The sequence below is a fragment of the Clostridium drakei genome (assembly GCF_000633595.2).
Classification (GTDB): Bacteria; Bacillota; Clostridia; order Clostridiales; family Clostridiaceae; genus Clostridium_AM; species Clostridium_AM drakei.
Genome location: NZ_JIBU02000060.1, coordinates 1 through 54,524, shown reverse-complemented (window position 1 = coordinate 54,524; position 54,524 = coordinate 1). Strand labels below are relative to the sequence as shown.

45 protein-coding genes, 2 pseudogenes and 1 other annotated feature are annotated in these 54,524 nt (G+C 29.4%); of the genes and pseudogenes, 14 read left to right on the top strand and 33 right to left on the bottom strand.

Annotated features, from left to right (window positions below):
• Nucleotides 1-76: 76 nt before the first annotated feature.
• Nucleotides 77-1,159: a methyl-accepting chemotaxis protein gene (locus EG57_RS25290; RefSeq protein ID WP_242859918.1), complete on the top strand. Its 1,083-nt coding sequence runs from the start codon at nucleotides 77-79 to the stop codon at nucleotides 1,157-1,159.
• Nucleotides 1,160-1,242: 83 nt separating this feature from the next.
• Here the strand turns inward: EG57_RS25290 and EG57_RS0222940 are convergent, their stop codons facing one another.
• A complete protein-coding gene (locus tag EG57_RS0222940) occupies nucleotides 1,243-2,103 on the bottom strand; it encodes an MBL fold metallo-hydrolase (protein WP_032079416.1) in 861 nt (286 codons plus the stop codon).
• 12 nt (nucleotides 2,104-2,115) lie between these two features.
• Nucleotides 2,116-2,949: a methyl-accepting chemotaxis protein gene (locus EG57_RS0222935; RefSeq protein WP_032079415.1), complete on the bottom strand. Its 834-nt coding sequence runs from the start codon at nucleotides 2,947-2,949 to the stop codon at nucleotides 2,116-2,118.
• Nucleotides 2,950-3,212: 263 nt separating this feature from the next.
• Between EG57_RS0222935 and EG57_RS0222930 the strand changes: the two genes are divergently transcribed.
• Entirely contained in the window at nucleotides 3,213-3,707 is a 495-nt protein-coding gene (locus tag EG57_RS0222930; RefSeq protein WP_032079414.1) for a prolyl-tRNA synthetase associated domain-containing protein, read from the top strand.
• A gap of 84 nt (nucleotides 3,708-3,791) precedes the next feature.
• Here EG57_RS0222930 and EG57_RS0222925 read toward each other — a convergent pair whose 3' ends face one another.
• Together EG57_RS0222925 and EG57_RS0222920 are read right to left on the bottom strand one after the other, a co-directional pair.
• Nucleotides 3,792-4,853, bottom strand: coding sequence for an NAD(P)-dependent alcohol dehydrogenase (locus tag EG57_RS0222925; RefSeq protein ID WP_032079413.1), 1,062 nt, complete (start codon nucleotides 4,851-4,853; stop codon nucleotides 3,792-3,794).
• A 371-nt stretch (nucleotides 4,854-5,224) separates the two neighbouring features.
• Nucleotides 5,225-7,114: a sigma-54-dependent Fis family transcriptional regulator gene (locus EG57_RS0222920; RefSeq protein ID WP_032079412.1), complete on the bottom strand. Its 1,890-nt coding sequence runs from the start codon at nucleotides 7,112-7,114 to the stop codon at nucleotides 5,225-5,227.
• 506 nt (nucleotides 7,115-7,620) lie between these two features.
• Between EG57_RS0222920 and EG57_RS0222915 the strand changes: the two genes are divergently transcribed.
• Nucleotides 7,621-8,484 carry a TerC/Alx family metal homeostasis membrane protein gene (locus EG57_RS0222915; RefSeq protein WP_052038057.1) on the top strand — a complete coding sequence of 288 codons (864 nt, stop codon included), beginning with the start codon at nucleotides 7,621-7,623 and terminating at the stop codon, nucleotides 8,482-8,484.
• Between the two features lie 223 nt (nucleotides 8,485-8,707).
• Here the strand turns inward: EG57_RS0222915 and EG57_RS0222910 are convergent, their stop codons facing one another.
• From EG57_RS0222910 to EG57_RS26660, 3 genes are all read right to left on the bottom strand, one after another.
• Nucleotides 8,708-11,269: a PEP/pyruvate-binding domain-containing protein gene (locus tag EG57_RS0222910; protein ID WP_032079411.1), complete on the bottom strand. Its 2,562-nt coding sequence runs from the start codon at nucleotides 11,267-11,269 to the stop codon at nucleotides 8,708-8,710.
• A gap of 5 nt (nucleotides 11,270-11,274) precedes the next feature.
• Nucleotides 11,275-11,877: a TetR/AcrR family transcriptional regulator gene (locus EG57_RS0222905; protein ID WP_032079410.1), complete on the bottom strand. Its 603-nt coding sequence runs from the start codon at nucleotides 11,875-11,877 to the stop codon at nucleotides 11,275-11,277.
• 284 nt (nucleotides 11,878-12,161) lie between these two features.
• Nucleotides 12,162-12,410, bottom strand: a complete 249-nt coding sequence (locus tag EG57_RS26660; protein ID WP_152563682.1) for a hypothetical protein — start codon at nucleotides 12,408-12,410, stop codon at nucleotides 12,162-12,164.
• Between the two features lie 94 nt (nucleotides 12,411-12,504).
• On the opposite strand from EG57_RS26660, the gene EG57_RS0222895 reads away from it, so the two are divergent.
• Both EG57_RS0222895 and feoB read left to right on the top strand, forming a co-directional pair.
• Nucleotides 12,505-12,735, top strand: coding sequence for a FeoA family protein (locus tag EG57_RS0222895; RefSeq protein WP_029159690.1), 231 nt, complete (start codon nucleotides 12,505-12,507; stop codon nucleotides 12,733-12,735).
• Between the two features lie 18 nt (nucleotides 12,736-12,753).
• A complete protein-coding gene (gene feoB / locus EG57_RS0222890) occupies nucleotides 12,754-14,667 on the top strand; it encodes a ferrous iron transport protein B (RefSeq protein WP_084572306.1) in 1,914 nt (637 codons plus the stop codon).
• A 35-nt stretch (nucleotides 14,668-14,702) separates the two neighbouring features.
• Here the strand turns inward: feoB and EG57_RS0222885 are convergent, their stop codons facing one another.
• From EG57_RS0222885 to EG57_RS0222855, 7 genes are all read right to left on the bottom strand, one after another.
• Entirely contained in the window at nucleotides 14,703-15,089 is a 387-nt protein-coding gene (locus EG57_RS0222885) for a CBS domain-containing protein (RefSeq protein ID WP_029159688.1), read from the bottom strand.
• Between the two features lie 96 nt (nucleotides 15,090-15,185).
• Nucleotides 15,186-15,983, bottom strand: a complete 798-nt coding sequence (locus tag EG57_RS0222880) for a ribonuclease H-like domain-containing protein (protein WP_032079408.1) — start codon at nucleotides 15,981-15,983, stop codon at nucleotides 15,186-15,188.
• Between the two features lie 129 nt (nucleotides 15,984-16,112).
• Nucleotides 16,113-17,804 carry an arginine--tRNA ligase gene (argS, locus tag EG57_RS0222875; protein WP_032079407.1) on the bottom strand — a complete coding sequence of 564 codons (1,692 nt, stop codon included), beginning with the start codon at nucleotides 17,802-17,804 and terminating at the stop codon, nucleotides 16,113-16,115.
• A gap of 112 nt (nucleotides 17,805-17,916) precedes the next feature.
• Nucleotides 17,917-18,133, bottom strand: a binding site (T-box leader).
• Between the two features lie 54 nt (nucleotides 18,134-18,187).
• The gene (locus EG57_RS0222870) at nucleotides 18,188-20,200 is read right to left on the bottom strand and encodes a methyl-accepting chemotaxis protein (protein ID WP_032079406.1); all 2,013 of its coding nucleotides are present in this window, start codon (nucleotides 20,198-20,200) and stop codon (nucleotides 18,188-18,190) included.
• A 560-nt stretch (nucleotides 20,201-20,760) separates the two neighbouring features.
• Nucleotides 20,761-21,144: a hypothetical protein gene (locus EG57_RS0222865; RefSeq protein WP_032079405.1), complete on the bottom strand. Its 384-nt coding sequence runs from the start codon at nucleotides 21,142-21,144 to the stop codon at nucleotides 20,761-20,763.
• 130 nt (nucleotides 21,145-21,274) lie between these two features.
• On the bottom strand, nucleotides 21,275-24,322 hold the full coding sequence (locus tag EG57_RS0222860; RefSeq protein ID WP_032079404.1) for an efflux RND transporter permease subunit: 3,048 nt from the start codon (nucleotides 24,320-24,322) through the stop codon (nucleotides 21,275-21,277).
• Nucleotides 24,323-24,338: 16 nt separating this feature from the next.
• Nucleotides 24,339-25,574: an efflux RND transporter periplasmic adaptor subunit gene (locus EG57_RS0222855; RefSeq protein WP_032079403.1), complete on the bottom strand. Its 1,236-nt coding sequence runs from the start codon at nucleotides 25,572-25,574 to the stop codon at nucleotides 24,339-24,341.
• Nucleotides 25,575-25,850: 276 nt separating this feature from the next.
• On the opposite strand from EG57_RS0222855, the gene EG57_RS0222850 reads away from it, so the two are divergent.
• Entirely contained in the window at nucleotides 25,851-26,528 is a 678-nt protein-coding gene (locus EG57_RS0222850) for a response regulator transcription factor (protein WP_032079402.1), read from the top strand.
• Nucleotides 26,518-27,561: a sensor histidine kinase gene (locus EG57_RS0222845; protein WP_032079401.1), complete on the top strand. Its 1,044-nt coding sequence runs from the start codon at nucleotides 26,518-26,520 to the stop codon at nucleotides 27,559-27,561. Before EG57_RS0222850 ends, EG57_RS0222845 begins: the two co-directional genes overlap by 11 nt.
• A 13-nt stretch (nucleotides 27,562-27,574) precedes the next feature.
• Here EG57_RS0222845 and EG57_RS27400 read toward each other — a convergent pair.
• A pseudogene (locus EG57_RS27400) lies at nucleotides 27,575-28,690 on the bottom strand (MFS transporter).
• 483 nt (nucleotides 28,691-29,173) lie between these two features.
• On the opposite strand from EG57_RS27400, the gene EG57_RS0222835 reads away from it, so the two are divergent.
• Together EG57_RS0222835 and EG57_RS0222830 are read left to right on the top strand one after the other, a co-directional pair.
• Nucleotides 29,174-29,857: a response regulator transcription factor gene (locus tag EG57_RS0222835; RefSeq protein WP_032079400.1), complete on the top strand. Its 684-nt coding sequence runs from the start codon at nucleotides 29,174-29,176 to the stop codon at nucleotides 29,855-29,857.
• On the top strand, nucleotides 29,857-31,224 hold the full coding sequence (locus EG57_RS0222830; protein ID WP_032079399.1) for a sensor histidine kinase: 1,368 nt from the start codon (nucleotides 29,857-29,859) through the stop codon (nucleotides 31,222-31,224). Before EG57_RS0222835 ends, EG57_RS0222830 begins: the two co-directional genes overlap by 1 nt.
• Before the next feature lie 91 nt (nucleotides 31,225-31,315).
• Here EG57_RS0222830 and EG57_RS0222825 read toward each other — a convergent pair.
• Both EG57_RS0222825 and EG57_RS26655 read right to left on the bottom strand, forming a co-directional pair.
• Nucleotides 31,316-32,704: pseudogene (locus EG57_RS0222825) on the bottom strand (urease accessory protein UreH domain-containing protein); the annotation flags it as partial.
• 263 nt (nucleotides 32,705-32,967) lie between these two features.
• Nucleotides 32,968-33,141: a hypothetical protein gene (locus tag EG57_RS26655; RefSeq protein WP_162531438.1), complete on the bottom strand. Its 174-nt coding sequence runs from the start codon at nucleotides 33,139-33,141 to the stop codon at nucleotides 32,968-32,970.
• 225 nt (nucleotides 33,142-33,366) lie between these two features.
• Between EG57_RS26655 and EG57_RS0222820 the strand changes: the two genes are divergently transcribed.
• A complete protein-coding gene (locus EG57_RS0222820) occupies nucleotides 33,367-33,936 on the top strand; it encodes a TetR/AcrR family transcriptional regulator (RefSeq protein WP_032079398.1) in 570 nt (189 codons plus the stop codon).
• A 42-nt stretch (nucleotides 33,937-33,978) separates the two neighbouring features.
• The gene (locus tag EG57_RS0222815; RefSeq protein WP_032079397.1) at nucleotides 33,979-35,340 is read left to right on the top strand and encodes a Na+/H+ antiporter NhaC family protein; all 1,362 of its coding nucleotides are present in this window, start codon (nucleotides 33,979-33,981) and stop codon (nucleotides 35,338-35,340) included.
• A 20-nt stretch (nucleotides 35,341-35,360) separates the two neighbouring features.
• Here the strand turns inward: EG57_RS0222815 and EG57_RS0222810 are convergent, their stop codons facing one another.
• The 6 genes from EG57_RS0222810 to EG57_RS0222785 form a co-directional block, all read right to left on the bottom strand.
• The gene (locus EG57_RS0222810; RefSeq protein WP_032079396.1) at nucleotides 35,361-36,461 is read right to left on the bottom strand and encodes a GerAB/ArcD/ProY family transporter; all 1,101 of its coding nucleotides are present in this window, start codon (nucleotides 36,459-36,461) and stop codon (nucleotides 35,361-35,363) included.
• A 38-nt stretch (nucleotides 36,462-36,499) separates the two neighbouring features.
• A complete protein-coding gene (locus EG57_RS0222805; protein WP_032079395.1) occupies nucleotides 36,500-37,606 on the bottom strand; it encodes a GerAB/ArcD/ProY family transporter in 1,107 nt (368 codons plus the stop codon).
• Between the two features lies 1 nt (nucleotide 37,607).
• On the bottom strand, nucleotides 37,608-37,847 hold the full coding sequence (locus tag EG57_RS0222800; RefSeq protein ID WP_032079394.1) for a hypothetical protein: 240 nt from the start codon (nucleotides 37,845-37,847) through the stop codon (nucleotides 37,608-37,610).
• A gap of 4 nt (nucleotides 37,848-37,851) precedes the next feature.
• Nucleotides 37,852-39,045 carry a Ger(x)C family spore germination protein gene (locus EG57_RS0222795; RefSeq protein ID WP_032079393.1) on the bottom strand — a complete coding sequence of 398 codons (1,194 nt, stop codon included), beginning with the start codon at nucleotides 39,043-39,045 and terminating at the stop codon, nucleotides 37,852-37,854.
• Nucleotides 39,046-39,050: 5 nt separating this feature from the next.
• Nucleotides 39,051-40,619, bottom strand: coding sequence for a spore germination protein (locus tag EG57_RS0222790; RefSeq protein WP_032079392.1), 1,569 nt, complete (start codon nucleotides 40,617-40,619; stop codon nucleotides 39,051-39,053).
• Between the two features lie 267 nt (nucleotides 40,620-40,886).
• The gene (locus tag EG57_RS0222785; protein ID WP_032079391.1) at nucleotides 40,887-42,284 is read right to left on the bottom strand and encodes a membrane protein; all 1,398 of its coding nucleotides are present in this window, start codon (nucleotides 42,282-42,284) and stop codon (nucleotides 40,887-40,889) included.
• 232 nt (nucleotides 42,285-42,516) lie between these two features.
• On the opposite strand from EG57_RS0222785, the gene EG57_RS0222780 reads away from it, so the two are divergent.
• Nucleotides 42,517-43,473 carry an L-lactate dehydrogenase gene (locus tag EG57_RS0222780; RefSeq protein ID WP_032079390.1) on the top strand — a complete coding sequence of 319 codons (957 nt, stop codon included), beginning with the start codon at nucleotides 42,517-42,519 and terminating at the stop codon, nucleotides 43,471-43,473.
• A 309-nt stretch (nucleotides 43,474-43,782) separates the two neighbouring features.
• A complete protein-coding gene (locus tag EG57_RS0222775) occupies nucleotides 43,783-44,484 on the top strand; it encodes a hypothetical protein (RefSeq protein WP_032079389.1) in 702 nt (233 codons plus the stop codon).
• Nucleotides 44,485-44,572: 88 nt separating this feature from the next.
• Here the strand turns inward: EG57_RS0222775 and EG57_RS0222770 are convergent, their stop codons facing one another.
• From EG57_RS0222770 to EG57_RS0222725, 10 genes are all read right to left on the bottom strand, one after another.
• Nucleotides 44,573-44,923 (bottom strand): SdpI family protein, encoded by a 351-nt coding sequence (locus tag EG57_RS0222770; protein WP_032079388.1) that lies wholly within the window; start codon nucleotides 44,921-44,923, stop codon nucleotides 44,573-44,575.
• 77 nt (nucleotides 44,924-45,000) lie between these two features.
• Nucleotides 45,001-45,387, bottom strand: coding sequence for a hypothetical protein (locus tag EG57_RS0222765; protein WP_032079387.1), 387 nt, complete (start codon nucleotides 45,385-45,387; stop codon nucleotides 45,001-45,003).
• 156 nt (nucleotides 45,388-45,543) lie between these two features.
• Nucleotides 45,544-46,743 carry an ABC transporter permease gene (locus EG57_RS0222760; protein ID WP_032079386.1) on the bottom strand — a complete coding sequence of 400 codons (1,200 nt, stop codon included), beginning with the start codon at nucleotides 46,741-46,743 and terminating at the stop codon, nucleotides 45,544-45,546.
• A gap of 2 nt (nucleotides 46,744-46,745) precedes the next feature.
• Nucleotides 46,746-47,426 carry an ABC transporter ATP-binding protein gene (locus tag EG57_RS0222755; RefSeq protein ID WP_032079385.1) on the bottom strand — a complete coding sequence of 227 codons (681 nt, stop codon included), beginning with the start codon at nucleotides 47,424-47,426 and terminating at the stop codon, nucleotides 46,746-46,748.
• A complete protein-coding gene (locus EG57_RS25595) occupies nucleotides 47,419-48,447 on the bottom strand; it encodes an efflux RND transporter periplasmic adaptor subunit (protein WP_052038055.1) in 1,029 nt (342 codons plus the stop codon). Before EG57_RS25595 ends, EG57_RS0222755 begins: the two co-directional genes overlap by 8 nt.
• A gap of 57 nt (nucleotides 48,448-48,504) precedes the next feature.
• Entirely contained in the window at nucleotides 48,505-48,900 is a 396-nt protein-coding gene (locus EG57_RS0222745; RefSeq protein ID WP_032079384.1) for a hypothetical protein, read from the bottom strand.
• 408 nt (nucleotides 48,901-49,308) lie between these two features.
• Nucleotides 49,309-50,217, bottom strand: coding sequence for a DMT family transporter (locus EG57_RS0222740; protein WP_032079383.1), 909 nt, complete (start codon nucleotides 50,215-50,217; stop codon nucleotides 49,309-49,311).
• Nucleotides 50,218-50,503: 286 nt separating this feature from the next.
• Complete coding sequence (locus EG57_RS0222735) at nucleotides 50,504-50,719, bottom strand: heavy-metal-associated domain-containing protein (protein WP_032079382.1); 216 nt, start codon at nucleotides 50,717-50,719, stop codon at nucleotides 50,504-50,506.
• A 46-nt stretch (nucleotides 50,720-50,765) separates the two neighbouring features.
• Nucleotides 50,766-53,426, bottom strand: coding sequence for a heavy metal translocating P-type ATPase (locus tag EG57_RS0222730; protein WP_032079381.1), 2,661 nt, complete (start codon nucleotides 53,424-53,426; stop codon nucleotides 50,766-50,768).
• Nucleotides 53,427-53,601: 175 nt separating this feature from the next.
• Entirely contained in the window at nucleotides 53,602-53,868 is a 267-nt protein-coding gene (locus EG57_RS0222725) for a metal-sensing transcriptional repressor (RefSeq protein ID WP_032079380.1), read from the bottom strand.
• Between the two features lie 281 nt (nucleotides 53,869-54,149).
• Here EG57_RS0222725 and EG57_RS0222720 point away from each other — a divergent pair, with 281 nt between their 5' ends.
• Nucleotides 54,150-54,335: a hypothetical protein gene (locus EG57_RS0222720; RefSeq protein ID WP_032079379.1), complete on the top strand. Its 186-nt coding sequence runs from the start codon at nucleotides 54,150-54,152 to the stop codon at nucleotides 54,333-54,335.
• Nucleotides 54,336-54,524 lie beyond the last annotated feature (189 nt).

Genomic DNA, 54,524 nt, shown 5'->3' with positions numbered 1-54,524 from the left:
AAAAAATACAATTCCAGTAAAAATAAAATTTTAACTGGAATTTATGTGCTAAATCTCTGTTATAATACTAACTTTCTTGACAAAATACCTTTTTAACAGATTATTAAATGTATCACAAGCTGCTGAAAAAGTAGCCGATGGGTACCTAGTTGACTATTTGCCAGAAACATCAGATGAATTAGGAACATTTAATGCTATTTTTAATAAAATGGTGAAAAATTTAAAGGATATTGTATTAAAATTAAAAAACGTTTCAGATATTGTTTCTTTTTCTTCGAAAAATTACAAAGAGATCGGTTTCAAAGTTGCCGAAAGTGCCAAATGTATTCAAGAAAACATTACAGATTTAGCTTCAGGTTCTAAAGTAACTGCTTCTGAAATTTCAAATGTTACTAAGTATATAGGCGACATGGAAAAACAATCTAAAAATTTAGTAGAAATAAGTACAAACATTGATACTATGATATTAGAAGCAAAAAACAATATATCTGATGGTTCCTACAATTTAAATTCTACAATGGATTTATTAAGCAATATGAAAAATAGTATATTAAATTCCAGCAAAGTCATAACAAAACTTTCTGATGGATCTAAAAATATTGAAAATATAACAACTTCAATAAGCTCTATATCAGATCAAACAAACTTATTAGCGCTAAATGCTAGTATTGAAGCTGCAAGGGCTGGTGAACATGGTAAAGGTTTTTCTGTAGTAGCTGAAGAAATCAGAAAATTAGCTGAAGAATCTTCTAAATCAACCGAAAAGATATCTAAAGAAATATCCGAAATACAAAAACAAGTATTAGAAGCTTCATCAACTATGAAAGACAGTATAAATTATATGGAATCAGGTACCAGCTCCATGGAAACTATTTCAGATACATTTTGCAAAATATCAAATAAAATTGAAAAAATAAAAAATGTTAGTTCTAATGTATCTGAAATTGCTAAAAAATTGTTAAATGAAAATATAAATATTCATAAAGCTATTTCAAATGTTTCTTCAATAAGTGAAGAAGCTGCTGCTAATACGTCATCTACCGAAGAAATAGTAAATGATCAAGAAAAAATGTTTTTAGAGCTAAAAACTGCCTCAAAGGAATTAGAAGATCTTTCAATACTGTTATCAAACGAAATTTCTAAATTTAAAGTTGATTAATAAAAACTCAATGTGATCAATTTTAATTAAATAAAAGCTATGAAATATATTAAATATCCTATTTCATAGCTTCTTTAGACATTCTATAAATTTAGTATCGTTCCCGTTCTATTTATAAAACTCCCTTTACATTCTTCATTAAGCATTTTTACAGCTTTTTCGCCAGTGCAATGTGACAATCCTAAAATACTTATATTCAAGGAATTCAAATATTTAATTGATTTTTCTATTCTCTCATTATCTGCTTCAATAAGATGAGTTCCTCCTATTATACCTATTACCTTTTCTCCAGTTCTTTCACTAATTGTATTTATCATATTTAAAAAACCAGGATGAGCACATCCAAGTATAACAATAAGACCTTTTTCTGTTTTAAGGCATAAAGCTATTTCATCTTCAAAATTATCAATTTCATATTTATCATCAATTCTAATTTTCATGTTTTCATTAATTTTTTCAAAAGAATAATATCTATTAAAATTTGAAAATACAAAAGCCTTATCATTTATCTTTAACAAATCATCTTTAACTAAATTTACAGGTAAACTTTTATTCTTGATATATTGTTCATCAAAGTTTATTCCTATATATTTGTAACCTACTCCATTTGAAAAATCACTTTTAAGCTTTCCATCAGAATAGTGATATTTGTTGCTTTTTTCAAAAAAATGCTCACTTATAATAAGTTTAGGTTTTATATCATAAGTTTCCAACAATCTTTTAACTCCACCACAGTGATCATAATGAGCATGACTTAAAATTAGAACATCTGTATTTTTAATGTCTACATTTAGTTTTTCAGCATTTTCTATAAAATCTCCACTTTTCCCGGTGTCAAATAAAATATTGCAATCATTCATTTCAATAAACATTGAAAGTCCATGCTCATACTTCAAATTTTTATTTTCATCTTGAGTATTTTCTATTAAAGTAGTTATTCTCATTTTATCACCCCATTATATTTTTTCAGCAAATTCCTTCAAAGTTGCTGCTGTAGAATTAAGTTCCTCTACTGATGCTGAAACTTGTTGTATTCCTGCTGTTTCTTTTTGTAATATCTCATTTGAATTATTAAATCTTTCATAGATCTCTGATATTGAATTCTGCATATTGTTCAATATGGTATTAATTTGTTTTATAGATTCTCCACTAGAATCAGATAATCTTCTAATTTCATTTGATACTACACTAAAACCTTTGCCATACTCTCCTGCCCTAGCAGACTCTATGGCAGCATTTAATCCAAGCAAATTAGTTTGTTTTGAAATACCTTGAATAAAACTTAAAATCTCATCTGTTTCCTTAGAACTTTCATTAGTTTCTTTAACAAATTTTTGAATATCCATATTAGTTTCAGAAATTTGTTGAAGGCCAGAAGACATATTCATTAAATTATCATTTATCTGCTCTATGGAAGCTGATATGGAACCCACCATATTTGAAACCCTTTTCTTTTTTTCTAAACTCACACCTATTACCATAGTTCCTGCTATTTTATCATCTTCAAATACCGGAACTGCATTTGTCTTTAATGATACTCCAAATACCTCTTCAGGTATGATTGCACAGATAGGTTTCTTTTCTCTCAAACATATATCTGCTGCACATCCCTTAGGTATTTTATCTCCCGTTTTAGCTGCCATTTTTAAGCTTTCACCATCCTGAACAAAAAGGAATTTTTCAGTGTTGGATATAGTAAAAATTAATTCATCATTAAAGTAATATTGAAAATATGGAATTAGATTGTAAAAGGATTGAATCAAGCTATTATCACTTATTTCATTTATCAATGTTTTCACTTCCTTAGTAATTATTAATGTTTCTGCGAAATGTACAAAAGAACATTTATGTAAAATTTATCTTAATAATGAATATTATATAAAATAGTCAATACAACTATTTTCGTAACCATTTTCAATAACTTTAACAGAATTTGAAACACTAAAAACAAATTTTTAATATATTACTTATGTTAAATTAAAATTTTGTATGTACAAAAATTGAGTGTATAATTATTATAAAATATTAAATTGATATGGAGGTTGAATTTATTATGGTTACAGAAAATGAAAAAAAGTTATATGCTGCTTTAGATAAACTTAATATAATCTACACAAGATATGAACATGATGCAGTTTTTACTGTTGATGAAATTAAACAAAAGAATCTTGTTTTTGATGGAACTGGTTGTAAAAATTTATTTCTCCGCAATAGAAAAGGTGATATTCATTATCTTGTAGTACTAGAGGAATCTAAAACCGTTGATTTAAAAAAACTTTCCAAAGATTTAGGCAGTACTCCTTTAAGTTTTGGTTCAGAAGAAAGGCTATATAATAATCTAGGTTTGACTAGAGGCTCTGTCACTCCCATGGGATTAATAAATAATAACGATAAAAAAGTAAAGCTTATTATAGATAGTGATTTGACAAAATCATCAAAAATAGCTGTTCATCCTAATGTTAATACTGCAACTATTGTTTTATCCCTTAAGGATTTAGAAAAATTTGTTCATTGGTGTGGAAACGAATTTACATACATAAAAATTTAAATATGTAAAACATTTACTTTAAAAAATATTTTTACAACTTTAGCTTCTGAACTTAAGATGCAGAAGCTAAAGTTCATTTTGTAATTATTTATCTATAATTACTACTGGCTTTATTAAATCTCTTGGTTTTTCTTTCATTTGTATTAGAGCATCTTCAATTTTATCAAGTCCTTTATATACATGTGTAACTAATTTACTTAAATCTACACGTTTATATCTTACTAAATCCACTAACATTTCCATTCTAAGACGTCCTCCTGGACAAAGACCTCCAACTATTTTCTTATGTGCCATTCCACATCCCCATTCAACACGAGGTATTGGAAGGAAATCTCCTTTACCATGATAATTAACATTGGAAACTACTCCTCCTGGTTTAACTACAGATACAGCTTGTATCAAAGTTTCAGTAGTTCCACCTGCTAAAATTACTCTATCAACGCCTTTTCCAGAAGTTAAGTTCAAAATTTGCTTTGCAATATCTCCATTTCTGTAATTGATTATATCTGTTGCACCATAAAATTTAGCTGCTTCAACACAAACTGGTCTACTTCCTACTGCTAATATTCTACCAGCACCACGCAATCTGGATCCAGCTATTGCCATTAGTCCAACTGCTCCAATTCCTATTACGGCCACACTCGAACCTAATTGTATATCTGCTAATTCTGCACCATGAAAACCTGTAGTCATCATATCTGTTATCATAACAGCACTTTCTAAAGAAATTTCATCTGGTAAAAGTGCTAAATTCATATCAGCATCATTTACATGAAAATATTCTGCAAAAACTCCATCTTTAAAATTTGAAAATTTCCATCCTGCAAGCATTCCATTAGAGTGTTGCTGAAATCCTGCTTGAACCTCTAATGATCTCCAGTCAGGAGTTATCGCAGGAACAATTACTCTATCTCCTGCTTTAAAATCCTTTACCTCATTACCAACATCTTCAATTATACCAACAGCCTCATGTCCTAATATCATGTTATGCCTATCCCCAATTGCTCCTTCAAATACAGTATGTATATCTGATGTACATGGAGACAAAGCTAGTGGACGTACAATCGCATCATAAGGACCTGCAACTGGTTTCTCTTTTTCTATCCACCCTAAATTATTGATACTTAACATTGCGAAACCTTTCATACAAAAAACCTCCTAATTTCTTTAGTCTTTTATAGCTTTATTTTAAATCTGATATAATAAAAAGTTTATTTAGTATACTTTTATCAATTTATGTTTGATTCAAAACAAAACTATTTTTTAACAATATATGTTATTTATTTATACAATATATTTTAGCAATAATAATGCCAAAAGAATTTTCTCTCTTAATATACTGAAATCACTGACTTTTTTATAAACACTAGCTTAAATAAAATCAAAATGTTGTTATTATCAACACTTTTTACAAAATATTGTTGTTTTTTTCAACATTGTTGTTTTTTTATACATTAATTTATTTTTCATTGTAGTTATAAATTTAACATATATTATTATTTTTAATATGATTAGTTTCAAAAATTCTTTTTCATCTTCGAATATATGGTACTTCTATTTATTTTTAATATTTTTGCAGCTTTTGTAATATTTCCATTACATTTTTCTATGCATCTCTTAATCGCTATTTTATCCCATTGTTCTAAAGAACACATATTATATTCAAGAATTTTCTGTGAAACATTATTTTGCTTTTTCATTGAGAAATCATCTTCAAAATCAAAAGAAGTATTTCCATTCATATTTACTATATTTTCAATACAATTTTCTAATTCTCTAACATTACCTGGCCAAGTATAATCAATAAGTTTTCTATAAATATTATTCTTCATTTTAGGTATGGACTTTCCTAGCTTAACAGCCTTTGTCTTTAAAAAGTATTGTATTAAAATTTCTACATCACCATTTCTTTCCCTAAGAGGAGGTACATTAATGGGAATTACACTTAATCTGTAATATAAATCTTCTCTAAAAGTTCCCTTTTCTACTTTTCCTTTTAAATTTTCATTTGTAGCTGCAATAATTCTTACATCTACACTTATATTTTTACTTCCCCCTAATCTGTAGAAACATGAAGTTTGCAATATTCTCAAAAAGTGAACTTGAACATCAAGTGGCATCTCTCCAATTTCATCTAAAAATAAAGTACCTCCATTAGCAAGTTCAAATTTCCCTGGATGTCCTCCTTGCTTTGCTCCTGTAAATGCTCCACGCTCATATCCAAAAAGTTCACTTTCTATTAAACTTTTTGGTATTGCTCCACAATTAATTGCAACAAAACTCTTATCTCTTCTACTGCTGCTATTATGAATTGCTTGAGCAATCAATTCTTTTCCTGTTCCACTCTCTCCTTGAATAAGTACTGTAGATGGACTATTAGAAATGCTCTCTGCCTCCTTTTTTAATTCTAAAATTTTTTCACTTTTGCCTATTATATCTTGAAAAGTATAAGTAGCATTTTTACCAGTATATTTGTTAACTAAATTATAAACATCTTGGATATCATTAAATATGCCTACTATACCAATTATATCTCCAATTTTATTCTTTATAGGATATGCATTTAAGCTAAATATTTTCTTTTTATCTCCACAAGTATATGTAACTTCCTTACCTTCATAAATTTTTCCTTCAGTAATTTCTCTTAGCATTTCTCTCCAATTATTCAAAATTTCATATACCTTTTTATTTATAACTTCTTCCCTTACGCATAACATTGTACAAGCACTTTTATTTATAGCTTTTATTACTCCATTAGTATTCAAAGCAAAAATACCTGAATTAATAGAATCCATTACTTTATTTAAGTATTGATAAGCATTAAATAGCTCATTTTGAGTTTTTTCCACTTTTAATTGATTTTCAATAGATTTTACTGCAGCCACCACAAGTCCTAATGTATGTGGATGAGCCAACTTACATTTACCAGTTAAATTCAAACAACCTATAGTCTTTCTTTTCTCATTATGAATAACTGCAGCTGAACACGTAAGAGGATGGTATGCTTCTATATAATGATCTTTTCCAGATGTTTGAACTGAACAATCCTCATAAAGTGCTGTTCCAATAGCATTAGTACCTGTGCTTTTCTCGCTCATATCTGCACCTTCAACAATTCCTATTTGTGCCATATCTTTTATTATTTCTTCATCTCCAACTATAGTAAGAATAAAACCTTCACTATTTGTAAGGTATAATGCAAAGCCTGATCCTCTTAAAAAATCATACAATATTTCCATAAAAGGTATAGAAATCTTTATCAATTCACTATCTTCGTCTAATGCTTTATGGAGCTCTACTGCACTCAATGTTCTTATAGGAAATACTCTTTTTTTATCAATATCATAATTCATACATCTTTTATGAGAGTTGTCTATCACTTTTTTTAAATCATTTACTTCAATCATAATCAAAAATCACCTCTTCAAACTTTTTGTCAGCATGAAAATATCATAAAATTTATTAATAAAATTAAATTTCTAACTACCGACATTTTAAAACATCTTTATAATATTCTTTTATTATAAATATAATTATATATCTTAATTTTCATATCAAACAAGTTCGAAATATAAACTTAAGAAATTTTATCAAAAATGTAACGAAGCTCATTTATGTTTAACAGTATTAATTACTTTTTATTATATTTATTTTTATTATTTAAAATATTATTTTTTAGCTTGACATAAGGTTAGATTTTATGTTAATATTGCATCAAGAAGTTATTATTAACTAGTTAAAAGGGAGTAATTTAAATTATAAAGTCAACAATTCGATTTATATCTGGCTTTATAAACCTGTTTTAAGGTAATGAGACTTTTAACATAATACTACTTTAACGTAGATTATGTTAAAAGTCTTTCTGTTTTATTATGATAACTATCTACATTAAATTTAAGGAGGTATTTATATTATGTCTACAAAAAAATCATTGCAAAATATTCTGTTTTGGGTTGGAATCGCTTTGCTGTTTAATGCCGGAATTTATTTCTTTATGGGACAAGAAAAAGCCTTAACCTTTTTAGGAGGTTATGTAATTGAGCAAAGTTTAAGTTTAGACAATTTATTTTTATTTCTGCTTATATTTGAAAACTTTGGAATAAAACCTCAATATCAAAAAAGAATCCTAACATATGGTATAGCTGGAGCAATAGTTTTAAGATTTATATTTGTAATTTTAGGAGTAAGAATTGTTAATGAATTTCACTGGGTATTGTATGTATTTGGCTTATTACTCATGATAAGTGGCTTTAAAATGATATTTGACAAAAAAGAAACGCAAAACTTTAAAGATAACAAAATTTTAAAGCTTTTACACAAAATAATACCTGTCTCTGATAAATTAGATGGAGAAAAATTCTTTACAAGAAAAAATAAAATTCTTTATGCTACCCCACTTTTTGCAGTACTTATACTTATAGAAGGATCGGATATATTATTTGCAATAGATTCAATACCTGCTGTATTCTCAATAACTACAGATCCTTTTATAGTATATACTTCTAATATATTTGCAATCTTAGGACTTAGAAGTATGTATTTTTTACTTGAAAAACTTCACAACAAATTTGCTTATGTAAAATATGGAGTTGCTTGCATACTCATATTCACAGGTGTAAAACTTTCAGCTGGATTCTTTCATATAAATATTTCAGTTGTATTATCTCTGATAATTATATTTCTCCTATTAGCTATAAGTATTATATTTTCTATATATATGTCTAAAAAAGAAAAAACATCATTGTCCTATGAAGATTCAGAAAATACGACTCAATAAAATAGCTACAATTTTTTTAAGGTCAGTTAAGCTTAGCATATAATATGAATTATAGAGCTAAAGATGAAGCCAAACCAAAAGTGATATATACAGCAGTGAGCTAGCCAAGCCCACTGCTACACTCCCACCGAGGCTTTCCATGTAAGACATCATAACCAGAAATATTAAGTTATATCCTAACACAATCACAAAGGTCGCAAACTTCAAAGAGAAAATAGACTTTTTATTCATTGAACGTCACTGTCCCCATGGACCCGTCTACCATTATCATTTGTCCGCTTTGGATTTTTCGCGTGGCAGTGCGTGTAGCCATAACAGCGGGGATGCCATATTCGCGGGCAACAATGCTTGAATGGCTGAGAGGACCCCCAATGTCCGTTACAATCGCACTTGCAGAGGCAAACAAAGGTGTCCATGCTGGAGTTGTGGTAACAGCAACCAACACACTTCCTGGCTGAAATTTTTCAAAATCTTCCGGACTATTCAGTACACAAGCGGGAGCCGTCACAATGCCAGCACTAGTGCCAATACCCATCAACACAATTTTCCCATCTTTCCGTGATAGATGTGATATGGTTTTTTTGTTTTTCTCCGGCAACTTGGATGGTGAAACATAACCTAGGTATTTTTTGAATTCCGCTTTCCGAGCAGGTATTATCCCACTCATATGAGATAAAGACATATTTTTATCGACTTGTTCTATAAGTGCTTCCAATTCCGATTTTGTGAGCCAGTAAATATCATCCAAATGTGAAATAGCTCCGCCGCGTATGAAGCGTTCTGAAATTTCCTGAAACATACGTCGAATCAGTGGATGCCCCATTCCCATCAAATAAATAGCGTTTTCACGCATAGGAACAGTTTCCTGCGCCCAATGGAGCAACTTCAAAAACAGTTTTTTACGCGCGCTACCCATATGTTCTAAAATCTTTTCTTCTGCCTGTTTCCTGCGCTTTTCAAATGTGAATTGGCGTAAAAAAGGACTTTCCCCTTTTCCTTCCAGAAATGTTTTTATAGATTCAAGTGTAGGCGTAAGTGCTTCTTGTGGTGTTGAATACGCAAAATCAAATTCATAAGCAGTACAGCCAAAATCTTTGAAATACTGATTGATTCGGTTTTTCCATTCTATCCATACATCCTGTAAAACTTCGGTAGGCATAACTGAGGACATGAAATCTTCCGCTATTTTTCTTGACGGATTATTTTTCAGATAAAGGTTTAATGTACTATTTTGCTTTACCCATTCCGATAGGCTCCAAAGATTCTTTTCCGCTTGCAGAGCAATCGTGTCAAATCCAAACAGAAAGACGGAAGTATCTGTCATACCGATGCGGCGAGCTGTTCTCCGAAATAATTTTGTAAATAATGTTTCGCTGATAGAAGCAGCAGGCAATGTAAGCTGAATTCTTGTGAAATAAATACACGAGGCATAAAATACAGTCTGAATGCCCTCCATTATTTGGTGGCTGTTCAGCTTATATAGAAGCTTTTTTTCCCATTGTTTAATCACAAATTCAAATTCTTTTCTCGCCGCTTCCCAACGTGTGACGCTATTCGTAAGCACCCGGCGTAAAGATTGGGGAGAAAAGGATTTGACAGCAATCAAAAGTGGCTTTGATTTAGCAGAAAGATAGACATATCCATTAATAATCGTATATACTCCATTTTCCGGCATTAACTTTTTCGCGCTTTTACCAAACATATCTACCCATAAAAGCGCCGACGCACGATTGACGATTTCAAGACCAAACGTGGCGAACAATGGCGTAACAGGATTGGGTAAATGTTCTGCTAAACTACCCTTTGTGTATATAACACCCTTTTCCGGTAACACCCATTCCGACGGCAAGACAGTAATGGGGCGAGCCTGAACAATATACAATTTATCTTTTTCAAGCGCCCACTCTATATCCATAGGCATTTGATAATTTTTCTCAATTTTCTTTCCAAGCTGTGTTAGCTGCATAACTTGATTCCGGCTAAGGGCATGTTTTTTCCTCAACCGTTCAGGAACCAAAATTTCTTCTGTTCCATCTGAGGTGCGAACTGTCATTATTTCTTTGTTTGCCGCTTCATATGATACAATTCGTTCAAGGTTCTTATCCACAACAATTGTATCGGGTGTAACTAAACTAGAAACCACCGCTTCACCAATCCCCCATGCGGCGTTAATAATCATTTCGCCACGTCTGCCATTGATAGGATTTAGTGTAAACATAACGCCGGACGCATCGGAAAAAGCAAGCTTTTGTACTACAACGGCAAGCGCAACAACCTCCTGCTTTATATTTCTCTTAACACGATAAGCAATAGCACGAGCTGCCCACAAGGAAGCCCAACACCGCTTTACAGCGGCAAGAATTTCATTCTCACCTTGTATGTTAAGATAAGTTTCCTGCTGCCCCGCAAAAGAAGCGTCGGGCAAATCTTCGACGGTAGCGGAGGAACGAACAGCGACCGCAATATTCCCTAATTCAGCATAAGCGATTTTAATTGCAGCTGATACTTCCTGCGGCATTTCTCCATTGTGGAAAAGTATCCCAATTTTTGCAGATACATCTTCAAGCTGGCTGATATTGTTGCAATCGATACTGTCCAGTAGCTTATTAATCTGAGGTTGAATATAGTTTTTTTTAACAAAAATCTGGTATGAGTAGGTTGTAACATGAAATCCATCTGGTACAGGAATACCCGCTGTTAAAAGTTTTGATAAAGACATACCTTTTCCGCCAACCATTTCAAGAGTTGCCTGTTTATGTGCCAAGGGTAGGACATAATAAATCATAATCATTAACCTCCATCATTCATAATTCCATGTAGAAATATATTCATTGTTTCATTAAGCATTTTTTCTGGACTGGCTGACGGGCGGGACGTATATAGGATTGCTATAATAGAGCTAATTAACAAACGTGCCATAAGATCAGCATCCGTTTTACGAAAAATTCCTGTGTTCACTCCATTTTCAATCACGGATTTTATAATATCCTGATATGCGTAACGTGCAGCTTTCAGCCGCTTTCGATATTCTTCCTCTAAGTAGTCAGATTCTGTATTTAACCACATAAGCACAGTTCGATACTGCTTTGGTACCCCAAGATGATTCAGCATGATTTTTCTAAGGCACTGTTCCGGCGAAGATTCATCAGCAATAATCCTATGAACCTTTTGAATGGTTTTTTCTATTTCTTTCTCAACTCCGTATACAACAATCTCATCTTTAGTTTTGAAAAAATCATACAAACTGGATTTTCCCATGTTTGCTAAAACTGCAATTTCCCGCATTGATGTTCTTTGAAATCCCTTTTCAGCTATGAGGCTCAAGGCAACACCAACTATTTCTTCACGACGTGCTGCTTGTTGTTCAGGTGTAAGCATAATTCCTTTTGGCATGTGACAATACCTCCTTATAGCGACCAATGGTCTTTTCTTTTATCATTATTATATAGCGAACGTTAGTCGCTTGTCAAGATTGATTTTTTCATTATACACAATTCACCAAATGACTCAATAATTTCTCTAGGTGTTATTCTCTTTTGGAAAAATACTTTCCTTTTCTATTTATGCTGCCATCAACAAGTATAGTTTATAAAACCATATCTGGATAACTTTTAGCTTCTTACTCTAATTTTGATTGGAGTTCTTTTTCTTTATGATCCAATATAATATAGTTTTTTTCAGCTTTCTTTTGAATGGATATCCTCTAAAATCTGAGAGATACTATTCTTTAAAATATCTTTTGAAACTGGTGCATAGTTATATGTAGATACTGCACTTTTACGACCTTCATCAATTGCTGATATTACAGATTTTGTACGTGTAACAACATCTCCTGCTGTGAAAATAACATTATTCACTAGTATTACTTTATTAAACTCTACTAATTTAATAATTGCTTTTCTATTCTCATTAAAATAGACCATCATATCTATTTCCTTATTTAATGTTGACACTACTTATAAATGATGTTATTATTATAATATAATAAATGATAATGATTTTCATTACGAGGTGGTAATAATGAGTATTTGTGATTTAAAACTTGGAGAAACAGCTTTAATAGAAAGCATATGCGGAAATGAAAAATTAATAAAGAGGCTTCTTGCTTTAGGATGTATAGAAGGAACTGAGGTTGCTTTAAAGGCTTCTGCTCCATTTGGTGATCCTTTAGTAATAAACCTAAGAGGATTTAATTTAGCAATACGCAAAAAAGATGCAAAAAATATATTTATAAAAAGTTCCAAATTGTAATATTTTAGGAGGATTAATATGATTACAGCAGCTTTGCTTGGCAACCCTAATGTAGGTAAAACTTCACTTTTTAATATTTTAACTGGATCAAATCAATATGTAGGTAATTGGGCAGGAGTAACTGTAGAAAAAAAAGAAGGTTACCTAGATAATTCCATAAAAATTGTTGATCTTCCAGGAATTTATGCTATGGATACTTTCTCTAACGAAGAAAAGGTATCAAGAAATTTTCTACTTAATGAAGATACAGATGTAATAATAAATATAGTAGATGCTTCTAACTTAGACAGAAATTTGTATCTTACAACTCAACTTAAAAGCTTTAATAAACCTATAATATTAGTATTAAACATGATAGACGTTGCAGATTCTAAAGGAATTAAAATTGATTACTCTATATTATCTAAAGAATTAAATGTAATAGTAATACCTATTGTTGCTTCTAAAGGCATTGGAATAGACCATTTAAAGAAAATGCTTCTTGATGGCCATTTTTTAGGCCAATATAGTGATAATGATTTTCAATTTCAAGACGAAAAAGAAACTTATGCTTTTATCAATAAAGTTTTAAACAAATGCTTTACTAGTACAAGCAATAATTATGTATCTCCTACAGACAAAATAGATAAAATTGTACTAAATAAATTTTTAGCTTATCCTATATTCTTTGCTATTTTAATTTTAATTTTTAAATTCACTTTTAGTTGGGTAGGTCAACCTCTATCAGATGAATTAGATACAATTTTAAATTCAAACTTAGTTCCTTTTTTAGAAAATACTTTGTCAAGTACAAGCCCTTGGTTTAAATCATTGCTTGTAGGAGGAGTTTTAGGTGGTGTTGGCTCTGTTGTAGTTTTTCTACCTATTATCATGGCACTTTTTCTTGGAATATCTGTACTTGAAGACAGTGGTTATATGGCTAGAGCAGCTTTTATAATGGATAAATTAATGAGAAAAATGGGATTATCCGGCAAAGCTTTTATACCTTTAGTAATGAGCTTTGGTTGTTCAGTTCCTGGAATTATGTCAGCTAGAACTTTAGAAAGTGAAAAAGATAGAAAACTTACTGCACTGTTAGTTCCTCTTATGTCTTGTAATGCAAGACTTCCTATATATGCAGTATTTGCTTCTGCCTTCTTTCCTGCAAAACAAGCAGGTATTATAATGTCATTATATCTTTTAGGTATTATTATTTCTTTCATGATAGGATTGTTGTTTAAAAATACTCTATTCAAGAAAGATGAAGAGCCTTTTATAATAGAGCTCCCTGAATATAAGCTTCCTGAATTTAGGAATGTTGCATTACATACCTGGGATAAAGGTAAAGGATTCTTAAAAAAAGCTGGTACTATTATTTTTTCTATGTCAATATTGATTTGGTTTTTATCTAATTTCAACATTTATGGTATGACAGATATAAATAACAGTATACTATCCTATATTGGAAAATGTATTAGCATAATATTTAAACCCCTTGGATTTGGAGATTGGCAAAGTTCTGTTTCATTGCTTACAGGTCTTATGGCTAAAGAAGCTGTAATAGGTACTATGGGAGTTATATATGGTGGTGACTTAAAGTTATCATTACTTCATCATTTTACTCCAATATCAGCTTATGCATTTTTAGTTTTTGTGTTACTATATACTCCATGTATATCTGCAGTGGGTGCTATGAAAAAAGAATATGGTAGAAATATGGCCATATTCTCTGTAGTATACCAATTTAGTTTAGCTTGGATAGTTTCTTTTATAGTTTTTAGATTAGGTTCTTTAATCTTATATGGAGGTAATTATATGTTAATAGAAATTTTAGTAACAATTATTTTGGTTGCTTTTGCAGCACACATATTATATAAAAATATAAAGAAAAAATCCTCTGGTGGATGTGACTGCAGTTCCTGTTCCAGCCACTGTGGAAATTATAAAAAATAGTTAATAAAAAGCCTGTCCAATGAACAGGCTTTTTATTAACTATAATATTGTTCCTTTTCTATAATATAGTCAACTATATCTTCAATTGTCACTATACCTTTCAAAACATCTCCATCAACTATAGGAATAGCAATAATATCGTTTTCTCTAAGTCTAGCTGCTACTTCTACAATCCCCTCATCTTTAGATGCTGTAACAACATTTTTTGTCATTACCCAATCTACAGGACAAGTGTCATAATGACCTTCTTCCATTAGAAATCTATATATATCAGCTTTAACTATTATACCGACTAATTTATCATTTTCATCAACTACAGGCGCTCCATTTACTTTATTTGCATTTATAGTTTCAAGTGCCTTTTTTAAATTATCATCTATTCTAAGTTTAACTATATCTGAATGCATTATTTCATTTATCATAAATATCTACCTCCTTTCCTATATTATACAATGAATTATGTGGAAAGTCTAAATATTTTTAATACTCATATTAACCATTTACTGTACTAATTGATCTTAATAACTGTTACTAATTATTTCTTCCAATTCATTACAGTCCACAAAACCTCTTAATATATTGTCTATAGCTCTTGCAGCAGCTTTTTTCGATATCCTATCTATATCAACATTTAAAACAATATTATTCTTTTTAAGAAGACTTTTAAGATATCTACACTGTTTTTTTGTAATTACATTTTCCCTAACTAAATCATGATCATTTTCTATTTTAAAAATGAGCTCATGTATCTTAGGTAAACTCAATACATCTTCGTAATTATGAAGCATTATTTTTTTCTTAAGTTCTTTATTCGAAGTTAATAAAAATTCTTTATACAAGTCTACACTTATGCCACCATCTATTTTATCCTCTCTTTCTATCCCTATATACTTTTCTACAGTTTTAAGATTGCATCTTTCCATACCCATTTGTCTATAATAAGGTCTTATAAGTCTATATAAATCTATATGATACTTTGGAGACTCAAATATTATATTTTGCTTTTCCATCCTCTTTTTTATAAAAGGTTCATCAAAAGCTATTCCATTATAGGAACACCATTTTTTATATTCCAATAAATCCTTTTTAAAATTATATAATATTTCCTTTTCATCTTCTAAATCTTCTGCAAAATATTGCTTTATACAAAAAAATTTATCATCTTTAAATCTTCCTAGAGATATAAGTATTACTCTATCCTCTTCCTTATCAAAACCTGTGGTTTCTATATCAAAGTATGCAACTTTATCCATATTATAATATTGAAATACATTTTTATGTAAATCTAATACTTCTTTATATTCTTCTATAAACATTATAAAGTCCTCCAAATTTCTGGTTTAATAAACCTACATTACTTATTATATAACAATATAAAAAATTTGAAAATAACTAAACAAAAGTGCTTTAGAATGATATTTACTTATTCTAAAGCACTTTTAAATCTACATTTTTTCTACAGTTTCAATTCCTATTAAATTTAATCCGTTCTTTAGTACTTGACAAGTAGCTTCTACTAATTTAATTCTTGATATCTTTGTAGCTTCATCTTCTGCATTCATTATACTGTGAGCATTATAAAACTTATTGAAACCTTTAGCTACATCAATTATATATCTTGTTACTATATAAGGTTCTAATTTATCTATAGCATGTAATATAGACTTCTGGAAGCCTTCAAGAGTTTTTATAAGTTCAAATTCTTCCTTAGAATTTAATTTGCTATAATCAACGTCTCCTTTAACTTCTCCTGCTCTTCTAAGAATGCTCTTTCCTCTAGCATAACTATATTGAACATATGGACCTGTTTCACCATCAAAACTTAAAATTTCCTTCCAATCGAATATTATATCTTTTTCCCTATTGTTCTTTAAATAAGTAAATATTACTGCTCCTATACCTATCTTCTTTGCAACTTCTTCTTTGTTTTCCAAATCAGGATTCTTTTCATTTATAACTTCCAAAGTTTTTTCCACTGATTCATTTAATAAATCTTCAAGGAATATAACATCACCTTTTCTTGTTGATAATTTCTTATCTGCAAATCTAACAAGACCAAAAGCTACATGTTTACAGTCATCAGCCCAATCATGTCCCATAAGCTTCAATGTAGTAAAAAATTGTTTAAAATGAAGAGATTGATCAGATCCTACTACATATATACTTTTATAGAAATCATAAGTTTTCTTTCTATACATTGCTGCCGCTAAATCTCGAGTTGCATAAATAGTTGCTCCATCTGCCTTTTTTATCATACACGGAGGCATATTATATTTATCAAGCATTACTACTTTAGCTCCATTACTTTCCACAAGCAATCCCTTTTTATCTATTTCATCAATTACAGCATCCATTTTATCATTATAAAAACTCTCTCCTGTATAATGATCAAATTTTATTCCAAGCATGTCATAAACAACCTTAAATTCCTTTAAGCTTAAATCCTTAAATCTCTGCCAAAGTTTAGTTTCTTCTTCACATCCATCTTCTAAATTTTTAAAATGCAATCTTGCTTCATCTTCTAAGGATGGATCATTTTCAGCTTCTTCGTGAAATTTAACATATATTCTTAATAATTCTTTTATAGGTTCTTTTTCTAAAGTTTCCTCATCACACCATCTTTCATAAGCAGATATAAGCTTTCCAAATTGAGTTCCCCAATCTCCTAAATGATTTATACCTATACAATTATATCCTTGAAAAGATAATATTCTATATAAAGCATTTCCTATAGATGTACTACATAAATGCCCAACATGAAAAGGCTTTGCAATATTGGGTGAGGAATAATCTATAGTTATATTCTTTCCAATTCCTATATCTGAAGAACCATATTTGTCTCCATTTTCAAGAACTTTTTCTATAGTGCTTTTTGTAAGATCAATTTTATCAACAAAAAAATTCAAATAAGGTCCTAAGTTTTCAATTTTTTCAAAATTATCTTTATTTATTTTTTCTTTTAATTCTTCTGCTATAGTATTTGGTGCTTTTCTTAAAGTCTTTGAAAGTTGAAAACATGGAAAAGCATAATCTCCCATATCTGATTTTGGTGGTATTTCTATTAATCTATCCAATGTTTCTAAATCCAATTCCACATGTTCTTTTATTCTTTCTGCTACTAATTTCTTATAATTCATTTTAAAACCTCCAAAGTATAATTTTTCAACAGTTTAGTTTATATACATAATCTCTATTTTCACAAAAATTATGAATTCATAAATTAGTTTAAAAAACCCATCTCTTTTTAATAAAAGAGACGGGTTATATCCGCGGTACCACTCTAATTGACAGGTATCACTACCTTATCCACTCACACTTTAACGCAGTTAACGTCTTGTTTTTTTATTACAATTATAAAACAAGCTTCTCAAAGACTCTCTTCCATTTTAGATATCAATGCAGGCTTTCACCATCCCTGCTCTCTTTAAAGGAACTCTAAAAGTACTCTTCTTTTCAATGAATTAATATATAATTTACAACTTATTATATTACTCATTGCAATTTCCTGTCAATACCTAATCTACAATTTAAACATTTTTACGCTTTCTGCTAGTTCTTCAGATAACTTATTAAGTTTTTGCAAGTCATCAGTAACACTTTGAAGTACTGCTGTTTGTTCTTCTGAAGATGCTGCTACCTCTTCTGTATTTGCTGCTGTATTTGTTGTAACATCCTGTATTTCATTTACATTTTCATCTACCCTATCAATAGTTTCCTTTGAACTTGTAATCATATCATTAACTTTTTCCAAGCTATTTCTTATTTCATCAAATGATTTTAAAATTCTATATAAGGATTCCCCAACTACCTTCACTGTAGTTGATCCTTTTTCAGATTCTCTACTGCCTTCTTCTATTGATAAAAGTGCCTTATTAGTTTTTTCTTGAGTATCATTAATTAAATTTTTAATATTATTTGAAGATGTCATAGATTCTTCTGCTAACTTTCTTACTTCATCTGCAACCACTGCAAAACCTTTTCCTGCTTCTCCCGCTCTAGCTGCCTCTATAGAAGCATTAAGTGCTAGTAAGCTAGTCTGATCTGCTATTCCATCTATTATTTCTACAATGTTTCCTATTTCCTTTGAATTCTGTTGAAGTTCAGCTATTACGCCTGATGAATAATTAACACTATCTTTTACAGTATTAATTTGTTTAAACATAGTATCCATTTTTTCTCTTCCATCTACTGCAAGCTTATTCACTTCTTCAGAAGCCTTTACCACATTAACAACTTGACCTTTTATACTTGTTATATTATCAACTACATTTTTCATAGCCTTTGATATTTCATCTGTAGCTGTAACTTGCTTTTCTGATCCATCTGCAACCTGCTGTATAGAAGTAGCAATTTCTTCTGACACCTGTGAAACCTGCTGTGAAGATGTTAAAATTGATTTTGTTGAACTTTCTACATTTTGTGATACATTAGTAATATTTGTAGTCATACTTCTAAGTTTTTCAATCATATTATTAAAGCTATGTCCAAGCTTACCTATTTCATCTTCAGTTTTTACTTCTATATTCTTTGTAAGATCACCTTGTGAGACATTTTCTGCTCCTTCTGCTAAATTAGCTAAAGGTTTTAAATTTTTGCCTATTAATGACTTCAATAAAATTGAACCTATTATAAAAGCAAGAAGAGATATTATTGTAAAGCTTAATATAACACTAACTAATGCTTGGTTTTTATTTTGCAGTGAAATCCCCACATCCACAGCCTTTATTACTTTTCCATTAGCATCTTTTACAGGAACTATAACATCGTATACATCTATGCCTTTATACTTGTACACAGAACTATGTGCTTTACCATTTATTGCTTCCTTACTTCCTTCATCTGTTAATGCAATTCCAACTCTGCTTTTATCGCTATGTGCTAAAGCTTTTAAATTACTATCAAAGGTTAATGCAAATACAACATTTGATTTTTTACCTAATTTAGTTACTAAATTATTATCACTTACTTCTTTATTTAATTTTTCAATTTCATTAGCAATAACCCCTACTTGTACAATTCCTCCACTTTTTAAAGCTACACATCCATATTTATAATAATTATTGTCTGCTGAATTTGTACTCTTTCTTACAGCTTCAATAAGCTCGTTTTTTTGTCCTTTAAGAACTGATTGTACAGGATGATCTTCTGGATATTTATATCCAATATTAGCTGGAAGATTGGAATAAATTATTACTCCCTGAGGATCAGATATGTCTATTTCCTGCACCTGAATATCATTTGCTACTTGCTTTAAATATTCATTTGGTGAAGTTGGATTTTGTCCAACTAAATAAGCTGTAGTTTTAATTTTTTCTCCTAAAAGACTATCTAAATTTTTAAGCACTGAACTATTAGTTTGAATTTCTGAAACAACCTCATCTACAAAATTGTTTCCATCCATTTTTATTTGTGCATCTAATCTTTTGCTAATTATGCTGTACGACACAATTGCAAGTACTATTGTAACTAAAAGCACTACTAATATGGAGTTTAATGTTACTTTAAATTTTAGAGTTTTTGTATTACTTTTCATTAAGTTGTCCCCCCATTATGTAATTTTAATAAAATATTTAGAACTATTTTATTATCCATTTAAATTTTACATTAAATATAAATAAACTTCAACATGTTTTAACATCTTTTAACATAAACTACTTTTTCTATTTATTGATATATTTCTGTAAACTCTTATAAAATCGCAAATTTCACGCTTTAATATATGTTTACGATTACAATTCATTATTTATATATGCATAAATAAAATTAATATCAAAGTTTATTAACCTTTAATAATAGAATTCATTTACAACAATGTTAAATCATTTTATAAAAATAGCTAGTTTAATTTTTTAAAAAAGAGTAAAGGCTAAATGACACCTTTACTCCATTAACTTCAATAAAAAAATAAACTAGCTTTTTCTATATTTATCTTTTGCTCAGTAATATTATATGGATAATACTTGTACAATGTTGCCAGATTTTATAATGTATATATTTCTGCTAAATAAAATTGAATTTATATATAAATAAAAACTATAGTACAATTATTATCCTATAGCTTTTACTTGTATATCAACTTTTTTATTAGATGTATTAATTATAAATTGATATATCTTTAATATATTTACTTTTATACTCTTCATATACTTCCTTCCAAAAAATTCCCGATTTAATTAAAATGATACTATTATTTTTCTCATTTACTAATACATCGAATTCAATTCCATCATAAAAAATAAATTTTGATTTCATATACTGTACTTGATTTTTTACTCTAGTATAAAATTCGTCCTCTTCATTAGTTATAATGAAATAATCCTCAATAGTTATATTCTTTACCATTACTCTAAATTGCTTTTTATCTATTTCTATAATATGTAATTGATTTAAATTATCCTTCGTAATATATTCCTCCTCATATAGTTCTTTAAGTTTAATTACACCATATTTTTTTCTTTTTATAAGAAAAATATTCATTAATCTATTGTATTTGTATATAAAGAGGTTCTGCAGCAGGACTACCCAATATAAATAAATTTATATAAAAGTGACTATATCTAAGTTTTATAACCTAGATATAGCCATTTAAATTCTAAATATTTTTTCACTAACCTTTTGCAAATTTTTTTCTAAAGAATAGTTTTAAATCATTCAAATATGTGTATACCACTGGCACAAATAATAATGTCAATAATGTAGATGTAATTAATCCTCCAATAATTGCAAAAGCCATAGGTGCACGTTGTTCTGATCCTGCACCAGAAGCTATTGCTGTAGGAATCATACCAAAAATCATTGCTAAAGAAGTCATAATAATTGGTCTTAAACGTGTATGACCAGCATTTATTAAAGCTTCTTTTAAATTCATTCCTTTACTATAATTTTGTTTTGCAAAATCAATAAGTAAAATTGCATTTTTAGTAACTAATCCCATAAGCATGATAACACCTATTGCAGACATCATATCTAATTCTTTATTGCCAATAAGTAAGCCTAAGATTGCACCGATAAGAGCTAGTGGCAGCGAAAGTAAAATAGCAAGTGGGTCTACAAAACTTTCAAACTGAGCTGCAATTACAAGGAATATAAATAGAACCCCCATAAGAAGCGCTTGAGCTAAACCTCCCATGCTTTCTGCCATTTGGTCTTGACTTCCTCCAGCACTTAACTTTATATCCTTGGGCATAGGTGCTTCACTTTTTAGTTTATTACTAAATGCTTTAGTAAAATCACTTTCTGCTACTTGAGCATAATTTGCGCTTAATTGAATTTCTCTTTCTTTATCATACCTATTTATAGTAGACGAAGATGTAGAGAATACTTTTTTAGTTACTTGATCTATAGGAATCATTTTACCACTTGTACTGGTCACATAAATTCCTTGTAAACTATCAAAATCTTTTCTATCATTTTTTTCAAGCTGCATACGAACATCATATCTATCCTTTTCAGTTTCATACTGACTTACTACAGTCCCATTAAATAGAGTGTTCAATGTACTAGAAACTGTACTTGGATTTACTCCTAAATCAGCAGCTTTATCTCTATCCACTTCAAGCTTCACTTCTGGTTTTCCAGATGTATAAGTAATGCCTACATCTACTGCTCCAGTGGTATTCTTCATTACCTTTTCAACCTTTAAAGCATATTTTTGCAGTTTTTGAAAATCTGAACCTTGAACATGATATTGAACTGACTTACCTGAGCCTGTAGAACCACCAGCTGAGTTAATTGATAAATTAATTCCTGGAATATTAACTAAATCCTGTCGCATCTTTACTATAATTTCATCAATACTATCTTTTCTATCTTTCTTATCTGAAATTTTTACATTAAGTTTAATTTTATTTGATTGAACTGTAGAAGATATATATTGTACAGTTTTATTCTTCTTAATAACAGCTTCCATATCTTTATCAATCTTTGAAGCATTATCCAGAGTGGAACTTGCATCCAAATCTGCTGTTATTGCTATTTGTCCATTATCCGTTGCAGCAACAAAGCCTGTCTTCAATTGTGTAGCTAAAAGCAAACTTAATACTAATAACCCTATTGGTATCATTAAAGTTACAATTCTATGATCTAGTGCCCACTTTAACAATTTAGAATAAGCTTTAGATAAGTTATCAAAAGAATTATTAAATCTTTCTAAATACTTTCCTATTATAGGAACTTCCTTTTCTTTACTGCTTAAACTCTTTGCAGAAAGCATTGGTACCAAGGTAAAAGCTACAAATAGTGAAACCAAAACACTGGCAGCAACGGTCAGTCCAAATTGTACAAGGAACTTTCCTACCATACCATTAATCATAGCAATAGGAAGAAATACCGCTACTATGGCAAGAGTAGTAGCTATAACTGCAAGTCCTATTTCTGAAGTTCCATCCTTTGCTGCTTGAATTGGACTTTTACCCATATTAAGATGACGCACGATATTTTCGATAACAACTATAGCATCATCAATAAGTAATCCAACAGCAAGGGATAACGCCATTAGTGATACTGTATTAAGTGTAAAATTCATAAATTTCATTACTGCAAAAGTAGTAATTATGGATACAGGTATAGAAACTGCACTAATTGCAGTACTGGCAATATTCTTAAGAAATATAAAAACTACAATTACCGCAAGTATACATCCTTCTATCATTGTTTGCTGAACATCTTTAACTGAATCAATTATAGATGTTGAATTATCTGCTACAAGGTTAATTTTAACCCCTGATGGCAAGCTTTTTTTTATGCTTTCAATTTCTTTTTTTACATCCTTAGCTACTTGCACTGTATTTGAATTAGATTGTTTGACAATATCAATACCAATTGCTTCCTTACCATTATAAAAAGATAAACTACTTTTTTCTTTACTTCCATCCTCAACGGTTGCAATATCTCCAAGTTTAATTTCACTACCATTACGTTTGGTAATTAAAACATTAAGAAAATCATCTACCTTCTTTATAGAAGAATCAGTTTTTAAGCTTATTTGTGTATCTCCACTAGAAACTTTACCACTGGATAGACTAATATTATCAGCACTTAAACCATTAGTAAGTTCTGAAACTGTAATATTTAAGGAATTCATTTTTTCTTTATTTAGTTTTATATGAACTTCTTTTTCCTCTTCACCAGAGATACTTACAGCTCCAACACCATTTATGGTTTGCAATTTTTTCACAATGTTATCATCTACTATCTGTGATAACTCTTTATTAGACATTGAGCTAGTTACAGCAAAAGAAAAAATAGCTGATGCACTGGCGTCATATTTGGAAACTACAGGGTCATCAATATCTCTTGGCAGGCTGTTTTTAATATTAGATAACTTATCTTTTACCTCTTGCATTGCTTCAGCTGAAGGCTTTTCTAGTTCAAAGGAAATAGTAGTACTTGAAACTCCTTCTGTTATAGTTGAACTAACATGCTTCACTCCCGATATTTGACTTACTGCATCTTCTACTTTTTTTGTTATCTTTGACTCAATTTGATCTGGATCTGCTCCATTTTGAGTTATCCTAACAGATACCGTTGGCATATCAACATCTGGAAGCTGATCCATTGGTAAATTTATATAACTAATAGCACCTAATGCCAATAAAGCAATAATAATTACAGTGATAAATACAGGTCTTTTTAAACTAACATCTGATAAAAACATAATTAAACTTCAACTCCTATTCTGCTAATGCTTTTACAGCATCACCATCTTGCAAAGTGCTTATATTAGTACAAATAACATTATCTCCATCTTTTATTCCAGACTTTATTTTTACTGTATCTTCACTAATTTCTCCTACAGTTATATTTTGTTTTTTTGCTGCTCCATTATTATTTATAAAAACGTAATATTTTCCTTCACTACCTCCCAGTGCTTTTAGTGGCAATGTAATTGCTTTTTTATTTTCATCCTTAACAATTTTTATCTTTCCAAAAACACCAGGCTTAAGCTTTCCATCTTTATTGTCAATCTGAATTTTACATTTAAATATTCTAGATTGAGGATCTGCTGCTCCATCAACACTTTTAACGACTCCATCATACTCTTTTGAATCTTCATTGCTCAACTTAAATTTAGCCTTTGCTCCTAATTTTACATAATTTAAATCACTGTCTTTCACTTCAATAACAGCATTTATTGACGATATATTTTCTACTTTCCCAATGACTGTTCCAGGACTTATATATTGACCTACAGTAACATTTTTTCCACTGACAACTCCACTAATTGGAGCTGTAATAGTTGTATTTTTCAGTGATTCTCTTTGAGTGTTCAAATCTGTTTGTGCTTTTTGTATATTAGCTCTTTGTGCATCTGAAGAAAGGCCTGATGACTCCGCATTAGCCCTAGCTGTCTGTAAATCAGTTTGTGCATTTTTTAGCTGTGTTTCTGCATTTTCAAGATCAACTTTTGTTTCTGCACCTTGATCATAAAGAGCCTTCATTCTATCATAATTTCTCTGGGCACTTTCTAAATTTGTTTGCTGCTTATTAATTCCTATTTGTGAAGAGTTTGCTGAACTCTCTGAAGAATTCAATTGAGCTTGTGCAGCAGCAACTTGTGCTTCACTAGACTTTATGCTGTTTCTTACATCAGTATCATCTAACTTTACTAAAGCTTGTCCAGATGACACGCTTTGTCCATTTTCAAAGGAAACTTGTGTAACCTTCCCTCCTACTTTATTACTTATAGTTCCTTCTTCAGATGCCTCAAGTGAAGCATTAAAGGCTGCACTATCTGCAACTGTATTTGTGTTAGCCTTAATTACTTTTACAGCAGCTTTATTCATATTAGCTGTGGAAATAGCTGAATTATTTTTTGCTTTACTTGAAAAAGTTCTTATTCCAACTGAGATAGTTCCAACAGCAGCTAAAGCAATTATTATACAAATTAACTTCTTTCTTTTAATCATTTTTTTCCTCCTAAAATAAATGCAAATTATTTATATATTTATTAAAATTAATTTTCACTCTAGTTTTTTCAATAAGCTTAATGTAAATTTTATGATTGGTTTGTTAAACTGATCATAATCGACATTATATGGCAACATGAAAAACTAAAAATTAACTCAGAGGTTAGAAATATGAACAAATTATAAACAAAGATAAATTATAATAATTTCACTGTCAGTTAATTTTAAGTTTTTTTTCCCATGTTATAATTATTTCAAAGAACAGGAGGTATCATAATGTTTAAAATTTTAGTTGCAGAAGATGATAAAAGCCAGGCTAGATTGATGAAGGCAATTCTCAGCCATGCTGGATATGAAATACATTTAGCACATAATGGAACTGTTGCATTAGAGATCTTAGATCAAGTTCATATTGATTTAATTGTACTTGACGTGATGATGCCAGAAATGAATGGATATGAATTTACTGAAACTATACGAAAAAGTGGAATTATGATTCCTATTTTAATGCTTACGGCTAAGCAGCTTACTGCAGATAAAATCAGAGGATTTAAATCTGGAACAGATGATTATATGACAAAGCCAGCAGATGAAGAAGAACTGCTTTGGCGTATTAAAGCCTTGCTTAGGCGGGCAAAGGAAGCAAGTGAACATATACTTAAGATTGGCGAAGTTATACTAGATAGTGATGCTTTTACTGTTACACGGATAGATGAAAAACATACCCTTCCAAAGAAGGAATTTCAGCTGCTTTATAGATTGCTCTCTACTCCTGATTATATTTTCACCCGTCTTCAACTAATGGATGAAATATGGGGGATGGATTCAGAGTCTGTGGATACCACTGTTAACGTACATATTACAAGACTACGTAAAAGATTTAGCAGCTATCCTGAATTTGATATTGTTGCTATACGAGGTGTTGGATATAAGGCGGTGAAGAATGTTGAGTAAAAAAACGTCTTACTGGCGATTAACAATGATTTTTGTAGGACTTGTATTTCTTATTATACTGTCTGCATCATCTATTATATTTATCCTTCTATTATTAAGGAGTAATGGAATAATTCAATTCCATCTTTCAGCCAATCCTCTTCGTATGTCCTTTACTTTTGCTGTAATCAGTGTGCTACTTGGGACAATATTATCATTTATTTTCGGCAGGATTCCTTTAAAGGTAATTCGTAGAATTATGATAGCAATAGATGCTCTTGCAGCAGGGGATTTCAGCACGCGAATTAATCTTAAAGGCATCCCGGAACTACAACAGCTTAGCAAAAGTTTTAATCATATGGCGGAGGAACTTAGCAGCATCGAAATTTTACGTTCTGATTTCGTAAACAACTTTTCCCACGAATTCAAATCACCTATTGTATCAATGCGTGGTTTTGCCAAAATGTTGAAATATGGTGATTTAACAGAGGAAGAACATAATGAATATCTTGACATCATAATCAGTGAATCCGATCGCTTGGTAGAGCTATCTAAAAATGTGCTGAATATCTGCAAAATTGAAAACCAGGTCATTATCTCAAACTCAAAAGAATATAACCTGACAGAACAGATTAGAAGGTGTATTGCAATCATGGCACAAAAATGGAGCACAAAAGACCCTTCTTTTGATTTTGAGTGCGAAGAAATTAATTTTACTGGTGATGAAGATTTGATTAGCCAGGTGTGGATTAATCTTATTGATAATGCAATTAAGTTTACCAATGCACATGTTCTAATTCATATGAGTCTGCATAAGTATAATGACTCAATTCGCTTTAGCATAAGTGATAACGGCCCTGGAATGGATGAGGAAACACAGAAGCACATTTTTGATAAGTTTTATCAGGGAGACACTTCTCATGCCACACATGGAAATGGCTTGGGACTTCCAATTACAAAGAAAATTATAGAACTGCACAGCGGTACTATTTACGTAAAATGCGCAGATGGTAATGGTACAACTTTCATTATAGAATTACCTATACAAAAGTAATTAGTAAATTTATTTAATGAGCAGGTACATCATTGTCTTTAAACTCCAATTTTCTAACAATAATACATCCTAATATACTTATCATAATAATAAATACAGTTGGTAAATGGTTATTTATCCCCCACAATAAACCTGTTAATGATCCCCCTACAAATGAACCAACAAATTGTATTGTGTTATAAACACCGGTAACAGTTCCTCTGGTATCCTTGGTAGAAAGCTTTGTTACACTCCCTGGTAATAGTGCATTAAGACTCATATATCCTGCCATGAAGATGGTTGTTCCTATGAGAATACTATAAAAATTAGTAAAGAAAAGACATACTCCCCCAATTAAAATACTTATAAAAGAAATAAGTGCTGCTTGTGACAATTTTCCTTTGTCTGCTTGCTTTGAAAAAATACTCATAACAATGATACCTATTAAAGTGGCTGGTAAAAATACTTTCCACATAGAAGCTACACCAACACTTTTTTCTAATAATTGAGGAATAATATAAAAAATACTTACCATAGTATAACTTATAATAAAACCTGAAATGGACAGCTTTGTAAATAACTTATTTTTCAATAATCCTATATAGTCTACTTTATTTCTTTCTTAATGTGCTTCTTTAGCTTTATCTTTTTTAATAAATATAACTATATAAATCCATGACAAAAATACTAATACTGAACAACCTGCAAACATTTTAGGAACTGAAATTATATTATATAAAAATGGGCCTCCAACAAATCCTATTACCGCTGCAGATCCACTAAACATACCAACAATACTCATTGACTGATTTCTTTTTTCATCTGGAATATTATCACCAATCCAAGAAAAGCAAACAGCAGCAATTGCTCCTATGCCTTGCAGAGCTCTTGCTATTATAAGAAGATATATATTATCCGCTATTGCAGCTAATGCTAGTCCTGATGCCAAAAATAGTGACCCAATGGTAAGTACATTTTTTCTTCCAATTCTATCACTTAAACTGCCAAAAGGCATCTGCATAATCCCTTGAATCAAACCATATATTCCAAGAGCTATACCTACCAGTACTGGTGTATTATACAATAATGTGTTACCATACACAGACATGAACGGAAGAATCATAACCATAGCAAGCTGTCTTAAAGCCATTGCAATACTTAAACTTACAATAAAGCTAATTTCATAACTAGTAAAAGTACCTTTTTTCAAAATTTTCCACTTCCTTCATTTTGTATTTTATCACATTTAACCATATTTACCATGAATCATTTCCAATTTCTATATTTTCATACAGTATCATCTTATGTGATTACATATTAAATTGTTCATTTCTCAACTTTTCAGAGGACAATGAAGATGAGTCTCTTTTAAATTAAGGATTTTTTTGTAGTGCAGCAGAGAAAAATCCGCCTTCACTGTCCTATCTCAATTGTCCTCTCGCCTCTTATCGACTTGATAATACTAAATCTATAGATTAAAGTTTTTAATTTATATATACTATAAGTTAAGTATATGAAGATTTTATATTGTGCTGCATAGGAAGTTACTATAAATTTTATAATCTACATATAATCTTTATAAAATTTAGCTATTATAAAGAATAGTATATTAATATGACTTGAGGTGACTAATATGAATAAAATTCTTATAGTAGAAGATGAAGAAAAAATATCTAATGTCCAAAAGGCTTATTTAGAAAAAGAAGGTTACGAAGTATATACATCAACTACTGGGCTAAAAGCTTTGGAATTATTTGATTCAATTGAATTTAACTTGATAATACTTGATTTAATGCTGCCAGATATTCAAGGAGAAGAAATATGTAAAATTATAAGAAATAAATCTGATGTATATATATTTATGGTTACTGCTAAATCTGCATTAGAAGATAGAATAGAAGGTCTTAATACTGGTGCTGATGAGTATTTGGTTAAACCTTTTAGTCCAAGGGAATTGGTTGCAAGAGTTAATTCCCTATTTAGAAGATTGGTATCAAATAATAGTTCCATTTTATCCTTTGATAATGGAAATTTAGAAATTAACAAAGATGGCAGAATTATAAAAGTTAAAGGTCATGAAGTTTCTCTAACTCCTAATGAATTTGATATTTTATACGCTCTTGCAATAAATAAAGGAAAAGTTCTTACTAGAGAACAATTAATTGATAGGGTTTTCGGTATGGATTTTGAAGGTTTTGATAGAACAGTAGATGTTCATATAAAAAATATAAGAAAAAAAATAGAAGAAGATAATAAAAATCCTAAGTATATACTAACAGTTACGAAACTTGGCTATAAGTTTGGTGGTGAGAGCTAATGTATAGTATTAGAAAAAAACTGAGTATTATAATTTTAATCTGCTCTGTATTAGCTGCACTTCTAACTGCTATTTTTGTAAATGTTACAATAAACAATAAATTCAATAAGTATATGGTAGATATTCAAAATAAGAGGAATAATAGAATAGTGCAGTACTTCGAAGAAGTTTATAAAAGTGATAAAAAATGGACATCAAATTCGGGAAATGAAATGAGGCATGAAGCATATATGAGTGATTATTGCTTAACTCTCCTGGATTCAAATAAAAAAACAATCTGGATGATGGACCCAAAGGACATTAAAGGAAAAGAACATTTTAAAGCTTTAAGTAATAAAAGTGGTGTTTATATTACAAACAGTTTTCCAATTAAATATAATGGAAGTATTGTTGGATATGTAGAAATAGGCCAATATTCTTCAGTATTATTATCTACTGAAGACATAAATTTTAAGTTATCCATTAATAAGGGAATTGGTGCTAGTATCTTTTTAAGTCTTCTCATTGTAATAATTATAAGCCTTTATATTTCAAAACAATTTTCAGTTCCCATAAGAGAAGTATCTAATATATCTGTAAACCTATCTAATGGAGATTATAATTCTAGAACTAGTGTAAAAACAGACATATTGGAAATTGAAAAACTTAAAAGCAGCATAAATACTTTAGGGGAAAAACTTAAGCATCAAGACCTATTAAGAAAAAGACTAATTTCTGACATATCTCATGAAATAAGAACTCCATTAAATATTCTTCAAAATAACTTAGAAGCTATGATTGATGGAATTTTCCCTGTAAATACAGAACAACTAGAAGCTTTAAATGATGAAGTTATTAGATTTGGTAAACTTTTAAATAATCTAAATACCCTAAAAAAATTTGAGTCAGAAACAATTTCTATTAATAAGGAAAAAGTACCTTTAAATGAGCTGTTATCTTCAATATGTGATGATTTTTCAATTGCATTAAATGAAAAAAACATAGAACTAATCTTCAATACTAAATCAGGTAAAAACTATAATATATTTGGAGATACAGATAAATTAAAACAAGTATTTATTAACATTCTATCTAATGCAATAAAATTTTCAAATATTAACGGAAAAATTTGGGTTAATTTAACTAAAGTAAAAGAAGAAATTATTGTTGTTATACGAGATACTGGAATGGGAATTCGGAAGGAAGATTTACCTTTTATATTTGAAAGACTTTATAGAGGAGATAAAAGTAGAAATAAAATTGAAGGGAGCGGACTAGGTTTAACCATAGTAAAGGATATTTTAACTTTACATTCAGCTTCAATTAACGTTGAAAGCGAAGAAGGGAAAGGATCTATATTTACTATAAGATTTAAGGCAATTAATTAACATTTTAAAAACAGCCTAATGATTAAAGCAATTTTTCATTAGGCTATTTTATGTATATTCTATATATACTTAGAGTTTATTGCTTATTTGTTGAATTGCCGCCAGACATAAAACTGCAGCAATTTCCTCCACCAGTTGGTGGAGCAGAAGGATCTGGTTTAGATGTATCAACAGAATCTAGGTTGTCCACTACTCGAATTACTCCTGTTATCATACCCATCCAACAGCTAAAATTTATATCTTTATCCTTTGGTGTAAATTCTATTATATTTTCACCATTATCAAGCTGCTTTTTTATATTCAAAGCTGGTACTATAATTACATTGTTACAAGAATTAATTTGTTTTCCATCTATTGTCCATTTAACAGGTACATCTTTTTTTACATATATAACATTAGGTGTATATCCATTTCCATCTGCAGTAATATTCACAACTTGGATTTCATCATTTAAAACAGCTTTTGTGCTATTGTAACTAGCTGCAAGTGATTCATTATTTCCAGTTAAAGGAGAAATTATAGTTTCAGCTACATTTACTCCCGCTAAAGATAAACCTCTATTACCCATTATAAGCCCTAAAACTATTACAAGGACTCCACTAAATTTTAAAACTTTTTTAGTATATCCTCTATTCAATAGTCCTGAAACTGTGCCAAAAGTTAACATTAAAGGCACTGTACCTAAAGCAAATATAAACATGGAAATTGCACCTTTAGCAGCACTACCCGTACCAAGTGCATATAATTGCATAGTTTGAAGAGGTCCACAAGGCATTAATCCATTTAAAATTCCTATAATAAGTGGAGTTTTAGGTTTATTTTTTAAATAACAAAAGTTCCAAGGAAGTCTTATTTGAAGCCTTCTAAATAAACCAAAGCCAGCCATGTTAAATCCCATAATAATCATGAATAAACCAGCAAAAATTTGAAGAGCAGCTTGAGTTTTTATAGATAGTGAAAGTATAGATCCTAAAGCACCAATAATTCCACCTAATATTGTATAAGATATTACTCTTCCAATATTATAGAGAAGTGCAGGTTTAATTGCTTGAAATTTATTAGTACTCTCATTGGATAAACTTTGAGAAATCATTATTCCACCACACATTCCTACACAATGTATAGAAGTAAGCACTCCCACTACAAAGAGTACAAAATATGTGGCTCCTTTAAGCATGTTGTTCATATCAAAACCACCAGTAGAATTACCTATAAAAATAATAGTGAGCACCACTATTAATATTCCAGCAATCCCTAGATTAGAAGATTTTTCAGTGCTATAACCTGCACTATGTATAGAGTTTTTTATATCCTTTAAGCTGCAAAGTTCAGAGTCATATTCTATTTCTACGCATTGTTCATTATAATTGGCTTTAACATTAAAAACTCCTACTAATCTTTTTAATGTTCTTTCTATACTTTTTTCACAAGATGTACATGTCATATTATATACTTTTAATCTTATATTTTTTATACTCATAAATTCACCTCATTAGTATATTATTACTATGAAATTTTTATATTTTTGTTTAATAAGTACATATAGGTGTATTCCTTATAGTACAAACATATTTAATGATTATAATATACATAATAGTTATGTAGAAGTTATGAAGAAATTTCAAATATACTTTTTAAGTAACCCTATAAATTTATAAATAAAAGGTGAACTTTAGCTTAAAATACTATTTTCACCTTTTATCATACTTTAATTTTATTTTCTTTTAATATTGTAAAACATATCTAAAATACATTTGAATCAATAGTATTTTTTCCTTCACCGTAGTGATTTAATCTTGTTACTGCTGGACCTTCTATAATATCACCTTCAAAGGTAAATTTTGTTTCATAAGTTGAATCAAGGCAGTAGGATTTTGATATTAAGCCACTATTATTAATACATTTATTTTTATCCATAACTTCACTTCCTTATTATTTCTTTAAATAAATACATATTTTTATTTTGTGTTTCCCTAATTAAAAATATTTATATTATTAACATTACTTAATGCAAACTACATCATATATTCTGTAACCATAAGTCTACCTTAACAACAAATATTAACATTTTTAAGGTTGACTTTTCCAAATATTTATTATATTATGAAATAAATTTACGAACGGTCGTAAGGAGGAACTTAAATGACCATTAAGGAAATAAAGAAAGCTGCTCTACTAAACTTTACAGAAAAAGGTTACGATGGCACTTCACTTTCTGATATTGCTCAAGAAGTTGGAATAAAAAAGCAATCAATTTATTCTCATTTTAAAAGTAAGGATGAACTATTTCTTACAGTTATGAAAGAAGTTATTGACGAAGAAACTAAATTTTTACATCAGTTTTTTTCTCATTATCATTCTGACTTAAAAAGCTATTTGGAAGATTTTATATTAAAGTTTAAAGAACGATATGTAAACAATGAAGAATGCAATATGAAATTTGTACTGCGTATGGCTTATATGCCGCCAGTTCATTTAAGAGAAGAAGTGGTTTATAATTTCAAGTTATACTTTTCAGAACTTGAAAATTTACTAAATGAATTATTTTTAAGTGAAGAAGCTTTTTCACAAAAAGCTGAAAGATCTACCCTTTCTTTTTTGACTATTTTGGATGGACTACTGGTAGCATTAATGTATGGAGGAATTGAAAGATTTAATCAAAAATTTAAAGTTTCATGGGAGATATACTGGAACGGCTTAATCAATGATTAAATTCTTAAAATTTTCATTTAGAAAGGATTGGTGGGATAGTACATGAATGAAAATAAAATTTCCGAAAAATACACTTACATCATTTTAATATTTACCCTTATTTCAATCACTAGCTGTATTATATTAAATGTATCCTTATTTTATGGTTTTGCTGCTAGCATAATTGTTTCCATATACTTGTGTGTAAAAAGCGGCTTTTCAATAATTGAGCTTTTAAACATGATAAAAAAAGGACTTTATGAATGTAAATCTCTTTTTATTTTAATGCTTCTAATTGGAGCCATGGTTTCCATATGGATGTCTTCTGGAGTTGTACCAACTATGCTGTATTATGGACTTAAATATATGCAGGGTACAAATTTTCTACTTTCTGCTTTTGTACTTACGTCAATAGTATCAATATTTATGGGTACGGCATTTGGAACCATAAGCAGTATAGGAATTGCATTATTAGCACTATCAAAAATATTTGGTATACCCAATTATATTCTTTTAGGGGCCATAGTTTCAGGAGCTTTTATAGCAGATAAAAGCTCTCCATTATCAAATCTTTTTAATCTTACCCTTGAAACTGTAAAAATAAACTATAAGGAAGCCATAATATCCATACTAAAGACATTAATTCCAACTTATTTTATATCTGCATCAATATATTATCTTATAGGAAAAAAATACAGTATAGTTGCTGCAAATTCTAATATAGATACATTTATATATGCTATTGATAAAAACTTTGTTGTTTCACCTTTAATATTTCTTCTGCCCTTAAGTATTATAATCATGTCATTTTTAGGAATTAAAATGTTAAAATCAGTATTTTTAGCATTAATTGCTGGAATAGTTGTTTCTATTGTTTTTCAAAAGACAAACTTTAATCATATTATCACAGCTGTATTAAGTGGTTACAGTATAAATACCAATTCTGTTCAGTTAAATACAGTATTAGTTAGCGGCGGTATGGTGTCTATGATACCTGTACTGCTTATAATAGCAGGTGCAGTTGGTTTAAGCAGCATATTTCAAGAAACTGGGCTTATAATTCCTATAATTAAGAAAATAACTTTTAAAATTAAATCAAGTGAAGAACTTATTTTGAAAACAGGATTAATAAGCGGTGCCTTAACAGCCATAAGTGATCAAAGTGTTGGCATAATACTTCCTGGAAAACTTTTAAGCAATAAATATAAAGAGCTAGGGATTAATAATTCTACTTTAGCTAGAACTATGGCTGACACCGGTGCAATTATTGCTCCCCTTATTCCATGGAATGTAAATTCATTATTTATATTTATAACAACTGGAATTCCTACTACAGCCTATGCTCCTTATGCAATATTATGTTATATTTCACCTTTAATTACATTTATTTTTGCTTATTGTGTTTCTAAATTCCATCAATCATAATTACTGAATTACCTCATGCTTTAAATTTTTTTGTACAACATATTTTTTACTTTCCAAACAATAATTAACAAAACCGGGATAATAAGACCATATGTCATACCATAAGGAGCCCATCCAAAAGCATTAAACTTTCCTTGATAAATAGTATCTTTATAAACAAATTCTGATACTATTGATACAATTAACCCAAGTGGTATAACTAACATCCTATAATTTTTTAATCCTAATAATTCACAAAGTCCTGTTATCCCAGAATAAAAAAATATTATATTTATCATAAACTCTGTAGTAATCCATACTCCAGCAATTATAAATTCCATACGAGTAAATACAATGGCAACATTTATTTCCTTAGCAAGCAAATATGTAGGATACTGTACTACAGATGTTATTTTGCTACCTAACACTAATATTGACATAAACATAGCAATAAAAAACAAAAAGCACGACCATATATATCCTTTTAAAATCGATTTTCTAGCTTCTACTGTATTATTAGTATTTATTGGATAGATCATCATTATACTAATAACAGGAAATGTAAGATAACATATCAAAAAAACTGCACTCTTTAAAATTGGAATAATACCATTTTCAAGCACAGGTTGCAAATTTTCAAACTTAGCATTAGGCAATACAAAAAGCATTGAAATGATAAACAAAAAAGAAGAAACAAATATAAATACTTCAGATGCTCGTGCAATTGTTTCTAGGCCGTACAGTACTCCAATTACAATCCCAAATACAAATATTAAGTTAATTATGTATACTGGTGTTTTGGACATAGCTTCAGTGGTTAAAAAGTTGCCAATATACCAAGGGATACAATAACTAGTCATTATACATAAAAATACATACCCTGCTGAGATAATAGATCCAACCCACTTCCCTAATATCTCTCTCATTATTCCTATAAATGTCATATTGGGATATTTGCTTCCCAAAAAACAATATATCCATAATATTGGTATACCTATTACAGGTGTAAGTAAAACTGCAATCCATGAGTCTTGTTTTGATATACTTGCTATTACAGCATTCAATATAATAATTGTGCCTCCAAATGAAGCACTAACAGTTAATGTAAATAATTGATGATTTGTGATTTTTATTTTATTCATGCTAATACCTCATAAAAAATTTTACATAATACATTAGGTCACTTTACTCTCATTTTATTTTTTATTATACTTATGATTAATATAATTATTGGCAATACAACAGCAAAAGTACCTATCCATAATACCCAGGTAGTACTATCCCATTCCGCTTCATATGTACTATTTGGATAAACAACATTAGAAAACACCACAAATATTAATCCAAGTGGTACTACTATTCTTTTATAATCCTTAAGTCCAAGTAATTGTGAAATTCCTATAACCCCTCCATAAAAATATAGTAATGCCTTAGAAAACAATGTTATAATCCAAGCTGCTGATATGATTGCTTCCATCCTAGTAAAAACAATACCAACATTAATTTCTTTTGCAAGAACATATGTTGGAAATGCTGAATTTGCCGCAATATTGCTGCCTAAAACTAAAATGGACATACTGTTATACATGAGAATAATAAAAGATCCCCATAAATATCCTATAAATAAAGGCTTACGTGCATTTTTTATATTATTGACATTTAGTGGATATATCATATTTAAAACAACTAATGGCCAGGTAGTATAACTTGATAAAAGAACTGCTCCCTTTAAAGCAGGCGTAATCCCCTTTTCTAAAACGGGCAATAAATTTTCAAACTTAGCATTAGGACTAACCAGCATAAGTGACAATATAAACATAAATGAAACAATATAAACAAATATCTCTGAAGCACGTGCTATTGCTTCAATACCATATAATGCTCCTATCACAAGAGCAATAATTATAATGGTGTTCACTGCATATATAGGAGTATTTATTAAACTTTGTGTTTTAATAAAATTTCCAACATACCATGTAATTTGTGGTACATCTAGTAAACAAATAAACACAAAAGCAGCAGATATAAAACTTCCACACCATTTTCCAAATACTGAACAAATTATATCAACATAGGATTTATTAGGATATAGACTAGCTAAATAATAATACATCCAGACAAAAAACAAACCAAATAGAGGTGTTAATATTGTACAAATCCATGCATCTTGTTTTGCTATTCCTGCAAGACTAGCAGACACAACAATAATAGAAGTACCACATGAATAATTTGCCGTTAGTGAAAATAACTGGTGATTTGTTATTCTAGTTTTATTTATAGTAACCACCTCATTTTAATAATTCTTTTATAATACTACTAAAAGGAGAATACACCCATTGTACAAAGTCCGAAGGGTTAGGTATATCAACATTAAGACTTTTTAGTATTGCAAGTACTGTACCAAATACAAGCAATACTATAAATGTATACAGTTCTCTATAAAGTTTTTCTCTTAACATTTTGGGAATTTCCACAATACTTAATATTGTGCTGAATGCCAATACAGATAAAATAGATACTATCGCCATATTACTATTTCTCCTTAATAAAAAATGACTTTGTTATTTCTCCAAGCTGATTAGTTTTCACATTAACTGTAATGTTAACAGGTATATGTACAAATTCACTATCCCATTTATCTTTAATCTTTGCCCATAACTTAGGATTTTTTCTATGTACTGCCTCTCCAAAACCAAAGATATCGCTTTTTAAATCATTTTGTGCTTTATTTAATGCTTCTTTACATATTAATTCTATTTTTTGCTCACTTAATCTATTTACTAAATCTTTATTTTCTTCCTTTGAAACATCAAAATCACCTTCTACTGCTCCAATCTTTTGCTTTACATCTATTTTTACATTAATAACAGGTTTATTATTTATTATGGAAGCTTTTATATCTGATTTGGAATCTATAACATCACCTGTAATTTTCACTTTATCTCCGTAATATGTATGATCTACTGTATTCTTTACATCTCCAACAATATAATTATATCCTTTACTTTCATCTTCATTTAACCATCCTACAAGTCTATCTTTTTTTAAAACTCCTAAGCTAGAATATTCTATTTTTTTAATTTCTCCACTTTCTTTTAAATTTTCTATAGATTTTGGGAAAGTCTCCCCTTCAGTAATATCAATACCTGCAATAACAGGATTTTTTCCATCAGAAACAATAGAATTAATAAGCTCAATAATTCTTATGGACTTTGTAGTTGCCCAAGTCTCACCAGATAATTTAAGTGAATTATACATAGAAATTCCAGGTATGGACTCCATAGGAGTTAGTACTTCCAAAACTTCCTTTGCAGTTTTATTTTTAGCTATTGCAAAATAAAAATCAGTACGATATTGATAATCACGTGCAAAATAATCAACTATATCCTTTATTCCACTTTCTGCAACCTTGTTACCGAATATCACCATTTTAAGGTGTGAATTATATATTTCTCTTGGTGATTTTGCTGCAATACTTTTTATTGCTTCTTCCAAATCTCTTCCCTCTCCTGTATATAAAACAACTGGCGACTGATCTATTGCTTTTTGGGAAGCTATGACTCTTGGGTTTATAACTTGTTCTGAAATTAAATATCCCTTTTCTGTTTTATCAATGCCAGTTGCCACAACAATTGCAAGAGTGTTTAGTTCTTTACTGCTCCAACATCCAGTAAAACATATACTTGGTATTAAAATAAAAGTAATTAATATCTTTTTAAAATTCATATATATCACCTTAATTCTGGTTTTTTCTTTTGATTTAAGTCTGCAGCATCCTTCTCATTTACTCGTGAAGCAATAGTATTGCCAATTCCTGCTGGTCTGCATTTCATTTTCCATAGTGGAAATCTGAAGAATGTATCTTTATTTCCACCTTTCACCCTTGGTGCAATTGGAGTTAAATATGGAACTGTTATAGACTTTATTTTACATAAATGAAGTACTAATATAATTAATCCCATAAACACACCATATAATCCAAGTGCCCCTGCTAAAAACATCAAAATGAACCTTATCGACCTTATTGCATTTGACATTTCATAATTAGGTATAGCAAAACTTGATATTGCTGTTATTGAAACAATAATTACTATAAAAGCTGATACAATACCAGCTTCCACTGCCGCCTGACCAAGCACTAATGCTCCTACTATTGAAATGGCTGATCCTACAGCTCTTGGCATTCTTATACCTGCTTCTCTTATTATTTCAAATACAAACTCCATAGCTAAGGTTTCTATAAAAACTGGAAAAGGAACGCCTTCTCTTTGGGCAGCTATACTTATAAGTAATGGTGTAGGAATCATTTCTTGATGAAATGTTGTTATTGCTATGTATGTCGCTGGTGTTAAAAGAGTTAATAAAAAAGCAATAAATCTTAAAAAACGCATCATTGAAGATATAAGGTAATGATGATAATAATCCTCACTTGATTGGAAAAATTCAAACATAATTGCAGGAGCTGTCAATACATAAGGTGTTCCATCAACTAAAATTGCTACTTTTCCTTCTAACAAAGCCGCAACAACAGAATCAGGTTTTTCTGAATTTAAGAATGTAGGAAATATGGAATATCTATCATCCTTAATTAATTCTTCAATATACCCACTTTCTAATACAGCATCAATTTCTATTTTATTAAGTCTATTTTTTATTTCCTGTACAATATCATCTTTGGCTATTTTATCAATATACATTATATTTACTGCTGTTTTGGTTATACTTCCTAAAAATAAATTCTCCATTTTTAACCCTTTGTTTTTTATTCTCTTTCTAATAAGCAAAACATTGATACTTAATTTTTCTGTAAATGAGTCTTTAGGTCCTCTTATTATTGTCTGCGAAGTTGCCTCCTGAATACTTCTTCCTTCATCAGTATTAGCTATTATTGAAAAAAATTTATCATATCCATTAACTAAAAATACAATATTACCTAAAAGCAGCTCAGCATAAAGATTTCCATAATCATCATCCTCTTTTAAATCTCTTATACCAGAAAAATAATTTACTAATATATCAAAATCTATATTATGTTTTGAATTGTCAAAGTCTATTTTTAGTCTTGAAAGTTCTAACGATAATGAATTCATAATTATTTTGTCAGTTAAACTTTTAATACATATAGTTGCACAAACAAAATCTTCGTTACTATCGAGCGTGAAATAATCAATTTTAAAATCACTAATACCGCTAAAATCAATTTTTATTCTATTTACATTTTCATTTATATCTTTGTTAATTTTTATACTTGCATTATTTTGATTTATATTATTTGTAGATCTTGATTTGAAAAATTTCATTGCTGCAATCTCCTTATATTTAAAGTGCCTTGCTATATGTTTTGTAAATGTATCAAAATATATTCTTATTAATACACAAATTTCTAAGTAAGAAGTTCCTTAGTAATTCTAACTCATAAATTCTCCAATTATAATTCTACAAAATAAAAACAGTAGTCAATGTATTTTCTAGAAACATGGCATGCATCTTCATAAAACTAACAAAAATTAGAGCATCTTCAAAAAATACTCTAATTTTTCATTTCATGTATATTTATTATTTCTAATTCATATAATAAACATGGCAACTATTGTTGTAGCAATCAAACCTATAATAACTGGCTTTAGATTCTTCTTAGCTAACTCAAAAGGATCCACTCCGCATATAGCTGCTACAGGTATTACAGCCCATGGTATTATAGTTCCTCCACCAACCCATATAGCTGCTATTTGCCCTAATGCAGTAAGAGTAGCTACTCCTCCACCTAAAGCTGTAGAAAATAGCTTTGCTACAGAACCTGCTAAAGATATTCCTGAAAATCCTGATCCATCCAAGCCTGTAATTGCACCAACTATAGTAAGAGTTGTAGATGCAATTGCAGAATTAAGAGGTACTAAATTAGCTAAACATACACCTAAATCATTAACTATACCATTAGAATGAGCTGGTAATATTTTTCCAAATATTTCAGTAAAAGCTGAATCTCCTAAATAAAAAAATGCAGCTATAGGTATAACTATACCAAATATTTTAAAACCAAACTGTAATCCTTTAACAAGATTATTTGTTATTTTTTCTAAAGCTTCATTTTTATATGTTACTATAGATAGGAAGCTCATTATAAATATAGCTGTTCCACCTATAAGTGCAGTAGCATCTCCTCCCTGTAGTTTAGCAGTATACATCACAAATATATCTATTGCAAATAATAACAAAGTTATTAATGCCAAAATTCTCTTAAAATTCTTTGAGAGAACTACTAAATTATTAGGTTTCTTCTCGTCACTTTCCTCTTCTATTGTATATTCTGTAGATATTTTTTGTAATTTAATATCTCTCCTAAGTAAATAAAATGCTGTTATAGTAGTTACTAATCCCATAGTAATTACTAAAGGAATACTTGCACTAACCACACTAGATACTGGTATGCCTGCTGCATCTGCTGTAAGCTTAGGTGCTGCTTGAATTATATAGTCACCTGACAACGCTACACCATGACCAAACAAATTCATTGATATCGCCACTCCTATAGCTGGAAGTCCTACCTTTTTTGCTATAGGTAAGAATAACACTCCTATTAAAGCTACTGCTGGAGATGGCCAAAAAAACCAAGAAAGTATCATCATAACTATACCAATAACCCAATATGCAATCCAATAATTTTTTATTATTCCTTTAAAAGGAGCTACTATTTCTTCATTTATACCAGATTCTATTAAGACATTACTCATAGCAACAATAACTGATATAATAAATATAGTCGGCATAAGTTCTTTAGTAGCATAAACAAAACTATTAAACACTCCCATAGTAGAATGATACAAAGAACCTGTACCTATTAATCCAAGTAAAAATATACCCAATATGCAAATTAATGAGATGTCTCTTTTCTTAGCCATAGCTGCAATAATTATAAATATAAAAATTAAATAGATATAGTGAAGGGGTGTTATTACTACGCTCATCTTTTCCCTCTTTTAAAATTATTTTACTAATAGATTATGCATTACTCATATATAAAGTGATATTGCATACTATAGCAATATAATATTTAAATAAAATTTATACTATGTTAAAAAATAAAATATTAACTTCAAATACATTATAAGTATTTTTATTTGATATAGTTTAAATTTTAAAATAAGAGTAAAATTAAAATAATATTAAATATATGACAACTATTTACGGAGGTATATCATGACTATTAAAAATGTAAAAGTATCTATTATTGGAGCAGGTTCTATTGGTGGACAAACTGCTTCTAATCTTATGCAATGTAATGTTGCATCTGAAATTGTTATTATAAATAGAAATAGAAATAAAGCTGAGGGTAAAGCCATAGATATTTCTCATGGTGCTGCATTATTTGGAAATACTAGAGTAAGAAGTGGCAGCTATGAAGATATAAAAGATTCTCACATTGTTGCCATTACTGTGGGACAAGTTGCAGGGAAAAATGGTTCCAGACTAGATGTACTAAAGGATAATATTGAAATATACAAATCAATTATCTGTAACATAATAAAATATAATAAGGATTGCATCATAGTACTTGTCACCAATCCAGTAGATATTATGGCTTACACAGCTTTTAAGCTTTCTTCTTTTCCCTCAAATCACATTATTGGCACGGGAACTCTTCTTGATACCTCAAGATTAAAATATTTTATTGGAGATTACTATGACATAAACTCCAGCCAAATTGAAACATGTGTAATTGGAGAACATGGTGATTCACAGGTAGCCTTATGGAGTCAGACAAAGATAAATAATATTCCCATTAAAGACTACATTAAAAAATTTTCTAATAAGAATTTTGATGAAAAAGTTAAAGGCTTCTTAGAAAATAAAACTAAAAGAGCCGGTTGGGATATAAGGGATTGTGATGAACACAGCTGCTTTGGAATATCCATGTGTCTTTCTAAAATAATTGAAGCAATTATTTTAGATAAAAAAATAGTACTACCTATTTCAACTTTCTTTAAAGGTGAGTATGACATAAGTGACATTTTCATGGGAACACCTGCAGTTTTAGGGAAAAATGGTGTAGAAAAAATTGTAAAACTTCCTATTTCTCCATCAGAAATTCAACTTTTACATAGTTCAGCCTTGAACATAAAAAATTATATTAGTAGTATAGAAAATATTATATAAAACATATGATTCATTTGGTTAATAAATAAACTTCATGTAAAAGAAAAAAATTACTGATAAAATATATGTTTGTCAGCAATTTTTTATATGCATTAGCTATAAATATTTTTAACATTTTCACTGTGCACCAATACTATTTCATCACCTTAAGTTAAAGTATTTTCTTTTAAACTCGATACAATAAATAGGAATATTTAGTTTAAAAATGTTAAATAATCCAATTTACTACACAAAGAAAGTAATCAAATATTATATTAACATTATTGATAAAAAGTTAATTAGACACATTTAAAGAAAGGTGGAATTTTTATGACATCAGTATTATCTACTAATTATAATTATAATTTAAATAATAACATTGAAACAAAAAATACTGATACTACAGCTGCTTCAAAATTGACTACTGAATTAACATCTAATACTAAAAATAGTTCTGTAGATGATTATATTAAAGAACTTTCCAGCAAATTTCCTAATTTAAAATTTCAAGTAGGATTAGGAGGTCTTGCACCCGGTAAACTTATGCCTCCTGATGTTAAGGGTTTAGGAAATGTTAGAATAGACCCTACTTATTTAAAAAAGGTAGCCTCTGACCCTAAAGCTGCAGAAGATTTAGAAGCAAAACTTCAATGGGAGCCTGCCGCAGAAGCTTGGCTAAAAAGTATGTATGCTCTACAGGGTAGGAGAGTAGTATCTACTGTTACTGGTATTGATAAAAACGGTGATTTTTTTAGTGGAGCAATTACTGAACCTATTAATTCAAAGTCAAATTCGGATTCCGACTCAAAATACAAAAAGGAACCTGGCAAGCTCTCACCTATAGATCTTAATGAAATATTACAAGAAAATTTCAGAAAATTAACAAAGCAAAAAGAAGCAGAAACTAAAAGATTGGATTTAATGTCTGAAACAAACCCTAATGCTGCAAACTTACAAAAAAAAGTTGCTAAAAATTATAATAAAAATCTATTTAATAATTTTAATACAAATTTAATTAATTCAAATAGATAATTTAAATTTTATAAAAAATCAAAATCTGTTTTTTATTTAAATCAAATTTTGATTTTTTTAATTTATCATATCTATTAATATATAAGAATCACATCTTTCTATTCCCATTTTTATCGAACAACCTTCTTAAGTGAATTTCTGTTAATGGTATGAAACATAAAAGTCCTATTATTGATATAGTTGTTGAATTCTTAAACGCCCTATCAAAGTCACCTATATATATTACATCACATATTACTGCTACTATTAAAGATGAAGCACCAATGTATACAAGTAGAATTGCTGCAAAATGATTTCCTTCGTTCCATATATCCTTATTTTTCATAGAAAATGGTGTTTTATAACCATACCAGCTATTTATATGCTCCGGGGGAAACAATTTAAGTATAACTCCAAAGGTAATGAGAATTGCTCCTATTAAATACTCAGAATGTAACATAATACAATTCCTCCTTTTTAGCATATTATAATTTTCACTTAGATTATACCATAATTCAGAACATGTACCATACACACTTACTTAACTTTTTTTAATACAACATCACTAAAAGAAATTCCAAATGCCAAACCTAATGCAATAGAAATATTTCTAAATAAATTCATGCCTGAAGGCCTAAAAATATAATCAAATGTATAGTTTAAAGCTCCAAATACAATAAATAAAATAAAAAAGCTAAAAACCCTTTTTCTTACATAATACCATTTAAACTTTTTCAAATTAAAAATTGTCACAATGGAAACATATACAATTAAAAATAAAGTTAAAAATATATATGATATTCCAAAGTATAGGGCTACTTTTCCAACTATATGATTATAAACTATCCACATCAAAATTATAGTTTCAATTATAAATACAATATAAAGTATTTTGGTCAAAACTGATAATATATCTTTTTTCAAGTTATCCCCTCTTCCATACTACTTTCTTTATTATAACTGATTTTATATGTAAACTCATCTAAATATATACTGATCTGTAATACTTTTAAATATTAATAACTCAACTTTTGCAATTAGCTTATCAAAACCTTATATTTGCAAAAATTGAGTTAATTATTACCTTATAGCTTTTATAGGATCTAATTTTGAAGCATTGTAAGCAGGAATGATTCCAAATACAATACCTGTAATTACAGAAGTTAATGTTGCTCCAATAAAGCTGCCAATTGTTAATATAGGTTTAAATGGCAAAAATACTCCTATTATTTTAGATAATAAGTACCCTAGAAGTATTCCAATAATTCCACCCATACCTGTTACTATAATTGATTCAAATAGAAATTGCATAAGAATACTTATTGGCTTTGCTCCTATGGCTCTTCGAATACCAATTTCTTTTCTTCTTTCTGTTACAGAAACATACATAATATTCATAACTCCAACTCCACCAACAAATAAGGAAATTCCTGTAACAAAAGCAATAAACATAGTTATTCCACTTATTATTTTTTCAAAAGCTTTTGTTATTGCCTCTGGATCTTGAAGCTTATATTCACCCTTAACTTCTGGATGAGAAAGCTTTAGTTGTTTTTGTACATTTTCAAATATTTGATCTTTATTACTTTTACTATTGATGTATATATTTATGCTGTCAAAGGATTTGTCAGAATTAATTTCTTCCATTGAATGTTTTTCTATAGTACTAGAGCTTAAATTAATATCCAAAGAGGCTATGTCAACAGGTGCCTGTACTCCTATTGCCTCAAACATAACTCCATTTACATTGATTCCTGAACCTATAGCCTTATCAACAGGATCAAAAAGTTTTTTTGCATCTTTATTACTCAATACAATAGAATTTATTTTAGAATCTTCTTTACTAAAATCCCTTCCATATTCTACATTTAATTTTTTATCATTATACTCATTTATAAATAATGTTGTATTTTTATCAAAATAAGTTACATTAGCTGTTATAGTGTTATTTCCCATCATACCTTGATTAGGTTCAACATTTTGTATTCCATCAATTTTTTTAAGCTCCAAGCAATCTCCTTTATTAAAGTGCTCTTCAAGTTCACTATTTTTTTCTAAACCATCCATATTTATATTTTCTGCTTCAAAATATACAGTTATTTTATTTACTGAAGTATCTTTGGCTGATTGTGTTACTTGAGCTTTAAGACCTTCACCAATAGCTAATATAGTAACCACAGAACTGATCCCTATAATTATACCTACCATAGTTAAAAATACACGCAACTTATGAGATTTTACACTTAATACTGCTGCCTTTATCAAATTGATTATTGACATAATCAAACCTCCTGTACAAGAAAACCATCCTGTATAGAAATAATCTTATTTCCATATGGTCTTAAATCTAAATCATGAGTAACCATAACAATTGTTCTTCCTTCATTATTAAGCTTTTCTAAAATATTCATAATATCTCTGCTTGTTCCACTATCTAATGCACCTGTAGGCTCATCAGCAAATATAATAGATGGATTATTTACTAATGCTCTTGATATAGCAATACGCTGCTGTTGTCCTCCTGAAAGAAAACTTGGCTTCTGATTTATCTTATTTGATAGTCCTACAAGCTCAAGCTGATCCTTAACCAATTCATGTCTTTGTTTCTTGGATAATTTGTTTTGATACAAAAGTGGTAATTCTATGTTTTGTCCTACTGTTAATGATTCAATAAGATGGAATTGTTGAAATATAAAACCCATGTAATTATTCCTAAACTCTGAACGTTGATTTTCATTTAACTTAGTTACATTTTGCTTACTAAATATATATTCTCCTTCATCAAAGTCATCTAAAAATCCTAAAATATTCATCAATGTAGTTTTACCACTGCCTGATTTTCCCATAATTATTAAAAAGTCACCTTGTTCAATTGAAAAGTTTATATTTTTTAGTACATGCAGCTTGTTTAAACCTAATTTATAATATTTTTGTACATTATTAAGTTCTATTATCTTATTCAATTAATTGACCTTCTTTCAAACTTGCAGCAGCATTTTTTACTATAACATCATTCTCGGCTAAACCTGATTTTATAATACTATATCCATTTTCAGATTTTTCTACAGTTACAAATTGTTTTTTCAGTTTTTTCTCTACAACTCTATAAACAAATGAATCTTTACCATTTTTTATAACCGAAGCATTAGGAATTTTTATAGGTTCACTTGATAACTTACAAGTTGCCTGTACATGAAATCCATCTGTAAGATTTTGTTGATTATCACAAGTTATATTTACATCATAATAAGATATATTTCCTTGTGCTTGTGCATTGGCAGCTGCTGCTATATCTGAGGTCACTGGTCTGTCACCTACAAAGTTAATCTTTCCAGTTACTGATTTTTTAAGAGAAATAATAAATATATTCACTGGATCACCAGCTTTTATCTTTGGCTGATCCTTTTCACTAACCTTTCCTTTTATATAAAATGTAGTTGTTTTAAGAGTTAATATAGGTGCATTTTTATCAGGTTCTGAATTACCCACATATGCTTTTCCATCAAAATCTGCCACAATGTCAATGTATTTTTTCTTTTCAAGAGAATTTATTTGATTTTTAAGTTCACTAACTTGATTATTTATTGACTTAGTATCAATAATGGAACTCTTTTCACTTTCACTAATTAATCCACTTTGATTTTTCTGCATTTCAATAGTTTTTATTTGGTTTTTTACTTGTTCTATTTGTACATCTATTTGATCATTTTTATATGTAAATAGTACATCTCCCTTTTTAACAATTTGTCCATTTGATACCTTTACCTTATCAACTACACCTTTACCTGCATCTAAATAGAAATCTTTTGATATTTCAGGAGATATCTTTCCATCTATAAATACCTTTTCTGATGAAGTTATAGTATATTTTTCAATTTTTTTATCTTTATTATTAGCTTGTTTTGACTTTAATCCTGCAAAACAAACTATAGCTATCATTATTATTGTAACTATTGTGATTATAATAAGCTGCTTTTTCTTCATTTAAACACTCCTTGTACACTGTATGTAATTAAGGTTTGTACTAATAAGCACCTTAAACTAATTGCCTTGAACACTTTGTTCCATTCTCAATTTTTGAATTTTTAATAAAGAGTATACAAAAAAACAATTTATTAAAATACCTATCACAGAACCTATAATCACTCCAGTGGTAATCTTCTGCAAAGATAAACTATACACAATAGATATAAGCTTCACTGGGAGTATAGCATATATACACATTTGACTCCAAAGCCAAGCTCCTATAAGTACCACTAAATATATTGCACCTATTACAGTTGTTATAGCTATTGAAGTATTACTACTTGCTAAAGAAGGATCTAATTTTACAATAAATTTATTTATAAAAAAACTGCATATATTTATTATTGAACCCAATATTAATAGTATAAAAATACCATTTACCAAACAACCTCTTTTTAATTTAGAATCCATTTTTTTACCTCTTTTCTTATTTTCTAATTTTAATTATATGATTCTCAAAAATAGAACATAATTTATACTAAGTTATATAAGAATTGATTATATTATTCATAGTCACCTCCATACCAACCTCTTATCTTAATTAACTTTCATTTATTATGCAAATTATGCTTCTATATTTAATCTTATATAAGTATGCTTTAGTTAAACTTAGCGAAACCTTAATATTACCTTAAACATCACACTATTAATAAGCTTAACTTTGCTATTTCTATTTTCTACACATATTATTATATAAATTTTTTTTGAAAATCTTCTAAACTTAATAATTTCTTTATAATTATTGAATTCCAGTTAATTTTAAAAAACGAAAAAATTATAGGCAGCCAATGCCACCTATAATTTTAAAGTGTTATTAAATTAGGCCGTGCCTTTCTTATTCTTCATACATGACAATATTATAATAGTAGTTATAATACATATTGTTCCTGTCCACTGCCATATACCTAGTGGAACATGTAACCATATTACAGATAAGAAAGCTGCAGACAAAGGCTCCACAGAAGATAATACACTTGTTTCTGTTGGTTTTATATATTTTAAACTTTCTAAATAACAATAGAAGGCAATAACAGTTCCAAATAATACTACAAATATAACTGCAATTATTGAATTAATGCACCATGTACCTGTAAAATTCCACGGTGCATGAATAAAACTAAAGGCTACTCCTCCAACTAGCATCCCCCATCCAACTACAAGAGTAGATCCCCATTTAGCAAGAAGTTTATGAGGCTGAAGTGTATAAAAAGCTGCTGCAAAAGCAGAACTAATTCCCCAAAATAATGCTAACTTAGAAATCGATATACTATGGATATTACCTTTTGTAATTATAAAAAATGTACCTAACATTGCTAAAACAATAGCTAAAACTTCCTGCAGACTTGGAATCTTTTTAGTACGAATAGTTAAATAACAAGTGATTATTACTGGTGATAAATATTGAAGTATTGTAGCTGTGGCTGCATTTCCATACTTAATAGCAGCAAAATATGTATATTGTACTCCTAACATTCCTATAATACTAAAAAGTATAAGGCTAAGTATATTGTATTTAGTACTCCATATTTTCCATATATCTTGTCCTTCTTTTATTAAAGCATATAATAATAATATTACCCCTGATAGTAATAAACGAATTACAGTTAGCCACTCTGCAGTAAAGGCTTTTTGTTGAAATAAATATTGAGCAGCAGTACCTGATACTCCCCATAACATAGCACCTATAATTACAAGTATTATTCCTTTTATCCTTAATTGAAATTCCATTTATTATCACCCTTACTCTTTATATTAACTTCTTTTGTTTAAAAATTTTATAAAGGGTACTATGAAGACATTTCAAATAGCTCCATAAATACACAATGTCATACAAAATCACATTTTACTCGCTTTATAGATTATAACATTTACTATAATAGTTTATATGAAAATACCATAAAATTCAAAGTTAAATTAATGTAATTACTACAAAAAAGCTATTTTACCATATAAATCAATTTACATAGTAAAACAGCTTCTTTATGTTTTTAAATTTAATTTTAGTATATGAATATTATGCTTGTTCTATTGAAACTACTTCATAACCTGCATCTTCAATAGCAAATTTAATGTCAGAATCTTTAATTTCACCACTAGCTTCAACTACAGCTGTTTTAGAATCTAAATCTACAGATACATTAGTTGCACCATTAATTTCCTCTAACGCTGTTTTTACATGATTAACGCAATGTCCACAACTCATTCCTTCAACAATTATCTTCTTTTTCATAAATTATTCCACCTTTCATTTTACAATTTTATATAGATAATCTATACTATATTGATGGCTTAAAGCCTTTCAACCTTAAAGCATTACTTAAAACCGATACGGAACTTAAACTCATAGCAAGTGCTGCTATCATTGGATTTAAAAGTGGTCCTCCAAATATATGCAGTACTCCCATAGCTATTGGGATTCCTAAAGTATTATATCCAAAAGCCCAAAACAAATTTTCTTTTATATTTTTAATAGTTTTCTTGCTTAAATCTATAGCTGTAACTACATCCATTAAATCACTTCTCATTAAAACTATATCTGCAGATTCCATAGCTACATCTGTACCGAAACCTATAGCTATACCTATATCAGCTTGTGCTAAAGCTGGTGCATCATTTATGCCATCTCCAACCATAGCAACTTTTCTATTTTCTTTTTGAAGCTTTTTAACTTCATTAGCTTTATCCTGTGGTAAAACTTCTGCAAGTATTCTATCTATTCCAACCTGTTTAGCTATAGCTTCAGCAGTTTTCTTATTATCTCCAGTTATCATAGCCACTTCAATTCCCATAGAATGAAGCTTATCTATAGCCCTTTTACTGTGTTCTTTAACTGTATCTGCCACAGCAATTATACCAATCACCTTATTTTCAACAGCAACATACATAGGCGTTTTTCCTTCATTTGCTAGAGCCTGAGATTTTTTCTCCAATTTTTCTAAGGAAATATTACTTTCAACCATGAGTTTTTTATTGCCAAGCAATATTTTACTGTTTTCTATGGTAACTTCTATTCCATGACCTGGTATAGCTTTAAATAAATCTAATTTTTTTAATTCAATTTCCCTATTTTCAGCTTCTTTAACTATTGCTTCTCCTAAAGGATGCTCTGATGATTTTTCTCCTGAAGCTGCTAATTGTAATAAATAGTTTTCATCTATATCTGAAATTGTAACTATATCTGTAACCTTAGGATTACCTTCGGTTATAGTTCCTGTTTTATCAAATACTATAGTTTGAATTTTATGTGCTGTTTCAAGTGCAGTACCACTTTTTATAAGTACGCCATATTCAGCACCCTTTCCAGTACCAACCATGATAGCTGTAGGTGTAGCTAATCCCAAAGCACAAGGACAAGCAATTACCAATACCGATATAAATATAGTAAGTGAAAATACTCCACTTTCACCATATATATACCATGCTAAAGCACCAATTGCAGCTAATGTCATTACTACAGGTACAAAATATCCTGATATTACATCTGCCAATTTTGCAATAGGAGCCTTCGATCCTTGAGCATCTTCTACCAATTTAATGATTTGTGCTAGTGCTGTATCTTTACCAACTCTTGTAGCTTTATATCTAATAGAGCCATTTTTATTTATACTTGCTCCAATAACTTTATCTCCAGCACTTTTTTCTACAGGTATACTTTCACCTGTTAGCATAGATTCATCTACTGAAGTGATTCCTTCCGTAACCTCTCCATCTACAGGTATCTTTTCACCAGGCTTTACTACAATTATATCTCCAACCTGAACTTCATCTATAGAAATTTCTATTTCTTTATCTTCTTTAACTATAATAGCAGTCTTTGGCGCAAGTCCCATGAGCTTTTTTATAGCCTCTGAAGTTTTTCCTTTAGCAACAGACTCCAAATATTTACCCAGTGTAATAAGAGTAAGTATTGTACCTGCTGATTCAAAATATAAATGATAGTTAGTATTCCCTAAAAAAATTTCATATGCTGCAAAAACACTATATATAAAGGCAGCAGAAGAACCTATTGCTATAAGAGAATCCATATTAGGACTTCTTCTAAATAATGATTTAAATCCAACAGTAAAATACTTTCTGCCAACAATCATTATAGGTAATACTAAAAGTAACTGTATTATGACAAAAGCTTCAGGATGATCCATTGGATCTATAACCTTGGGAAGCATAAAGCCCATGTTTTCACCAATCATGGGTACCATAGCTATTATAAGAAGTGGAATTCCAAATGCAGCGGATATTATAAATCTGTTCCACAATGCCTTTATTTCCTTCTCCTTTTTTTCCTTATCTGTATCTACAGAAACTTCTTCTTCAAAAGCTTTATATCCTGCTTTCTCTATTGCTTTTTTTATATCCGAAAGCTTTACTTTGGAAGGCTCAAAATTCACATTTAATTTTTCTGTAGCAAGATTTACATTTGCTTCATATACACCATCCAATTTTTTCGAAGCTTTTTCTACTGCTTTTGCACAAGCTGCACAGGTCATCCCTTCTATTTTTAAGGTTCTATTAACTGCTTCTTCTGCTGCCTTATATCCAGCTTTTTCTACTGCCTTTTTTATATCAAAAACAGTAACCTTTGAAGCATCAAAACTCAAGCTCAACTTTTCTGTTGCCAAATTTACATTTGCTTCATATACACCATCTAATTTTTTCGAAGCTCTTTCTACTGCCTTTGTACAAGCTGCACAGGTCATCCCTTCTATTTTTAAAGTTTTAACTGCAGCATCTGATACCGCCTTGTATCCAGCTTTCTCTATTGCTAACTGTATATCTTCAACTTTAACTTTTGATTCATCAAAGTTTATATTCAATTTTTCTGTTGCTAAATTAACACTAGCATTTTCTACACCTTGTAGTTTTTTCGAAACTTTTTCTACTGCTTTTGCGCAAGCTGCACAGCTCATTCCTTCTATTTTTAAGGTTCTGCTTATCATTATCTCTTCCCCCTTTTGTTCAAATATGAATAACTTTAAAACTAATATTTATATTGTTAGTTTCTTTATAAAATATTACAACCTATAGAGTAATATTTTATTATTCAACTTTCACACATACAAAATTTAAACTTAATATAACAAACACATTGCAACCTAGCTTTTCAATTATATACTAATCTTTTAATAATTTTGCTAGTAATTCTATTATTTCATCTACCTTTTCATTACCCTTATTATTTATAAAAGCATCCTTTACACAATGATTAAGATGTTGTCTTAAGATAAGTAAATTAGCTTTTTTTAATAATGATTGTGCTGCAACCATTTGATTAGATATGTCAATACAATACCTTCCATCTTCAATCATTTTAATTATTCCTTCTATTTGTCCTTTGGAAGTTTTTAAAGCTTGTATGGCCTTCTTTTTTTCTTCATTCATATTGCATACCTCCCCACCCCCCTAGGGGGTGTAATTTAATTATATATCATTCTTAAATTTAATTCAATATCAATTTGAAAATAATTTGATTTTAACTTTCAATTCTATAAAAATGTACCCTATTTCCACTTAAACACTACCCTATTTTTTAAGTTTACATTTCGTAACCATTGTTACAGAATTTATGATTATAATGTAATATAATACTTATATTACATTATAATATTTAATTTATATTCAAAAAAATTTAACAACATTTAGGAAAGAAGATGATCAAAATTATGAAATTCACCAAATTGAACTTTAATGGTATAAATAAAAAAAGCAGTAAAAATTTCATAAAAAGAATAGCAACAGGCTCAAAAGCAGAAAAAGAAACTAAAAGAGATAGCTATGGTCATTGTGGTAACTATTCCACTAGAGTTTGCTTATTTTGTGGTAAATGCTGGTATAATGATCATACATAAATTAATTACTAAATCAACTTTCGCACATATAAAATTTAGCCTTAATATAAAAATTATGCGACACAAGCGTGTGTGTAAGCGAAGTAACTTTTAACTGTATTCCGACTGATATATGCTGTGAAGGGAAACTCACTTCACAGCATATATCAGTCTCCATACAGTTGAAAGTTACTTCTTAGTGCATTACGT

Coding starts and splice junctions, on each gene's coding strand:
- EG57_RS0222940 (WP_032079416.1), bottom strand. CDS start 2,103: ATGAGAATAACTACTTTAATAGAAAATACTCAAGATGAAAATAAAAAT.
- EG57_RS0222930 (WP_032079414.1), top strand. CDS start 3,213: ATGGTTACAGAAAATGAAAAAAAGTTATATGCTGCTTTAGATAAACTT.
- EG57_RS0222925 (WP_032079413.1), bottom strand. CDS start 4,853: ATGAAAGGTTTCGCAATGTTAAGTATCAATAATTTAGGGTGGATAGAA.
- EG57_RS0222920 (WP_032079412.1), bottom strand. CDS start 7,114: ATGATTGAAGTAAATGATTTAAAAAAAGTGATAGACAACTCTCATAAA.
- EG57_RS0222915 (WP_052038057.1), top strand. CDS start 7,621: ATGTCTACAAAAAAATCATTGCAAAATATTCTGTTTTGGGTTGGAATC.
- EG57_RS0222910 (WP_032079411.1), bottom strand. CDS start 11,269: ATGATTTATTATGTCCTACCCTTGGCACATAAACAGGCAACTCTTGAA.
- EG57_RS0222905 (WP_032079410.1), bottom strand. CDS start 11,877: ATGCCAAAAGGAATTATGCTTACACCTGAACAACAAGCAGCACGTCGT.
- EG57_RS26660 (WP_152563682.1), bottom strand. CDS start 12,410: ATGATGGTCTATTTTAATGAGAATAGAAAAGCAATTATTAAATTAGTA.
- EG57_RS0222895 (WP_029159690.1), top strand. CDS start 12,505: ATGAGTATTTGTGATTTAAAACTTGGAGAAACAGCTTTAATAGAAAGC.
- feoB (WP_084572306.1), top strand. CDS start 12,754: ATGATTACAGCAGCTTTGCTTGGCAACCCTAATGTAGGTAAAACTTCA.
- EG57_RS0222885 (WP_029159688.1), bottom strand. CDS start 15,089: ATGATAAATGAAATAATGCATTCAGATATAGTTAAACTTAGAATAGAT.
- EG57_RS0222880 (WP_032079408.1), bottom strand. CDS start 15,983: ATGTTTATAGAAGAATATAAAGAAGTATTAGATTTACATAAAAATGTA.
- argS (WP_032079407.1), bottom strand. CDS start 17,804: ATGAATTATAAGAAATTAGTAGCAGAAAGAATAAAAGAACATGTGGAA.
- EG57_RS0222870 (WP_032079406.1), bottom strand. CDS start 20,200: ATGAAAAGTAATACAAAAACTCTAAAATTTAAAGTAACATTAAACTCC.
- EG57_RS0222865 (WP_032079405.1), bottom strand. CDS start 21,144: ATGAATATTTTTCTTATAAAAAGAAAAAAATATGGTGTAATTAAACTT.
- EG57_RS0222860 (WP_032079404.1), bottom strand. CDS start 24,322: ATGTTTTTATCAGATGTTAGTTTAAAAAGACCTGTATTTATCACTGTA.
- EG57_RS0222855 (WP_032079403.1), bottom strand. CDS start 25,574: ATGATTAAAAGAAAGAAGTTAATTTGTATAATAATTGCTTTAGCTGCT.
- EG57_RS0222850 (WP_032079402.1), top strand. CDS start 25,851: ATGTTTAAAATTTTAGTTGCAGAAGATGATAAAAGCCAGGCTAGATTG.
- EG57_RS0222845 (WP_032079401.1), top strand. CDS start 26,518: ATGTTGAGTAAAAAAACGTCTTACTGGCGATTAACAATGATTTTTGTA.
- EG57_RS0222835 (WP_032079400.1), top strand. CDS start 29,174: ATGAATAAAATTCTTATAGTAGAAGATGAAGAAAAAATATCTAATGTC.
- EG57_RS0222830 (WP_032079399.1), top strand. CDS start 29,857: ATGTATAGTATTAGAAAAAAACTGAGTATTATAATTTTAATCTGCTCT.
- EG57_RS26655 (WP_162531438.1), bottom strand. CDS start 33,141: ATGGATAAAAATAAATGTATTAATAATAGTGGCTTAATATCAAAATCC.
- EG57_RS0222820 (WP_032079398.1), top strand. CDS start 33,367: ATGACCATTAAGGAAATAAAGAAAGCTGCTCTACTAAACTTTACAGAA.
- EG57_RS0222815 (WP_032079397.1), top strand. CDS start 33,979: ATGAATGAAAATAAAATTTCCGAAAAATACACTTACATCATTTTAATA.
- EG57_RS0222810 (WP_032079396.1), bottom strand. CDS start 36,461: ATGAATAAAATAAAAATCACAAATCATCAATTATTTACATTAACTGTT.
- EG57_RS0222800 (WP_032079394.1), bottom strand. CDS start 37,847: ATGGCGATAGTATCTATTTTATCTGTATTGGCATTCAGCACAATATTA.
- EG57_RS0222795 (WP_032079393.1), bottom strand. CDS start 39,045: ATGAATTTTAAAAAGATATTAATTACTTTTATTTTAATACCAAGTATA.
- EG57_RS0222790 (WP_032079392.1), bottom strand. CDS start 40,619: ATGAAATTTTTCAAATCAAGATCTACAAATAATATAAATCAAAATAAT.
- EG57_RS0222785 (WP_032079391.1), bottom strand. CDS start 42,284: ATGAGCGTAGTAATAACACCCCTTCACTATATCTATTTAATTTTTATA.
- EG57_RS0222780 (WP_032079390.1), top strand. CDS start 42,517: ATGACTATTAAAAATGTAAAAGTATCTATTATTGGAGCAGGTTCTATT.
- EG57_RS0222775 (WP_032079389.1), top strand. CDS start 43,783: ATGACATCAGTATTATCTACTAATTATAATTATAATTTAAATAATAAC.
- EG57_RS0222770 (WP_032079388.1), bottom strand. CDS start 44,923: ATGTTACATTCTGAGTATTTAATAGGAGCAATTCTCATTACCTTTGGA.
- EG57_RS0222760 (WP_032079386.1), bottom strand. CDS start 46,743: ATGTCAATAATCAATTTGATAAAGGCAGCAGTATTAAGTGTAAAATCT.
- EG57_RS25595 (WP_052038055.1), bottom strand. CDS start 48,447: ATGAAGAAAAAGCAGCTTATTATAATCACAATAGTTACAATAATAATG.
- EG57_RS0222745 (WP_032079384.1), bottom strand. CDS start 48,900: ATGGATTCTAAATTAAAAAGAGGTTGTTTGGTAAATGGTATTTTTATA.
- EG57_RS0222740 (WP_032079383.1), bottom strand. CDS start 50,217: ATGGAATTTCAATTAAGGATAAAAGGAATAATACTTGTAATTATAGGT.
- EG57_RS0222735 (WP_032079382.1), bottom strand. CDS start 50,719: ATGAAAAAGAAGATAATTGTTGAAGGAATGAGTTGTGGACATTGCGTT.
- EG57_RS0222730 (WP_032079381.1), bottom strand. CDS start 53,426: ATGATAAGCAGAACCTTAAAAATAGAAGGAATGAGCTGTGCAGCTTGC.
- EG57_RS0222725 (WP_032079380.1), bottom strand. CDS start 53,868: ATGAATGAAGAAAAAAAGAAGGCCATACAAGCTTTAAAAACTTCCAAA.
- EG57_RS0222720 (WP_032079379.1), top strand. CDS start 54,150: ATGAAATTCACCAAATTGAACTTTAATGGTATAAATAAAAAAAGCAGT.